This is a genomic window from Streptomyces sp. NPDC004284, assembly GCF_042874035.1.
Lineage (GTDB): Bacteria > Actinomycetota > Actinomycetes > Streptomycetales > Streptomycetaceae > Streptomyces.
In genome coordinates this window covers 1-46814 of sequence record NZ_JBIAMJ010000002.1, presented here as the reverse complement: position 1 = coordinate 46814, position 46814 = coordinate 1, and the positions used below count along the sequence as shown (strand labels likewise).

Here is a 46814-nt window from a genome sequence, read left to right as displayed (position 1 = left end):
TGCCCCCTCCCCCGCGCCCCACTCCACCCGGGGGGTGGGGGGGGGGTCGGCGCGGGGCCGGCGCCCGCCCCCCGCCGGGTGGGGGCGGCCGCCCCCCCGCCCCCCCCCCCCCCCCCCACAACGGACTAGGAGAGGAAGTCCCGCGCGATGTTCGACGCCACTTCCTCCAGGAGCGGGCCCGCGTTCGCGATGCACTTCGCGGTGTCGGGCTCCAGGTCCGTGAGGGGGTAGGCGCGGCGGATGCCGGCCGTGCCCAGGGCCTCGGCCGGGAGGGCGAGGCGGCCGCAGACCGCGACGACCTCCTTGCCGGCGGCGCGGGCGGCGGCGGCGACGCCGGCGGGGGCCTTGCCGTGGAGGGTCTGCTCGTCGAGGGAGCCCTCGCCGGTGACGACGAGGGTGGCGCGCTCCAGGGCGGGGGCGAAGCCCAGGACCTCCAGCATCAGCTCGATGCCGGGCCGGAAGCTCGCGCCGAGGATGAGCGCGCCGTAGCCGATGCCGCCCGCACCGCCCGCGCCGGGCGCGACGGCCGCTTCGGCGGCGCGCGGTCCGACGGCCTTCTCCAGGACGGCGGCGAAGTGGGCGAGGGCCGCGTCGAGGGTGCGGACGTCGTCCGGGGTGGCGCCCTTCTGCGGGCCGTAGACGGCGGGCGCGCCCTTGGGGCCGGTGAGCGGGTTGTCGACGTCGCTCGCGAGGATGAGGTCGACCGAGGCGAAGCGGGGGTCGAGGCCGCTGAGGTCGGCCGTGGCGAGGTCGGCCAGGGGCGCGCCGCCGGGTCCGACGGGCTCGCCGTCCGCGTCGAGGAAGCGGGCGCCGAGCGCGGCGAGCATGCCGGCGCCGCCGTCGGTGGTGGCGCTGCCGCCGACGCCGAAGACGAGGGTGGTCGCGCCGGCGTCGAGGGCGGCGCGGAGCAGTTCCCCGGAGCCGTACGTGGTCGCCGTCAGCGGGGCGAACACGCCGGGCGGGAGCAGCTGGAGGCCCGAGGCCTCGGCCATCTCGACGACGGCGGTGGTGCCGCGCAGCGCGTACGCCGCGGTGACCGGTTCGCCGAGCGGGCCCGTCACGCGGACCTCGCGCCGTTCGAAGCCGGCCGCGACGGCCGCCGCGACGGTGCCGTCGCCGCCGTCCGCGACGGGCAGGGTCTCCACCGTGAGCTCCGGGACGACCCGTCGCAGTCCTGCTGTGACCCGCTCCGCGACCTGCACGGCCGTGAGCGAGCCCTTGAACTTGTCGGCCGCCACGAGCACGTGAGCGACCTGAGTTGCTGCTCCGTCCGTCACCTTGCATCCCTTGCTTTCGAACGTGCAGTCGCGCCGAGGCAGACCCTATCCGTACGTCCGGACGGCGTGCCACTCCCTGATAAGGCGATATTCCGCACCATAGTGGGGTCGCATGAGCACGGAAAAGATCGTTCCGGATGGCACGCCCGACGGCAAGGTCATCGGGATCGGGGTCGCCGCGGTCGCCGCGGTCGTCGGTTGGGCGGCGCTCGGCGAAGACTCCTTCGACAGCGCGTCCTCCTCCGCACTGAAGTGGGTGCTGGCGAACTTCGCCTGGCTGTTCGTGGTCGCCGCGGACACCTTCCTGGTGCTGTGCCTGGTGATCGCGTTCAGCCGCTTCGGCCGGATCAGGCTGGGCGCGGACGACTCCGAGCCGGAGTTCACGAACCTGGCGTGGATCGCCATGATGTTCAGCGCCGGCATGGGCATCGGCCTGATGTTCTACGGGGTCGGGGAGCCGCTGACGCACTTCCTGTTCCCTCCGCCGGCGAGCGGGGTCGCGCCGGGGACGGGCGCGGCGGCCCGGACGGCCCTGGAGTACTCGTTCTTCCACTGGACGCTGACGCCGTGGGCGATCTACGGCATCGCGGGCCTCGCGCTGGCGTACGCGGGCTTCCGCAAGGGCCGGGGGAACCGGCTGAGCTCCGCGTTCGTGCCGCTGATGGGGGCGCGCCGGGCGGATGCCTGGCCGGGCAAGGCGATCGACCTGCTCGCGGTGTTCGCGACGGTGTTCGGCACGGCGACGAGTCTGGGGCTCGGCGCCCTCCAGGTCGCCGAGGGGCTGAACCTGACGATGGACGTGGAGAACTCGACGGCCACGCAGCTGATCATCATCGTGGCGCTGTCGGCGGCCTTCGTCCTGTCGGCGTTCTCCGGGCTGCACAAGGGCGTGAAGTGGCTGTCCACGCTGAACATCGTCCTCGCGGGCTGTCTGATGCTCTTCGTGTTCCTGCTCGGCCCGACGGTCTACATCCTGGACACCATCCCGGCCTCCGTCGGCGGCTACCTGGACCAGCTGCTGCCGATGGCGAGCCGTACGGGCGCGTTCACCGACCGTGAGTGGCTGGGGGCGTGGACGATCTTCTACTGGGCGTGGTGGCTGTCCTGGGCGCCGTTCGTCGGCACCTTCATCGCCCGGATCTCGCGCGGCCGGACGATCCGGGAGTTCCTGGTGGGGGTGCTGCTCGTGCCGTCGGGGGCGACGGTGGTGTGGTTCTGCGTGATGGGCGGGACCGCGATCCGGCTGGAGTCGACGGGCGCGGCGGACCTGGCGACGGCGATGAAGGACGGCGCCGAGGCCTCGCTCTTCGCGATGCTGGAGGCGCTGCCGATCGGGACGGTGACCTCGGTCCTCGCGATGCTCCTGGTGATGACGTACTTCATCACGAGCGCGGACTCGGCCTCGCTGGTGATGGGCTCGCTGACGAGCCGCGGCGCGCTCCACCCGCCGACCTGGCTGGTGGTGACCTGGGGCGTCCTGATGGCCGCCGTGGCGGCGGTGCTGCTCGTGGCGGGCGGTCTGAAGTCGCTGCAGACGGCGACGATCCTGGTGGCGCTGCCGTTCGTGGTCGTGATGCTGGTGCTGTGCTTCGCGCTCCTGCGGGAGCTGCGGGAGGACCCGGGGGCGGGACCGGCCCGGCACCACGCCCTGCACGGGCTGCGGGACGCGGTGCGGGCCCTGGTCGGGGAGGCGATGGACGAGAAGGGCGGCGACCGCCTCCAGCGGTCCCGGCAGGTGGAGAAGGCCCGGACGGGCGCGGAACCGCCGCCCGGCGAGGGCTGACGCTCGGCGCGCGCCCGGCCGCCCGGTTCGGTACACCGGAGGTATGGGTTTCACGGACGGGGAGCTCGGGGACCGGATCCTGGGCGGCTGGACGGGCCGGATCGCCGGGAACATGCTCGGCAAGCCCGTGGAGCGCGGTGACCACTGGACCCGGGAGCGCATCGACGCCTATCTGCGGCTGGCGGGGGCGCTCCCGCTGACGGACTACCTCCCGCCCCCGCCGCCCGGGGCGGAGGGCTTCGAGCTGCGGCCCGAGTGGGAGCGGTGCGTGCGGGGCGGGATCGACGGGAGCTGCCGGGACGACGACGTCGACTGGTCGGTCCTGGGGCTGCACCTCCTGGAGACGCGCGGCTTCGCGTTCACGACCGAGCAGGTGGGCGAGGAGTGGCTGCTGCGGCTGCCGTACCTCCAGACGTTCACGGCGGAGCGGGTCGCCTACCGGAACCTCGCGAACGGGCTGCGGCCGCTGCTGACGGCCACGTACGACAATCCGTACCAGGAGTGGATCGGGGCGTTGATCCGGGCCGATGCGTACGGCTGGACCTGTCCGGGCGATCCGCGCCGGGCGGCCTCGCTCGCCCGCCGGGACGCGGTCCTCTCGCACACCGGGAACGGCGTGTACGGGGCGATGTGGGCGGCGGCGCTGATCGCGGCGGCCTTCACCGCGCCGGACGTGCGCTCGGCCCTGGAGACGAGCCTGGAGCGGGTCCCGGCGAGCAGTCGGCTCGCCCGGACCGTACGGGGAACGATCGCGCTGTACGAGTCGGGGCTCGGCTGGTCGGAGGCGCTCGCCGAGCTCGCGGAGCGGACGGCGGGCCTCGGCTGGATCCACACCGTCCCGAACGCGGCCGTGCTGACGGCCGGACTCCTTTACGGGGAAGGGGACTTCACCCGTACGATCACGCTGACCGTCCGCGGCGGCCTGGACACCGACTCCAACGGGGCGACGGCGGGCTCGGTGGCCGGCGTCCGGTGCGGCGCGGCCGCGATCCCGCCGCAGTGGTCGGAGCCGCTGCGGGACCGGGTGCGCAGCGCCGTCTTCGGTTTCGACGGCGTCCGCATCGGCGAACTCGCCGAGCGGACGCTGCGGTTGGCGGAGCGGAGCGGGGGCTCCGGCTAGAAGAGGGCCTCCGGCTGCGCCGCACCCGATTCGAAGGCGAGCAGTCGCTGCTTGCGGTCCAGGCCGCCGCCGTAGCCGGTGAGGCCGCCGCCGGCGCCGATCACCCGGTGGCAGGGGACGATGATGCCGACCGGGTTCTTGCCGTTGGCGAGGCCCACGGCCCGGGAGGCGCCGGGGTTTCCGAGTTCCTCGGCGAGTTCGCCGTACGTCCGGGTCTCCCCGTACGGGATGCGGAGCAGCTGCTCCCAGACGCGCAGCTGGAAGGGGGTGCCGATGAGGTTCAACGGCAGGTCGAACGAGGTGAGTTCGCCCGCGAAGTAGGCGTCGAGCTGGCGGATCGCCTCGCCGAAGGGGCGCGGGTCGGGTTCGCCGAAGGTCTCCTCGGGCGGACGGTGGCGCTGGCCGGTCATGTGGAGGCGGCTGAGGACGCCGTCGACGGCGACGAGCGTCAGCGGCTCGTACGGGCTGTCCACGACGGTGTGCCGGACGGCGGTCATGGTGCGGTCTCCTCGGCGGGCAGGAAGTTGATCGGGTGGTCGTCGGTCGCCCAGAGGTACTGGACGGCGTAGGCGCGCCAGGGGCGCCAGTGCGCGGCGCGGGCGGTGAGCGCGGCGGGGGTGCCGGGCAGTCCGAGGCCTTCGGCGGCGCGGCGGACGCCGAGGTCGCCGGGGAGGAAGGCGTCGGGGTCGCCGAGGGCCCGCATGGCGATGATCTCGGTGGTCCAGGGGCCGAAGCCGGGCAGGGCGAGCAGCCGGGCGCGGGCCTCCTCGCGGTCGTCGGCGGGGCCGAGCGGGAGCGATCCGTCGGCGAGGGCCCGGACGAGGGTGAGGAGGGTGGTGCGGCGGCTGCGCGGCAGGGCGAGGGTCTCGGGGTCGAGGGCGGCGAGCGCCTCGGGGCCCGGGAAGAGGTGGGTGAGTCCGCCCTCGGGGTCCTCCACGGGGACGCCGTGGGCGGTGACCAGGCGGGCGGCGTGGGTGCGGGCCGCGGCGGTGGAGACCTGCTGGCCGAGGACGGCCCGTACGGCGAACTCGGCGGGGTCGACGGTCCCCGGCACCCGGCGGCCGGGGGCCTTGTCGACGATCGGGGCGAGCAGCGGGTCGGTGCGGAGCCGCTCGTCGACGGCGACGGGGTCGGCGTCGAGGTCGAGGAGCCTGCGGCAGCGGCTGATCGCGTGGGTGAGGTCGCGCGGGTCGGTGAGGAGGAGCCGGCAGGCGATGTGGTCGGGGCGCGGGGCGAGGGCGACGATGCCGTGTCCGTACGGGAGGCTCAGGGTCCGCCGGTAGGCGCCGTCGCGCCACTCCTCCACGCCGGGGACGGCGGTCGCGGCGAGGTGCCCGAAGAGGTTGGAGGGTTCGAGGGGGGTGCGGAACGGCAGCCGGAGGCTGATGACCCCGGGGGTCGCGGTCGCCCCGGCCGGTGACCGGCGGGCGGCGCGGGCGCGGAGCTCGCCGGGGGTGAGGGCGAAGACCTCGCGGACGGTGTCGTTGAAGGTGCGGATGGAGGAGAAGCCGGCCGCGAAGGCGATCTCGCCGAAGGGCATCGGGGTGGTCTCGATGAGCAGCCGGGCGGTCTGGGCGCGCTGGGCGCGGGCCAGGGCGAGGGGTCCGGCGCCGAGTTCGGCGAGGAGCTGGCGCTCGATCTGGCGGGTGGACCAGCCGAGCCGGCGGGCCAGGCCCGGGACGCCCTCGCGGTCGACGACGCCGTCCTGGATGAGCCGTACGGCGCGGGCGACGGCGTCGGCCCGGACGTTCCACTCGGGCGAGCCGGGGCTGGTGTCGGGCCGGCACCGCTTGCAGGCCCGGTAGCCGGCGCGCTGGCAGGACGCGGCGCTGGGGTGGAACTCCATGTTCTCGGGCTTGGGCGGGACGGCCGGGCAGCTGGGGCGGCAGTAGATCCGGGTGGTGCGGACGGCGGTGAAGAACACGCCGTCGAAGCGGGCCTCCTTCGACTGGACGGCCCGTACGCAGCGCTCGGTGTCGGTGTGCATGGGTCCAGGATCGGGGACGGACGGCGCACGGGCTGGCGAGAAAACGACATGGACGTCCGGCCCCGTCCCGCCGGGGGATGCCTACTCGAAGCGGGTGGTGTCCCCCGCGCCCCGGCGGACGATCTCGGGCTCGCCGCTGGAGAAGTCGACGACGGTGGTGGGTTCGGTGCCGCAGTCGCCGGAGTCGAGCACGGCGTCGACCTGGTGGTCGAGCCGCTCCTTGATCTCCCAGCCCTGGGTCAGCGGCTCGGGCTCGTCGGGCAGGAGCAGGGTGCTGGAGAGCAGCGGCTCGCCGAGCTCGGCGAGGAGCGCCTGGGTGACGACGTGGTCGGGGATGCGGACGCCGACCGTCTTCTTCTTGGGGTGGAGCAGCTGGCGCGGCACCTCCTTCGTCGCCGGGAGGATGAAGGTGTACGCGCCGGGCGTGGACGCCTTGACCGCGCGGAAGACGTCGTTGTCGATGTGCACGAGCTGGCCCAGCTGGGCGAAGTTCGCGCACATCAGCGTGAAGTGGTGCTTGTCGTCGAGGTCGCGGATGGCGCGGATGCGGCTGATGCCGTCGCGGCTGCCGAGCCGGGTGCCCAGCGCGTAGCAGGAGTCGGTCGGGTACGCGACGAGCGCCCCGTTCCGGATGGAGTCCGCCACCGTGCCGATGGTGCGGGGCTGGGGGTTGTCGGGGTGCACGTCGAAGTACTTGGCCATGGGGGCAGTCTATTTTCGCAGGCTCCGCCAGACGGCCTTCGCCGCGTTGTGCCCGGACATGCCGTGCACGCCCGGTCCGGGCGGGGTCGCGGAGGAGCAGAGGAAGACCGCCGGGTGCGGGGTGGCGTAGGGGCGCGGGGAGAGCGTGGGGCGCAGCAGGAGCTGGAGGCCGCGGGCGGCGCCGCAGGCGATGTCGCCGCCGATGTAGTTGGCGTTGCGCTCGGCGAGTTCGGGCGGTCCGGCGGTGGCGCGGGCCAGGACGCGGTCGCGGAAGCCGGGGGCGAAGCGCTCGATCTGACGCTCGATCGCCTCGGTGAGGTCGCCTCGCCAGCCGTTCGGCACGTGGCCGTACGCCCAGAACACGTGCTTGCCCTCGGGGGCCCGGGAGGGGTCGACGAGGCTGGGCTGCGCGGTGATGAGGAAGGGCGTGTCGGGGGCGGTGCCGGAGGAGGCCTCGCGCAGGGCGGTGCCGATCTCGCCGGCGGTGGGGCCGACCTGGACGGTGCCGGCGCGGCGGGCCTCCTCGGCGGTCCAGGGCACGGGTCCGTCGAGCGCGTAGTCGATCTTGAAGGCGGCGGCGCCGTACTTGTAGTGGTCGTAGTGCCCGCCGAGGCCGGCGATCCGGGCGAGGGCGGTGGGCGAGGTGTCGAAGACGTAGGCGCGGGCCGGCGGCAGGTCGTCGAGCCGCTTGACCTCGAAGTCGGTGTGGACGGCGCCGCCGAGGTCCTTGAGGTACGCGGCGAGGGCGTCGGAGATGGACTGGGAGCCGCCCCGGGGCATCGGCCAGCCGCCGGCGTGCGCGGCGAGCGCGAAGACCAGGCCGACGGCGCCGGTGGCGAAGCCGCCGAGCGGGGCGATGACATGGCCGACGAGCCCGGCCAGGAGCGCGCGGGCCTTCTCGTCCTTGAACCTGCGCATCAGCCAGGTGGACGGCGGGAGTCCGGCGAGGCCGAAGCGGGCGAGCATGACCGGGTCGCGGGGCAGCGCGGTGAGCGGCAGCTGCATGAAGTCGCTCGCGAGGGTGTCCCACTTGCCGAGGAAGGGGGCGACGAGCCTGCGGTACGTCCCCGCGTCGCGCGGCCCGAAGGAGGCCGCGGTCTCGGAGACGGAGCGGGCGAGGACGGCGGCGGTGCCGTCGTCCCAGGGGTGGGCCATGGGCAGTTCGGCGTGGAGCCACTCCAGGCCGTACCGGTCGAGCGGCATCGTCTTGAAGACGGGCGAGCCGGCGCCGAGCGGGTGCACGGCGGAGCAGGGGTCGTGGCGGAAGCCGGGGAGGGTGAGCTCCTCGGTCCTGGCACCGCCGCCGACGGTGGACTTGGCCTCGAAGACGGCCACGGAGAGGCCGCGCCGGGCCAGTTCGACGGCGGCCGTCAGTCCGTTGGGTCCCGCCCCCACGACGACAACATCGAGCATCGACGTCTCGTTCGTCACCTTCGGACTCCTTCGTCAGCCGATGGCCAGGACTCCCAGGATAGGCGGGTGGCGGACCGCGCCTCACACGCCCCCGAGGAGCGTCCGGATCCGCTCGGCGGTGGCCGCGTCCCGGGCGGTCGTGAACGGCAGCGCGTTGCCCCCGGCGATCCGGAACGGCTCCCCCGCGATCGTCGTGGTCGCGCCGCCCGCCTCGGCCACCAGGAGGAGTCCGGCGGCGTGATCCCACGCGTACTCCCAGCTGAAGGCGGTGCCGGCGAGCTCCCCGCGCGCCACGGCGAGGTACTCGAGACCGGCGGAGCCGCAGGGGCGCGGCCGGACGCCCTCGGTCCGCAGCCCGAGCAGGGCCCGCTTCTGGTCCGGGGTGGTGTAGTCGGGGTGCGAGGTGGCGACCTCCAGGACCTCGCCGGGCGCCGGTGAACCGGACCGTATCGCCTGCCCGTTGAGCGTGGCGCCGCGCCCGCGCACGGCGACGGCGAGCTGCTCCAGGGCGGGCGCGAAGGTCCAGGAGGCGAGGACCTCGCCGTGCTGGGCGAGGGCGACGAGGGTGCAGAAGGCGGGGTCGCCGTGGACGAACTGGCGGGTGCCGTCGACCGGGTCGACGATCCAGACGGGCGCGTCGCCCCGCAGAGCCTCGTAGAGGGCGGGGTCGGCGTGGACGGCCTCCTCGCCGACGACCACGGAGCCGGGCAGCAGGGCGGTGAGCGAGGCGGTCAGGTGGACCTCGGCGGCCCGGTCGGCGACCGTGACCAGGTCGTGCGGCCCGTTCTTCTCGACGATGTCGTCGGCGGCGAGCTGCCGGAAACGCGGCATGATCTCGGCGGCGGCCGCCTTGCGGACGGCCTCCTCGACCTCGGTCGTACCGCCGTCGAGGACGTGCTCAAGGAAGTCTTCGATCATGGCTCCAGCTAAGCACGGGCCGCTGACATCCGGAATGCCGCGCTTGTCACCCGTTGTTTCCCCGGGGAGTACCCTTCGGCCGAGTTCACCCCTTACGGACAGACAGGGAGGCTTCCGTGCACGGCGCCTACCACGGTGAGTACAAGGTCCCCGGCGGAAAGCTGGTGGTCGTCGACCTCGACGCGGAGGACGGGGTCCTGCGGAACGTCCGGGTCGCGGGCGACTTCTTCCTGGAACCGGACGAGGCGATCCTCGCGATCGACGGGGCCCTCGAAGGCGCCCCCGTCGACACGGACGCCCCGGGGCTCGCGGCCCGGATCGACGCGGCGCTCCCGCCGGGCACGCAGATGTTCGGCCTGACGACGGAGGGCGTCGGCGTCGCGGTCCGCCGGGCCCTCGCCCACGCCACGGACTGGACCGACTACGACTGGCAGCTGATCCACGAGCCGCCGCAGTCCCCCGCGCTGCACATGGCCCTCGACGAGGTCCTCACCGCCGAGGTCGCGGCCGGCCGCCGCCCGCCGACCCTGCGGATCTGGGAGTGGGGCGCCCCGGCCGTGGTCATCGGCAGCTTCCAGTCCCTGCGCAACGAGGTCGACCCGGAGGCGGCGGAGCGGCACGGCATCCAGGTGGTGCGCCGGATCAGCGGCGGCGGGGCGATGTTCATCGAGCCGGGCAACACGATCACGTACTCCCTCTCCGTCCCCGACGCCCTCGTCCAGGGCCTCTCCTTCACCGACAGCTACGCCTACCTCGACGACTGGGTCCTCGGCGCGCTCGGCGACCTGGGCGTCCGCGCCTGGTACCAGCCCCTCAACGACATCGCCACGGACGCCGGCAAGATCGCGGGCGCGGCCCAGAAGCGGCTGGTGGCGGGCGAGGGCGCGGTCCTGCACCACGTGACGATGGCGTACGACATCGACGCCGACAAGATGACGGAGGTCCTGCGCATCGGCCGGGAGAAGCTCTCCGACAAGGGCACCAAGAGCGCCAAGAAGCGCGTCGACCCCCTCCGCCGTCAGACCGGCCTCCCCCGCGAGGCCGTGATCGCCCGCATGATCACCTCCTTCCGCAACCGCTACGGCCTCACGGAAGGCCACGTCACGGAGGACGAACTGACCCGCGCGAAGGAGCTCGCGGAGTCCAAGTTCGCCACCGAGGAATGGACTTCCCGAGTGCCGTGACCACCGGCTGCGTAGGGTGAAGGCATGCGTGTCGAAGAGCCGGTGAAGCCCGGCCTGCGGATGGAGTGCGCCGACGGACGCCGGCTGGTGCTGCTCCAGGGCGAGGCCCCCGTGCTCTTCGCCCGGCCACGTGCCACCCACTACGGGGTGCACTACGCGCGCACCGGCCGTTACGCCTCCCCGCTGGCTCCCCTCCGGGCCGAACGGGCGCGCTCGTTCGCGGAGTTCGCGGCGCCGGGCACGGAGGAGTGGACGGCACGCTGGGCCGCGCGCGCGGAGACGGAACTCAGGGCATCCGACAGCGGGCCGCTCCACGCGGGCGAGTGGCTGCTGGCCCCGGATGTCCACCGCTGGTTCGTGGACGGCAACTGGCCGAAGCTCCTGTCCCATGACCCGGACCGGGGTCATCTGACCTGGTTCGGGTACGGGGACCCGGTCGAGGACGCGCGCGACCTGCTGCCGCTGCGGGCGCTCTCGCCGGTGGAGGCGCCCCGGGTGCGGGCGTACCGCCGCCAGTACCGGGAGGGGGTGCTGCCGCCCGTGTTCGCCTGGTGGATCAGCGGGCTCGACTCCCCCGTGGTCCTGGACGGCCACGACCGGCTGACGGCGGCGCTCGCGGAGGGCGGCCGGCCGGAGGTGCTGCTCCTCTCCCGGGCCCCGGACGCCGCGTGGGTGGCGCTCTGCGCCGAGCGTCCGGTGATCGAGTACGAGAAGCGGGTCGCCGCGCTGGACGGCCCGCTCGGCCCCGTGCGGATCGCGAACGAGAGCCGGGGGCTGGCCTCCAGGCTCCGGGAGATCGCCCACTCCCCCGACCTCACCCGCGCCTGGCCGTTCCCGGGCGGCGCCCCGGCCTGGGACGCGGCCGCCGCCGCGCACGTCCCCGGCTGGGCCCCCGACCCCGACCGCTGATCACACCATCGGTCACCCGTCCGGCCCCATGATCAGGTGACCCCACCGCGCCTCCGTCGTTGATGCCCACGCGGGCCACGACGGGCGTGCGGAAACGTCTCCGCATGATCGGTGGTCCCGGGAACGCGGTGTCGACAGGGCGGAGATCAGGTGGGACGGGCGAGGCGGCTCGTGGCGGCGGTCGCGGGGGCGGTGATGGCGGTGTGTCCGCTCGGGGGCGGGCCGGCGGCGCAGGCGGTGGTCGGGGGCGAGGAGGCGCGGCCGCATCAGTATCCGTTCATGGTGGGGCTCGTGGACCTGGAGGAGCGGCGGGTGATGTGCGGTGGGGCGCTGGTCGGTGAGCGGTACGTGCTGACCGCCGCGCACTGTCTCACCGGCTCGTACGGCAACACCGCGCGCGTGGGGGTGCTGCTCGGCGATCACGATCTGACGCGCGCGGACGACAGCCCGAACGCCGTCCTCGCGGCCCCCGCTTCGTTCCTTCCCCACCCGGGCTACGACCCGGACACCCAGCGCGACGACATCGCGCTGATCCGGCTGGCCGAGCCGGTGGCGTTCGGCCGTGACGTGCGGCCGGTCGCCCTGCCCGGCCGCTTCGCCCACGGCACCTTCGACCACGCGCGGGTCGAGGCCCCCGGCTGGGGCACCACCTCCTTCGGGGGCCGTACCTCCGACGTCCTGCGGACCGTGGTCCTCTCCACCATGAGCAACCCGACGTGCGGGGCCCGGGGCATGCCGCAGGTCACCGCCGCCCAGCTCTGCACGTACGCGCCGGGGCGGGACACCTGCCAGTACGACTCCGGCGGCCCCCTGGTCCACACGATCGCGGGGACGCCGTACGTGATCGGTCTCGTCTCGTACGGGAAGGGGTGCGCGACCGACACCCCCGCCGTGAACACCCGGGTCTGGTCCTACCTCAGCTGGATCGGGAGGACGGCCGGGCGGCTGCCCCGCGCCTCATGAGGGCGGTGTAGAGGAGCAGGGCGGCGGCGAGGCCCACGGCCCAGCCGTAGTCCGCCAGCGGCTTGAGGAAGGGGATCAGGCCGTCCTCCGGGAACGGGCCGGTGCCCGGCGCCGAGTGGGAGCCGCCCACGGCGAGGACTCCGCCGACCCCGAAGGCGAGGACGGCGGCCGGGTTCCAGCCGCCCCGGTACCAGTAGGGGCCGTCGGCCCGGTAGAGGCCCGCGAGGTCGAGGACGGTGCGGCGGACGAGCCAGTAGTCGGCGATGAGGATGCCCGCGACCGTGCCGAGGAGGCCGCCGACCAGGCCGAGCCAGGTGAAGATGTACAGCTCGGGGGTGGCGGTGAGCTTCCACGGCATGATGAGCACGCCGACGACGCCGGTGATCAGCGCGCCCGTACGGAAGTTCACCAGCCGCGGGGCGAGGTTGGCGAGGTCGTACGCCGGGGAGACGACGTTGGCGGCGAGGTTCACGGAGAGGGTGGCGACCAGGACCGTCACCAGGGCGAAGAGCAGCCCGAAGACGTTGTCGGTCTTCGCCGCGAGCGCCACCGGGTCCCAGACCGGCGCCCCGTACACGGCCTGCGAGCCCGACGTGACGAGCACCGAGAGCAGTGCGAACAGGGTCATCGTGGTGGGCAACCCGAGGGTCTGCCCCAGGACTTGGGAACGCTGCCCCGCGCCGAAGCGGGTGAAGTCGGGGATGTTGAGGCTCAGGGTCGCCCAGAAGGCGATCATGCCCATGAGGGCGGGGAAGAAGACGGACCAGAAGTCCGCGCCCCAGCCCAGTTTCGACGGCTGGTCGAGGAGCGGGCCGAGGCCGCCCGCCTTGACCGTGATCCAGACGAGGAGGGCGAGCGCGCCGACGATCACGAAGGGCGCGGCCCAGTTCTCGAAGCGGCGCAGGGCCTCCATCCCCCGGTAGATGACGGCGAGTTCGAGCGCCCAGAAGAGGAGGAAGCAGAACCACAGGGTCCACGGCTGGCCGCCGATCCTCGACGCGTCCGTCCCGATGCCGCCGAAGACCTTGTCGAGCAGGACGAAGACGCCCTGGCCGCCGATCCAGGTCTGGATGCCGAACCAGGCGCAGGCGACGCCGGCCCGGACGAGGGCGGGCAGGTTCGCCCCGCGCAGTCCGAAGGAGGCGCGGGCGAGGACGGGGAAGGGGATGCCGTACTTCGGTCCGGCGTGCCCGGTGAGCAGCATCGGCACGAGGACGACGACGTTGGCCAGGGCGATGGTGAGGACGGCCTGCTTCCAGTCCATGCCGAGGGCGACGAGACCGGAGGCGAGCATCCAGGAGGGGATGTTGTGGGCCATGCCGACCCAGAGGGCGGCGAAGTTGTACGTGGTCCAGCGGCGCCCGGCCACGGGGACGGGCAGCAGGTCGTCGTTGACGAAGCGGGGGTCCGCGGGGAGCGTGCCGGGCGCGAGCTCGACACGGTCGTCGCGGACGTCCGGGGATCCGGGTCTGCCGGAGGACGGTGCGGTTGCGGTCATGGACGGAACCCTTCGTTCGGGGACGGAACGAGGCCGTGCGGGGCGTGGGGTTCTTGACCGTGCGGAGTCTCGTCCTGCGGGGCAGAGGCGTCAAGGGAGGCGGAACGGACCGGTCGTCGCTCTACGGTGTCCCCGAGTCGCAGCATCAGAAAGGGCCTAGAGGTGGCAACGCTTTCGGAGATACGAGCCCTCTTGGGCGAACCCCGGTTCAACTGGTCGGATCCGGCGCCGTGGACCGGCCTGGAACGGGAACTCGGCGTCGAGTTCCCCGCGGACTTCCGCGCGATCGTCGACGCCTACGGTTCGATCTCGATCAACGGGCAGCTGTTCCTCAAGCACCCCGCCGGTCATCTCCTGCACGAACTGGGCAAGGACATCGGGCTGGACCTGGAGTTCTGGCGCGAGGAGGACATGGCCGGGTTCCTGCCGGGCCGGGCAGGGGCGGGCCCCGGTGAACTGCTGCCGGTGGCGACGGCCACGACGGGGGAGACGGTCTTCCTCCGCGTCCCCGACGGACCCTCGTCGCCCTGGCGCGTCCTGGTCCAGGAGATGGACAGTCCGTCGTGGACGCTCTACGAGATGACGTTCGGCGCCTGGCTGCTCGCCTACCTCAAGGGAAGGGACGTGACGTTGTGCTCGCGCGACCGCGCGCCCGACGGCCCGTCCTACGAGTTCCTCCCCTGACCCCGCGAAGCCGATCGCCACGGGCCCGCCGGCGGCCTCAGGGCTGCTCGCCCTGGGCGATCTCCACCCCCTGATGGAGCCAGACGGCGCCGGCGGCCGAGGAGACGCCCGCCGCGGAGCAGAGGAGGAGCATGGCGAGCAGGGCGGGGGCGACGCGGCGTGCGGGGGCCTGGGCGAGCAGGGCCCTGACGCGGGCGGGCACCGGGCCGGTGGTGCCTCCCGCGGCGAGGACGGGGAGTTCCGGTCCCGCCGGGCGGGAACCGGCCGCGAGGGCGGCGCGGCCGACGGCGCGCGCGGCCAGGCGGCGGTCTCCGCAGGCCCGGGCGGCGGCCTCGTCGGCGGCCCGCTCGGCCGCGAAGGAGACCTGCGGGACGACGGCGGCCAGGGCCGGGTGGCACCAGCCGGCCAGGGCCGCGACGCCGAGGAAGAGGTGGTGCCGGGCGGCCAGGTGGGCGCGTTCGTGACCGAGGAGCGCCTCCCGCTCGTGGGGGTCGAGGGCGCGGAGCATGCCGGCGGTGACGACGATCCGGTCCGTGCCGCGGGGACCGCCGGGCAGCGCGAACGCGTCGGGGCGGTCGTCGTCGAGTACGGACAGGCCTCCGGCCTCGGGAAGCCCCGCCACCCTGCGGCGGGCCGTGCGCAGCCGGGCCGCCTCCGCCACGGCGCCGCGGACGGCCGCCATCAGGGTCACCACGAGGGCGCCGGCCGCCACGGCGGACGTCGTGAACACGAGGGCCGCCGGACCGGCCTGGAGCGGCTGGAGGAGGTGCAGGAGGGCGGCGAAACCCGGGACGCGGAGGACGAGCGGGAGCAGCAGGACGCCGAGGCAGGCGACGACGCCGACGGCGAGCGCGGCGGCGGCGCCGGTGATCGCCACGAGGGCGATGTCCGGCCGGACGCGGGCGAGCGTTCCGCGGGCCAGGGGCGGGAGGGCCCAGGGCAGCAGGAGGGGGATGAGGAGGAGGGCGATCACAGGCGGTCTTCCTGGAGGATGCGCCGCAGTTCGGCCTCGTCGTCGGGGCTGAGTCCCTCGACGAAGCGGGCCAGCACGAGGCTGCGGTCGTCGCCTCCCTGGTCGAGTGCGCGGTGCATGCGGCGGGCGGTCAGGCCGTTCGAGTCCTCTATGGCGAAGTAGAGGAAGCCCCGGCCTCCCGGCCGGCGCCCGATGGCGCCCTTGTCGTGCAGGCGCCCCAGGAGCGTGGCGACGGTGGTGCGCGCCAGGTCCTGGGATATCGCCGCTCTCACCTGGGCGGCCGTCTGCGGCGCGCCCGCCGCCCACAGTGCCGCGAGGACGCTGGCCTCCAGCTCGCCGGCGGGCCTGCGCTCACCTTCGGACTCTGTCACGGAACCCTCTCCACCCACTTTGCGTCTACAGTGAAGTAGACCGACTACTGTCCTGTAGACAGGATAGGCCGTCGCCGCCTCCCCGTGCCCGTCGAGCATCCGGTTCCTCCGCTCGGCGACGCCCGTCCCCGCCCACCAGAAGGGGCTTCACCCATGACCCCCGCGCTGACCGCCGCGTCACAGGCGCACCTCGCCGTGAACGTCCTCGACGCCCAGTCCCTGCTCGCCGCCTTCGGGACGCTCGGCCTCGGCGTCGTCCTCTTCGCCGAGACCGGCCTGCTCGTCGGCTTCTTCCTGCCCGGCGACTCCCTGCTGTTCACCGCCGGCCTGCTGTGCGCGGGCTCGGCCACCGAGCCCGGCCATCTGTCGCTGCCCTGGGTGCTGCTCGCCGCCGCCGTCGGCGCCCTGGCCGGCGCGCAGACCGGCTACCTCCTCGGCCGCAAGGCCGGCCCGACGTTCCTGTCGCGGACGAAGTCCCGGAAGATCGGCGAGGGCGCCGACCGGGCCGCGGAGATCCTGGAGCGCTACGGGTACGCGAAGGCGATCGTGCTGGCCCGCTTCCTGCCGATCGTGCGGACCGTCCTCAACCCGCTCGCCGGCATCCTCGGCGTCCCGGCGCGCGTCTTCACGACGTGGCAGGTGCTGGGCGGTCTGCTGTGGACGGTCGGACTGGTCCTCGCCGGATACGGACTCGGCGCCTCGGTGCCGAACGTCGACCGCTACCTCCTGCCCATCATCGCCGTGATCGTCGTCCTCTCCCTCATCCCCGTCACCCTGGAACTCACCCGCTCCCGGCGGGCCCGCCGGCCGGGCGGGAACGTCTGATGCCCGCCCTCACCGCCGCGGCGACCGTCCCCGCGGACCCGTCGGCCTTCGACGGCTCGACCATCGACGGCACCGCCTACCTCGACATCGTCCACACCGCGCAGACCGCCCCGACCTGGCTCGACCGGATCGTCGGCGACTACTCGACCTACGGCCTGGCCCTGTTCGCCGTCCTCATGCTGGCGGCCTGGTGGCGGGCGCGCGGCCGGGGTCCGGAGCGGGCCGCGCGGGCGCTCGCCGTCCCGCTGATCACCGTCGCGGCGTTCGCCGTCAGCAGCCTGCTGAAGTCGGCGGTCCGCGAGGCCCGCCCCTGCCAGTCGCTCCACGTGGCGGTCCTCGAAGCGTGCCCGGCCCCCGGCGACTGGTCCTTCCCCAGCAACCACGCCACCCTCGCCGCCGCGGCGGCCTTCGCGCTGCTGTTCGTCTCACGCCGGCTGGGCGCGGTCGCCCTGGTGGCGGCGGCCCTGATGGCCGCCTCCCGGGTGTGGGTGGGCGCGCACTACCCGCACGACGTCCTCGCCGGCTTCCTCCTCGGCGCCGCCGTGGCCGTGCTCGCCGCGTGGGCCGTACACCGCTACCAGGACGCCCTCGCCGAGCGGCTGGTACGCGGCCCGCTGCGGCCCCTGCTGGCCGCCCGGTGACCGACCACGGCCCGGTGACCGACCGCGGCCGGGGGGCCGCCCGCCGGCCCGGCCGGACGGCCCTGGCGGCCACGGCGGCCTTCGCCCTCCTCACCGCCGTACTGCTCCTCGCGTCGGACGGACCGCTGCCCGCCGACACGGCCCTGCACGACTGGTCCCTGCGGCACCGCCCCGCCCTCGCCCTGGCCCTGGCGCGCGCCGTCACCGCCACCGGCACCGGGGTGTTCCCGTACGTCGTGGTCGTCCTGGCGGGCCTGGCCGTGGGCGGGACGCCACGGCGGCGCGTCACCACGGCCGCCGGGTTCGCCCTGTGCCTCGGCGCCGGCCAGGCGCTGCGGTACGCCCTGATGGCCCTGGTCGCCCGGCCACGCCCACCGGCCGGGGACTGGGCGACATACGCCTCGAACTGGTCCTTCCCCTCCGGCCACGCCACCACGGCCGCCCTGACCGCCGGCCTCCTGATCGCCGCCCTGCTGCTGCGGGGCTCCCCCGTCCCCCGCCTGCCGCTCGCACTGATCGGAGGCTGGGCGGCGGCCGTGGGCCTGACCCGCGTCTATCTCGGGGTGCACTGGTTCTCCGACGTGCTCGGCGGCTGGCTGTTCGCCACGGCCTGGCTGGCGCTCGCCGGATCCGTCCGCGCACGGCGGCCCCGGACTGTCGCGCTCATGACCGGAAGCACCCTTTGACCGCTCGCGGTCGGGGCTCCGCACCGGCCCGCCGACGCGTTCCGACGGCCTGACGCCCCTTGTCGCGGACGCTTCCCGGCTGACAGTCTGAGGTCCATGATCGACACGCCCGTCGCGGACGACACCCCCGAAGGGAGCCCGCAGCGGCCCCTTCCGCTGGTCTACGGCTCCCACCCCGACCAGGTCGCCGATCTGCACCTTCCGGACCGGCCGGGACCGGACCGCCTGCCGCTGGTCCTGTTCTTCCACGGCGGCTTCTGGCGCGCCGCCCACGACCGGCAGCACACCGGGGCGTTCGCGGACGCGCTCGCCCGGGACGGCGGCTGTGCCGTGGCCAATGTCGAGTACCGTCGCGTCGGTGCGGGCGGCGGGTGGCCGACGACCCTGGAGGACACCGCGCGGGCCGTCGACGGGCTGCCCGAACTGGCCGCCCGGGCCGCGCCGGGGCGCATCGACACCGACCGCGTCGTCTACGCCGGGCACTCCGCCGGCGGGCACCTCGCCCTGTGGGCGGCCGCCCGCCACCGTCTGCCCGCGGACGCCCCGGGCCGTACCGAGGCACCTGCCCCGGTCCGCGGCGTCCTCGCTCTCGCCCCCACCGCCGACCTCGCCCACGCGGACCGGCTCGGCAGCGGCCGGGGTGCCGTCGCCGACTTCCTCGGCGGGAGCTCGGCCGAGGTCCCCGAGCGGTACGCCGCCGCCGACCCCGCCGTGCTCGGCACCCCGGCGGGCCGCACCGTCGTCGTCCACGGCACCGATGACGAGGCCCTGCCCGTCGACATGTCCCGCGCCTACACCCGTACCACCGGCACCACGCTCACCGAGATCCCCCACGGCAGCCACTTCGACGTCATCGACCCGGACTCCGCCGCGTGGCCCCCCGTCACCCGGGCCCTGCGCGCCCTCGTCGAGACCCTCGGGTGACCCCGCTCCTCAGCCCGCGGCCGAGGCGTTGAGCGCGGGGATGATCTCGGAGCCGTACGCGTCGATGGTGCCTTCGCGGTTGTCGTGCATGTTGTAGACGGCGAACTGGTCGACACCGAGGTCCTTGAGGTGGCGGAGCTTCTCGATGTGGGCCTCGGCGGGGCCGAGGAGGCAGAAGCGGTCGACGATCTCGTCGGGGACGAACGCGGTGTCGGGGTTCCCGGCGCGGCCGTGGTGGGAGTAGTCGTAGCCGTGCCGGTCCTTGATGTACGCGGTGAGCTCCTCGGGGACCATGTCCGAGTGCTCGCCGTACTTGGCGACCAGGTCGGCGACGTGGTTGCCGACCATGCCGCCGAACCAGCGGCACTGGTCGCGGGCGTGGGCCAGGTCGTCGCCCACGTACGCGGGGGCGGCGACGCAGATGGTGAGGGCGTCGGGGTCGCGGCCGGCGTCGGCGGCGGCCTGCCGGACCGCCTTGACCATCCACTCGGTGAGGAACGGGTCGGCGAGCTGGAGGATGAAGCCGTCGGCCTTCTGGCCGGCGAGGGCGAGGGCCTTGGGGCCGTAGGCCGCCATCCACACCGGCAGCCTGCCGTTCTTGACCCACGGGATCTGGATCGGGTTTCCGTCGACGGTCGCCTCGCGGCCCTCCGCCAGGTCGCGGATGACCTCGATGGCCTCGCCGAGGCGGGCCAGGGTGTTCGGCTTGCGGCCGGCGACGCGCATGGCGGAGTCGCCGCGGCCGATGCCGCAGACGGTCCGGTTGCCGTACATGTCGTTGAGGGTCGCGAAGGTGGAGGCCGTCACCTCCCACGTGCGCGTCCCCGGGTTCGTCACCATCGGGCCGACGTGGAGCTTCGTGGTGTTGGCGAGGATCTGGCTGTAGATGACGAAGGGTTCCTGCCAGAGCACGGCGGAGTCGAAGGTCCAGCCGTAGCGGAAGCCGTTGCGCTCCGCCCGGCGCATCAGGCCGACGACCTGTGAGGCGGGCGGGTCGGTCTGCAGGACGAGTCCGAAGTCCAACGCGGTTCTCCTAGTTCAGGTACTGGCAGGTGGAACGCGGCACGTACGTGCCGTGGCCGGCGTGGCCCACGTACTTGTGCTGGTCGATGACGGCCTCGCCGCGGGAGAGGACCGTCTCGACCTGGCCGGTGACCGTCTTCCCCTCGTACGCCGAGTAGTCGACGTTCATGTGGTGCGTCTCGGCGGACAGGGTCTGGGTGGCGTGCGGGTCGTAGATGACGATGTCCGCGTCCGCGCCCGGCGCGATCGTCCCCTTCTGCGGGTAGAGGCCGAACATCCGGGCCGGGGTCGCGCAGGCGATCTCGATCCAGCGGCGGCGCGAGATGTGCCCGTCCACCACCGCCTGGTGGAGCAGGTCCATGCGGTTCTCCACCCCGGGCAGACCGTTGGGGATCTTCGAGAAGTCGCCCCGGCCCAGTTCCTTCTGGCCCACGAAGCAGAACGGGCAGTGGTCGGTGGAGACCACCTGGAGGTCGTTCGTCCGCAGGCCCCGCCACAGCGCCGCCTGGTGCTCCTTCGGCCTCAAGGGCGTGCTGCACACGTACTTGGCGCCCTCGAAGTCCGGCTCCGCCAGGTTGTCCGTGGACAGGAAGAGGTACTGGGGGCAGGTCTCGCCGAAGACCGGAAGGCCCTTGTCCCGGGCCGCCGCCAGCTCGGCGACCGCCTCCTCCGCCGAGACGTGCACGACGTACAGCGGGGAGCCCGCGACCCGGGCGAGCTGGATGGCCCGGTGGGTGGCCTCGGCCTCCAGGAGGGCCTTGCGGACCTCGCCGTGGTAGCGGGGGTCGGTCTCGCCACGGGCGAGGGCCTGCTCGACGAGGACGTCGATCGCGATGCCGTTCTCCGCGTGCATCATGATCAGCCCGCCCGTGTCACCGGCCTTCTGCATCGCCCGCAGGATCTGCCCGTCGTCCGAGTAGAAGACCCCCGGATACGCCATGAACAGTTTGAACGACGAGACGCCGTGCTGGACGAGCTTCGGCATCTCCTTGAGCGTGGACTCGTTCACGTCCGACATGATCATGTGGAAGGCGTAGTCGATCGCGCACTTCCCGTCCGCCTTCTCGTGCCAGGCGTCCAGGCCGGCCCGGAGCGACTCGCCCCTCGACTGCACCGCGAAGTCGACGATCGTCGTCGTCCCGCCCCAGGCGGCCGCCCGCGTCCCCGTCTCGAACGTGTCCGACGCGAACGTCCCGCCGAAGGGCAGCTCCATGTGCGTGTGCGCGTCGACACCGCCCGGGATCACGTACTTCTGCGACGCGTCGATCACCCGGTCGGCCGCCCACTGCTGGCTTCCCGGCGCCGCGAGCGCCACCACCCGGCCGTGCTCGATCAGCACGTCCGCGTGCACCTCGTCGGCGGCCGTGATCACGAGACCGCCGGTAATCAGAGTCCGAGTCATCTCCCAGAATTCCCTTCACGACGACCGCCGGCCACGCCGGTACCGGGCCAGAGCTACCGAACTAGATCGACCGGAGGGCCCCTTCGAGGATCGCGGCGCCTTCCTCGGCCTCGGAGACGGTGAGCGAGAGCGGCGGTGCGATGCGCAGGGTGCTGGTGTTGTGTCCGCCGCCCTTGCCGATGAGCAGGCCGTTCTCGCGGGCCGCCTCCAGGACGGCACCGGCCGCGTCCGGGTTCGCCCGGTCGGTGCCGGGTTCGGTCAGCTCGATGCCGATCATGAGGCCGCGGCCGCGGACCTCCCGTACCGCCGCGACTCCGGCCGCCGCGGCCCGGACGCGCTCGATGAGGAGGCCGCCGACGCGACGGGCGTTGCCCTGGAGGTCGTGCTCCAGGAGGTAGGAGAGGTTGGCGAGGCCGGCGGCCATGGTGACCGGGGAGCCGCCGAAGGTGGAGATGGAGTTGGCGTCGAGGCAGTTCATGATCTCGGCGCGGGCGACGACCCCGCCGACGGACATGCCGTTGCCGATGCCCTTGGCGAAGGTGAGGATGTCGGGCGGTCCGGCCTGGCCGTGGGCCTGCCAGCCCCAGAAGTGGTCGCCGGTGCGGCCCCAGCCGGTCTGCACCTCGTCGGAGATCCAGAGGATGCCGTGCCGGTCGAGGACGCGGCGGAAGGCGGCGTAGAGGCCGTCGGGCGGGGAGGTGAAGCCGCCGACGCCCTGGATCGGTTCGGCGATGAGGGCGGCGACGTCCCGGGTGTGGCCGAGGAGGTCTTCGAGGTCGGCGACGCAGGCCTCGATGAACCGCTCGTCGGTGTACTGGGCGTAGGGGCCGCGGGTGCGGACGCCGCCGTGCACGTACAGCGTCTGGAGCGGGGAGAGACCGGTGGGCGACCAGGCCCGGTTGCCGGTGATGCCGACGGTGGAGAAGGAGCGGCCGTGGTAGCTGTTGCGCATCGCCAGGATCTGCTGGGAGCGGCGGTACGCGGTGGCGAGGAGGAGGGCCGTGTCGTTGGCCTCGGTGCCGGAGGTGGTGAAGAAGACCCGGGCGTCGGGGATGCCGGAGAGGCCGGCGACGCGCTCGGCGAGCTCCACCATGGGGCGGTTGAGGTAGAGCGTCGAGGAGTGGATGATCCGCCCGGCCTGGTCGCTGACGGCCTTGGTGACCTCGGGCAGGGCGTGGGCGGTCATGGTGGTGAGGATGCCGCCGAAGAAGTCGAGGTACTTGCGCCCCTCGGCGTCCCAGACGTGCCGGCCCTCACCGTGGGTGATCTCCAGGGGGTCGCGGTAGTAGAGGGCGACCCAGTCGGGGATGACGGCCTTGTGCCGGTCGTACAGGCTGCTCACGGCCGCACCAGCCCGTCGTACGCGTCGGGGCGGCGGTCCCGGTAGAAGGCCCACTGCTGCCGGACCTGCTCGATGAGGCCGAAGTCGAGGTCGCGGACGACGAGTTCCTCCGCCTTGTCGGAGGCGACCTCGCCGACGAACTGACCGCGCGGGTCGACGAAGTAGCTGGTGCCGTAGAAGTCGTTGTCGCCGTACTCCTCGATGCCGACCCGGTTGATGGCGGCGACGAAGTACTCGTTGGCGACGGCGGCGGCGGGCTGCTCCAGCTGCCAGAGGTACGAGGAGAGGCCGCGATGGGTGGCCGAGGGGTTGTAGACCAACTGCGCTCCGTTGAGGCCGAGTTGGCGCCAGCCCTCCGGGAAGTGGCGGTCGTAGCAGATGTAGACGCCGATCCGTCCGACGGCGGTGTCGAAGACCGGCCAGCCGGCGTTGCCGGGGCGGAAGTAGTACTTCTCCCAGAAGCCCTTGACCTGCGGGATGTGGTGCTTGCGGTACTTGCCGAGGTAGCTGCCGTCGGCGTCGATCACGGCGGCGGTGTTGTAGTAGAAGCCCTCGCTCTCGACCTCGAAGACGGGGACGACGATCACCATGCCGGTCTCGCGGGCGAGGTCCTGCATCCGGCGGACGGTCGGGCCGTCCGGGACCGGCTCGGCCCAGCGGTAGTGCTCGGGCTCCTGGACCTGGCAGAAGTAGGGGGCGTTGAACACCTCCTGGAAGCCGATCACCCTGGCGCCCTGCCGGGCGGCCTCTCGGGCGTGCTCCTCGTGTTTGGCGATCATGGAATCGGTGTCGCCGGTCCAGGTGGCCTGGACGAGCGCGGCGCGTACGACGTCGGTCATGAGCTGCTCCTTCGGCACGGCGTCAGAGAGCCTCTACGCACGTAGACGCGGTGCGTAGGAGGAGAACGTAAGCCCCGTCACACCCCGGAGCAAGACCGCCGCAGCGAAGCGGCCGGGTCGATCATGTTTCATACCCGAGTGGTCCACGTCGGACACGTACCGACACGTACCGACCCGTACGTGTCGGTACGAAAAGCCCCGCCGTACGTCACGCTCCGGCCAGGCCCGCCACCCTCAGGGCATGGAGCAGGTCACGCTCCCGGGACGCGGACACCGCCCGGGCCGCGGCACGGAGTTGGGGCACGAGCCCGTGCGGGTCCGCGCCCGCGAGCCGGGCGGCGTCCTCGGGGGTGCGGACCCGGACGAACGCGGCGAGCAGGGCGTGCGCCTCCCGGTGGTGGTCCTCGGCGCGCAGCGCGGCGCACGCCCCCGCGAGCTCCTCGACCGGGCGGGCCACGCCCTGCCGGAGCAGCTGCTCGCAGTCGGCGGCCCGGCCCGCGTCGGCGAGCGCGCCCGCGACGGCGGCGAGCCGGCCGGGCGGCAGCGAGGCCGCCTCCCAGAGCAGGGTGGACCAGTCGGCGCCGAGCCCGGCCCGGTGCAGCTCCGCCGCGAGGGCGGGCAGCCGTGCGGGCGGTCCGCCGAGCGCCTCGCAGAGCAGGGCGTGCGCCTCGCCGCTGCGGCCCTGGGCGCGGAGGCGCCGCAGGGCGTAGACCGCGTTGGCCGCGGCGCGGACGGCCTCGGCGGGGTCCGCCCGGGGAGCCGCCGGGGCCGTGGCGACGGGCTGGGCGGCGGCGCCGAACCGGGCGCCCCGGGGTGCCGCTCCCCCGGCCGGGAGGGCGGGCAGCGGCACCGGGACCTCCTCCGCCCCGTCGGCGCCCTCCTCCAGCCAGGCGTACCGGGCACCCCGGGGGCGCCGCTTGACCTTGGGGGGCTTCGGGGCGCCCTCCGGCGGGGCGGTCACGGGGCCGGCGGGCACCTGGACCACGGTGCGGGCCGGCGGCGCGGCCGGCACCGGCCCGGCGACACCGCCCGGGGCCCCGGCCACCGGCCCCCGCGCCGCACCCGCGCTCACGTCCGCACCCACACCCGCACCACGATCCGGCGCGCCCCACGCGTCCCACGCACCCGACGCGTCCGGCACGCCCCAGGCGTCCGGCGCCTCCAGCCGGGCCAGCCTGCCCGTCAACTCCCTGACGCGGGCCGCCGCCCTGGCGTGGTCGTCGCGGGTCCAGGCGAGGTCGTGCTCCAGGCGGGCCGCCTCCGCCGGGTCCGGGGTCGTGCGGAGGCGTTCGGTGAGCTCGCGGCTCCGGGTCTCGGCGCGCCGGCGTTCGCCCTCCATGAGGTCCCGGCGTTCGGCGAGCGCCTCCGCTCCCCCGGGCCGGCCGTCGTGGGCGCCCGCGGCCGCCGCGTACAGGGTCCGGCCGCGGGCGGCGAACGGCCCGTCGCCGGGCTCCCCGGCGTCCTGGAGGAGGGAGGCGACGACGTCCCAGGGCGGGATCTCGGCCCCGTCGAGGCACGCGCGCAGGCCCTCCGGGTCGCGTGCGGCGAAGACTCCGTACCAGCCGCCGTCCGGCCGGCCGCGGCCGACGAGCTCCGTCAACCAGCCCCTGAACAAGGCGACTTCCACCGGGAGTCGATACACCGTCATGCGCTTCGCACCTACCCGCCGTCGACTGGAACCTTCCGGTCCGCGGGTATTGGACCGCAGTCGTGTTACGGGACGACTACGGACCGTTTTCAGAACGTCACGACGATCCCGGTGTGCGGGCGCTTGCCGAGCCGGACGATCATGGCCGGCACGTCGGTCAGCCAGAACTGCCAGGTGTACTTGCGCGCGAGCAGCCGCCGGATCCGGCCCAGCTCCTCCCCCTCCACGAGCCGGCCCGTGCCGGTGAACCGCCCGGCGCCCTCGGCGATGTTGCCGCGCACGTCGCAGACGGCGACCTCGACCCGGGGGTCGTTGCGCAGGCGCTTGACCTTCCAGGAGTCGGAGCGGGTCCACACATACAGCTGGGAGTCCTCCACCGCGTACCAGACGGGCGTCGCGACCCCCGTGCCGTTCTTCCGGAAGGTGGTCAGGCTGACGTAGCGGCCGTGCCGCAGCTCTTCGGGCATCATGCCCGGAGCTTAGGACGCGGCCCGCTCGTACGCGCTGCGGGCCTCGGTGATCTCGGGGGCGTGGACGCGCGCCCAGGCGCAGGCCGTGTCGAGCGGGGCGAGGAGGGAGCGGCCGAGGTCGGTGAGGGCGTACTCGACGCGGGGCGGGTTCTCGTCGTGCGCGGTACGGGCGAGGAAGCCGTCGCGCTCCATGGCGCGGAGGGTCTCGGTCAGGACCTTGGGGGTGATCCAGTGCAGCGGGACGCGGAGCTCGGAGAAGCGGCGGGGCGTCCCGTCCTCCAGACAGCGCAGCACCATCGCCGTCCACTTGCCGCCGACGCGGATGGGCCGGGTGGGGCTGCCGCCGCAGTCGGGGTCGTGGAAGAGGGAGGGGCTCAGCGGCTGCGGGGACGGCTGCTCGGTCATGCCGCCGACGCTAGCCCAGTACCGTTGAAGTAACCAGGGGTGCCCGTCCTACGGTCCGGGCATGGACATCGACAGCAGCAAGAACATCATCGTCTTCGGCGCCGGCGGGCGGATCGGCCGGGCGGCCGTGGCGGAGGCGGTGGCCCGGGGCCACCGGGTGACGGCGGCGGTCCGCGACCCTGACGCGTACCGCGACCTGGAGGGTGCGGGCGTCACGCTCGTACGGGGTGACGCGACGGACGCGGCCTCGGTGGCGGCACTCGCGGCGGGCCACGACGCGGCGGTGAACGCGGCGGTCCGGCTCGACGTCCCCTCGGTCGACTTCTTCACGGCCGCGGCGAAGGCGATGGTCGCCGGGCTCGCGGAGGCCGGAGTCGGGCGGCTGCTCACGCTGGGCATCGCCACGACCCTGGAGACCGCCCCCGGGGTGCGGATCATGGACGCGCCCGACTTCCCCGAGGCGTGGCGGGCGTTCTCCCAGGGGCACGTGGCCGAGTTCGAGCTGCTCACGGCGGAGGCCGGGCCCGGGCTCGACTGGCTGATGGTGGTGCCGGGGATGGATCTGAACGCGGAGGCGGAGCGGACCGGCGGCTACCGGACCTCCGTGGGCACGGCGATCGACGGCACGGGCCGCATCGCCCACGCCGATCTGGCGCTCGCCCTCCTCGACGAGATCGAGCGCCCGCGCCACAGCCGGGTGCAGCTGGCGGTGTCGTCCTGACCGTCCAGCCGTCCCGGTCGCCCCGGGTGGCGCCTACGGGGCGCCGACGAGGGTGCAGTGCACCACGAGCTCGTCCATGGAGAGGCCGAGGACCCCGGCCAGGGCCGCGACGGTGAAGAAGGCCGGGGTCGGGGCCCGGCCGGTCTCGATCTTGCGGAGGGTCTCGGCGGAGAGGCCGGCGGCCGCGGCGATCTCGACCATGGACCGCTCGCCGCGCGCCTCGCGCAGGAGCAGGCCGAGGCGCTCGCCGCGCTCGCGCTCTTCGGGGGTCAGGGGTGTGCGCACCATGCCCCCATGCTAATACCACCACCCCATACTTATACCGGTATAGTAATTGGCCATGGTGACGATCAAGACGAACGAATCCCTGGCGGCCATGCGTGAGTCCGGCCGGGTGGTGGCCCGTGCCCTGGCGGCGGTGCGGGAGAAGGCGGCGCCCGGCGTCGCGCTCGCCGAGCTCGACCGGGCCGCGCGCGAGGTGCTCTCGGAGGCGGGCGCCGGCTCGCCCTTCCTCGACTACCACCCGGAGTGGGCCCCGGTGCCGTTCCCCGCGGTCGTGTGCGTCTCCGTGAACGACGCCATCGTGCACGGCATCCCGGACGGGACGCGCCTCGCCCCGGGCGACCTGGTCTCCGTGGACTGCGGGGCGACGCTGGGCGGCTGGGCGGGCGACGCTGCGGTCAGCTTCACGGTCGGCCCCGCCCGGCCGGAGGACACCCGGCTGATCGGCACGGCGGAGGAAGCCCTGGAGGCGGGCATCGCGGCGGCCGTCGTCGGCAACCGCATCGGCGACATCGCCCATGCGATCGGCCGGGTCTGCCGGGCCGCGGGGTACGGCATCCCGGACGGCTTCGGCGGCCACGGCATCGGCCGCGCCATGCACGAGGACCCGGGCGTCCCCAACGAGGGACGCCCGGGCCGGGGCATGAAGCTGCGTCACGGGATGGTGCTCGCGATCGAGCCGATGCTGATCGGCGGCGGCACGGACGAGCACTACACGGCACGGGACGGCTGGACGATCCGTACGCTCGACGGCTCGCGCGCGTCGCACGCCGAGCACACGGTGGCGATCACGGACGACGGCCCGCGCGTCCTGACGGCCCCGTAGTCCGCTGCTAGCCCGCGTCGGGGCGCACCACCATCGCCGAGCCGCCGCCCCTGCGCACCGTCTCCGCGGCGGCCAGCCAGCGGCCGTCCGGGAGGCGTTGCACACCGGTCGCCGCGCCGATCTCAGGGTTCTGCCGGAAGCCGTGCCCGATGGCCTCCAGTTCCGTCCTCAACGGGCTGTTCCACAGGGCGGGTTCGAGTTCGGTGGTGGCCTGGTTGCGCTGGCTGGCGCGGGGCGCGGCGATCGCGTCGACGAGCGGCAGACCCCGGTCGAGGACTCCGGTGAGGGTCTGGAGGACCGTGGTGATGATGGTCGCGCCGCCCGGCGAGCCGAGCGCGAGGACGGGCCGGCCGTGCGCGTCGAGGACGATCGTCGGCGAGATCGAGGAGCGCGGCCGCTTGCCGGGTCCCGGCAGGTTCGGGTCGTGGACCGCCGGGTTCGCCGGGGCGAAGGAGAAGTCGGTCAGCTCGTTGTTGAGCAGGAAGCCCCGGCCGGGCACGGTGATGCCGCTGCCTCCGGTGGACTCGATGGTGAGGGTGTAGGCGACGATGTTGCCCCACTTGTCGGCCACGGTGAGGTGGGTGGTGTTCTCGCCCTCGTACGTGGTCGGGGCGGCGGTGCCGCCGTTCGCGCACGGCACCGGGCTGCTCGGGTCGCCGGGGGTGAGCGGGCTGGTGAGGGCGGCGTCGTCGCGGATCAGGCAGGCCCGGGAGTCGGCGAAGCGCTGGGAGAGCAGGCCGCGCGTCGGCACGGACTCGAAGGCCGGGTCGCCGACCCAGCGCCCCCGGTCGGCGAAGGCGATGCGGCTGGCCTCGATGTAGCGGTGCAGGTACTGGGCCTGGGTGGCCGCCGAGAGGTCGGTCCCCTCCAGGATGTTGAGCGCCTCGCCGACGCTCGTACCGCCGGAGGAGGACGGGGCCATGCCGTAGACGTCGAGTCCCCGGTACGAGACCTTCGTGGGCCTGCGGGACTCGGTGCGGTACGCGGCGAGGTCGTCCTCCGTGAGGTCGCCGGGGCGGACGGTCCGGGTGGCGCCCTCGCGGAGCGGCGGCGTGCGGACGGTGTCGACGATGTCCCGGGCGAGCGGGCCGCGGTAGAGGGCGCCGACGCCTTCGCGGCCGAGCGTCTCGTACGTACGGGCCAGGTCGGGGTTCTTGAAGGTGGCGCCGACCACGGGCAGTTGCCCGCCGGGCAGGAAGAGTGCGGAGGTGGCCGGGAAGTCGCGGAACCGGGCCTCGTTGGCGGCGGTCTGGGCGCGGAAGGTGGGGTCGACGGTGAAGCCCTCGCGGGCGAGCCGTTCGGCGGGTTCGAGCAGGGCGGCGAGCCGTTTGCTGCCCCAGGCGTCGAGGGCGGTCTTCCAGGTGGCGGGGGTGCCGGGGGTGCCGACGCCGCGGCCGCTGGTCTGGCCCTCCTCGAAGGGGATGGGCCTGCCGTTCTCGACGAAGAGGTTCGCGTCGGCGCTGCGCGGCGCGGTCTCGCGTCCGTCGATGGTGCGTACGGTACGGCTCTTCGCGTCGTAGTAGACGAAGTAGCCGCCGCCCCCGATGCCCGCCGAGTACGGCTCGGTGACGCCGAGGGCGGCCGCGACGGCGACGGCGGCGTCGACCGCGTTGCCGCCCTTGCGGAGCACCTCGACGCCGGCGGCCGAGGCGTCGGCGTCGACACTGGCGACGGCGCCGCCGTACCCGACGGCGACGGGTTCCTTCACCGGTGGTGTGGCCGTGCTCGGTGGCGCGGCGGCTCCCATCGAGAGCACCGTCGCCGCGACGGCGAGAAGGGAGACCCTGGCAGCGGCGGAGCGACGCATTCCTACCTCCAGTCAACGACCGTCCGCGCAGCGTAACTTCCCGCGCCGTCTCCCGTCAGGACCGCCTCGAACGGAAGGCCGGATCGCCGCTAGCATGCGCGCACATGAACGACGACGTCCGCAACATCGTGCTCGGGGTCCTGGCGACCGGGGTCAGCGCCTCCTTCGGCTGGGTGGGCCGCACGTACCAATGGCGGCGCAAACTCCGTCGCAAGCAGGCGTTCTTCGGCCTCCCGGGGAGCTCCGAGTGCCTGCTGGTGGTGAACAGGGAGTCGGGCGGCGACAGCGCGGTGCACCGCTACGACGTGTTCGCGCTGCTCGAACTCTGCGCGCTCATCAAGGACTGCGGGGCGCACGCCCGGATACTCCAGCACGACCAGGCGCACCAGGGCTTCGGCGACCGGACGGAGTTCTGCGTGGGCGGGCCCTACTCGAACCGGCGCATGGCCGCCCACCTGTCGACCCTGCTGCCCGGGCTCACGGTCAACACGGACGTGGAACGGGGCCCGGACCAGGGCTCGTTCCTGATCGGCTCGGAGCGCTACCGGATGGACTCCGGCGTCGAGGAGTACGTGATCCTCGCCCGGCTCATGGCGGGCGAGGACTGCCGGCCGGTCTTCCTCTTCTGCGGGCAGCGCGCGATCACCAACCAGGCGGCGACCCGCTACCTCGCCCGCCACTACGAGTCACTCGCGCGCCGCCACCGCGACGGCTCCTTCGTCCTCCTCCTGAAGGTCGTCAACTCGCAGGCTTACGGCCCCGACGTCGTGGAACTGGTGGCCGACGTCACGAGCGCGGCGCGGACGGCTCCAGCGGCCGCACCGGCAGCGACTTGATCCCGTTGATGAAGTTCGAGACGAGGCGCCGGGGCGGTCCCGCGAGCTCCACGCCGCCGCAGACCGCGCGCACCTCCTCGTAGAACACCCGGAGTTGGAGCCGGGCGAAGTGCGCACCGAGGCAGACGTGCGGCCCGTCGCCGAAGGACACGTGCGGGTTGGGGGTCCGGCCGAGGTCCAGGCGGTGCGGGTCGGCGAAGACGCGCTCGTCGTGGTTGGCGGAGGCGTGGAAGACGACGACCTTGTCGCCCGCGAGGATCTTCTGCCCGGCGAGCTCGGTGTCGCGGGCGGCCGTGCGCCGGAAGGAGAGCACGGGCGGGTGGAAGCGCAGGAGTTCGTCCACAGCCGTGTCGAGCGAGACCTCCCCGCTCCACAACCGCCGCTGCTCCGACGGGTGTTCGGCGAGGGCGAGGATCCCTCCGGGGGCCGCGCTGCGGACGGTGTCGTTCCCTGCGACGGTCAGCAGGAAGAAGAACATCTCCAGTTCGGCGTCGGCCAGTTCGGAGGCCGCGAGCACACTCATGACATCGTCGGCCGGATGCGCGCGCTTGTACGCGGCGAGCTCCTGCGCGTAGCCGAACATCTCGGCGAGCATCGCCGGCGAGCGGGGGTTGACCGGCCTCCCCTCGGCGTCGAGGACCGGCGGCTCGTCGGGGTCCTGATAGGCGATGACCCGCTCGGTCCAGGCGTGCAGCAGCCCCCGGTCGCTCGCCGGGATCCCGAGCAGGTCGGTGAGGTTGAGCAGCGCGTAGTCGTCGGTGACGGTCCGGACGAGGTCCACCTCACCACCGTCCGCGAACGCGGCCCCGAGCAGCTCGCGCGCCCGGTCGCGCGCGGTGGCCGCGAAGCGCTCGATCCGCCCGGGCGTGAAGGCCCGGCTGACGAGCCTCCTCAACCTTCCGTGTTCCGGAGGATCCTGGTTGAGCATCATGCGCCGGATGAACGGCAGATCGGCGGGGTCGGGATCGCGGATCTGGGTGGCGCCGAGGTGCGAGGAGTACGCCTCCGAGTCCTTGAGCACCCGGGCGACGTCGGCGTGCCGGGTGACGGCCCAGAACCCGGGCCCGGCGGGCCAGCCGAGGATCTCGGGCTCGTCCTGCCGGGCGACGGGGGCGCGGTCGCGCAGGGCGCGGAAGCGGTCGTGCGGGATGCCGGCGGCGTAGAGCCGCGGGTCGAAGACGTCGGGTGCGTCGCTCGGGTCCCCCACCGTGCGCCTCCCGTCCGGGGTGATCCAGGGGTGAAGACGTCACCATCATGACAGGTCAGAGCCGTTTTTCGTAGGACGGAACGCACAGTTCGCGAGCCTTGTCCGGCCTGTTCCCCGACTCCCAGAATCTCCGTCGTGCATCACACGGAGAACAGGAGGCACATGGGAGACGCAGGGAAGTTCAGCCAGGACGCGGTGCTGCGGGCGCGGGTCCTGCTGCTGGGGTCGGAGCAGCCGGGCCTCCGGGAGCGGCTGGACGCGTACCGGATCCTCGCGGAGGTGAGCCCGCGGGCGTATCTGCCGAAGCTGGTCGACGCGCTGGCCGAGCGGGCCCGCGAGTTCGAGGATCCGGAGATCCACCTGGCCCTGTACGGCGAGGCGGTGGCCGCGGCACGGCGGCTCGACGCGGACGTGCCGCACCGGAAGGAGCGACTGGACCACGTCCTGAGGGGCCATCAGCGGGCGCTGCTGGCCACCGGCCGCGGGGCCGAGGACCCGCTCGGTCCGGCCCTCGACGGGGGAGAGGCCGCCGCTCTCCAGGACATCCTGCCACCAATCGTTACCCGCACGTAACTTACCGATCAGTTACCTCAGGTAAGGGACCCCGGTTACCGTCGGGTCACTTTCACTTCACTGCCCCCCGCCAGTGCCCCAGTGAGGAGTGCCCCGTGCGCCCATCCCTCGCCCTCGCCGTCTCGGCCGCCCTCGTGGCCGGGACGGCCCTCGGGCTCGCGCCCACGGCTCAGGCCGCCGATGCCCCGGTCCGCTTCGTCGACATCGCCGGGGACGGCGGCACCGTCCTCAAGGCGAACGTCGTCACGCCCGCCGGAGCCGACACCGCCGCCCGCCACCCCCTGATCGTGCTGCCCACCAGTTGGGCCGTGCCCCAGGTCGAGTACCTCGCGCAGGCACAGAAGCTCGCCGACTCCGGTTACGTCGTGGTGAGTTACAACTCGCGCGGCTTCTGGCAGTCCGGTGGGGAGATCGAGACCGCGGGACCGAAGGACATCGCCGACGCCTCCAAGGTGATCGACTGGGCCCTGGCGAACACCCCCTCCGACCCCGAGCACGTGGGCATGGCGGGAGTCTCGTACGGCGCGGGGATCAGCCTGCTCGCCGCGGCGAACGACCCGCGGATCAAGGCCGTCGCGGCGCTCAGCGGCTGGGCCGACCTGATCGAGTCCATCTACAGCGGGCGGACCCAGCACCTCCAGGCCGCCGCGCTGCTCGGGGGCGCCGGGTATCTCACCGGGCGTCCGGGGCCCGAACTCCAGGAGATCCTGGGCGACTTCCTCTCCTCGAACCTGGCCAAGGAGGAGGACATGATCGCCTGGGGCCGCAAGCGGTCCGCCACCACGTACCTCGACCGGATCAACGCCAACGGCGCCGCGATCATGCTCGGCAACGCCTGGGGCGACACCATCTTCCCGCCCAACCAGTACGCGAGCTTCTACGAGAAGCTCACCGGCCCCAAGCGCCTGGAGTTCCGGCCGGGCGACCACGCCACCGCCGAGGCCACCGGCCTCCTCGGGCTGCCCAACGACACCTGGACCAGCGCCCACCGTTGGTTCGACCACTACCTCAAGGGCACCGACAACGGCATCGACCGCGAGCAGCCGGTCCGGCTGAAGCCTCGCTCCGACGCGGGCTACGAGGGCTACCCGGACTGGAAGTCCCTCGACGCGAACCGGAGGAAGTTCGGCCTCGGCGGTACGCAGCGGATCTGGGCGAACGTCGACTCCGGCGCCGACGGCGGCGTCGTCATGCTCTCCAACCTCCTGGACCAGTTCTTCCAGGCCCCGCCCGTCGCCTCCGTCCCCCTCCTCCCCCGCGCCTTCGCCGGCGTCTGGCAGTCGGAGCGGTACGACACCCCGCAGCGGGTGCGCGGCACGGTGAGGCTGCACACCACGGTCAGCTCCACCGCGGAGAGCGGCACCCTCGTCGCGTACCTGTACGACGTGGGCCCGCTCGGTCTCGGCAAACTCGTCAGCAACGCCCCGTACACCTTCCACGGCCGGACCCCGGGGCAGCCGTTCGGCGTCGATCTCGACCTCTTCTCGACGGCCTACGACGTCCCCGCCGGGCACCGGCTCGCGCTGGTCGTCGACACCGTCGACCCGCTCTACATCGAGCACAACCCGACCGGCGCGCAGCTGACCTTCTCCTCCCCCACGGCCGACCCGTCGTACGTGTCGGTCCCGCTGCGGGCGGAGTGATCACCGGCTGCCGCCGGGCGGGTGCGGCTCCATGCCCGCTACCGCTGTCCCGGCAGCAGCGTCTCCGGTGCGGCCGGGGCGACCTCCGCGGCCTTCGTCCTCGGGCTGCGGCGCTCCCTGCGGGCCACCCAGCCGGCGAACCAGGAGAGCAGCATGCACATCCCGATGTAGACCGGTGAGATGAGGAGCACGACGGGGATGAACGGCAGGTCGTAGTCGAGGTTGGACGCGATCAGCTTGCCCGCGTGCAGGAACTCCTCGTAGGTGATGAGGAAGCCGAGCGAGGTGTCCTTGAGGGCGACCACGAGCTGGCTGATGATGGCGGGCAGCATGGCGCGGACGGCCTGCGGCGCCAGGACGTACGTCATCACCTGGGTCTTGCGCATGCCGAGCGCGTACGCCGCCTCGCCCTGGCCGCGTGCGACGGCGTGGACGCCGGTGCGGAAGACCTCGGCGAGCACCGAGCCGTTGTAGAGGGTCAGTCCGGCGACGAGCGCGGGCAGCGGCTGCGCCTTGAGCGCCACGAAGACGAAGAAGATCATCACGAGGACGGGCATGGCGCGGAAGAACTCGACGAGCAGGGTGGAGGTCCAGCGCGGCACCCGGTGCGCGGAGAGGCGCCCGGCGGCGAGGACCGCACCGAGGGCGAGCGAGAGCACCGAGGCGAAGGCGAAGGCCTTGAGGGTGTTGCCGAGGCCCCTGAGCAGCAGTTCCTGAATGCCCTTGTACACGAAGGGCGTCCATTTGGTGGCGGCGAACTGGCCGGTGTCGAAGAGGAGGTACAGGATCCAGCCGGCCGGCGCGAGGATCACCGCGGTGGACGCGAGCCCGTAGAGGAGGTGGCGCCGCCGGGCGGCCGGCCCGGGGATGTCGTACAGGGCGGTGGCGCTCGTCATCGGGCGACTCCCCAGTGCTTCTCCAGGAGGTGGAAGAGGGCGCTGATGCCGAGGGTGATGATCAGGTATCCGACGGCGATCCAGACGAAGGTCCAGACGATGTCGTAGCCGAGTTCGCTCAGCGTCTTGTAGGTGCCGAGGAGTTCGGTGACGCTGAACGCCCCCGCGATCGCCGAGTTCTTGGCGAGGGCGATCAGGGTGGAGCCGATGGGCGGGATGACCGTGCGGAAGGCCTGCGGGAGGACGATCGCGGAGAGGGTCTGGGAGAAGGTCATGCCGAGGCTGCGGGCGGCCTCGCCCTGGCCGAGCGGGACGGTGTTGATGCCGGAGCGCAGCGCCTCGCAGATGAAGGCGGAGGTGTAGCAGCCGAGGGCGAGGACGGCGAACGCCTCGAAGGGCAGGACGAGGCCGAAGCGGGGCAGGCCCAGCATGACCGCGAAGAAGAGCAGGGTCAGCGGGGTGTTGCGCAGGACGGTGACCCAGACCGTGCCGAGGGCCCGGAAGGAGCCGACGGGCGAGACCCGGAAGGCGGTCATGACGAAGCCCAGGACGAGGGCGAGGGCCGAGGAGTAGAGGGTGAGTTCGACGGTGCCGAGGAACCCCTCGCCGTAGAGCGAGAAGTTGTCTGTGAGTACGTCCATGTCAGCGGTGGGGGTCCTCAGTTCGCCGGGTAGCGGTCGATGGCGGGCGGCTGCGGGGCGGGGACCCCGGAGAGGCCGAGGGTGGCGTCGTAGGCCTTCTTCCAGTCGCCGTTCTTCTGGTGGGCGGCGACGGCGTCGTCGAGGGCGAGGCGGAGCGCGGTGTCGCCGTGCGGGACGCCGATGCCGTAGGGCTCCTCGGAGAACGGCCTCCCGACGACCTTGAGTGCGTCGGGGACCTTGGCGGCGTAGCCCATGAGGATGGTGTCGTCGGTAGTGACGGCGTCGACCTGGTAGGTCAGCAGGTTGTCCACGCAGACGGAGTAGGTGTCGTAGGCGACGAGTTCGGCCTTCGGGTAGCGCTTCTCGATGCGCTGGTACGGGGTGGAGCCGGCGGCCGAGCAGACCCGCCTGCCGTCCAGGTCCTGCGGTCCGGCGATGCCGTTCTCGTCGGCGCGGACCAGGAGGGACTGGCCGGCCCGGTAGTAGGGGCCGGCGAATCCGACGAGCTTCTTGCGGTTGCCGTTGATGGTGTACGTGCCGACGTAGTAGTCGATCTGGCCGATCCGGAGGGCCGTCTCGCGGTTGGCGGAGGCGATGGTGCGGAAGTCGACGCCGGCCGGGTCGAAGCCGAGGGAGGCGGCCGTCATCTTGGCGATCTCGATGTCGAAGCCGGAGTAGCGGCCGGTGGCCGGGTCCTTCTCGCCCATGTAGGGCTGGTCCTCCTTGGCGCCGACGACGAGCCGGCCGCGTTTCCTCGCCCGGTTCCAGGTGGCCGAGCCGGGCAGCGTGAAGCCGGACCGGACCCGGTAGACGGGGAGCCGGTCGGGCTGCGGGCCCTTGACGGGCGGGCTGCCCTCCCTGCCGCAGCCGCCGAGCGTCGCCGCGACGGCGAGCAGCAGGGCGAGTACGGCCGGGGTCCGGTGCGTACGCTGCATGGCTGCCACCCCGGTCAGTGCGCGAGGATCTTGGAGAGGAAGTCCTTGGCGCGCTCGCTGCGCGGGGCCGTGAAGAACTCCTCCGGCACCCGGTCCTCGACGATCCTCCCGTCCGCCATGAAGACGACCCGGTGGGCGGCGGAGCGGGCGAAGCCCATCTCGTGGGTGACGACGACCATCGTCATTCCCTCGCGGGCGAGTTGGCGCATGACCTCCAGCACCTCGTTGATCATCTCGGGGTCGAGCGCGGAGGTCGGCTCGTCGAAGAGGAGGGCCTTGGGGTCCATGGCGAGGGCGCGGGCGATCGCCACTCTCCCCCAGTGCCTTAAGGGCCTGGGAGGTGCCCCCTGCTGCTGGCCCCCGGAGAGCTGGGCCGGGTACTTGTCGGCGTGCGCGGCGAGGCCGACCCGGTCGAGGAGATCGCGCGAACGCCGGTCGGCCTCCTCCTTCTTGCGCCCGCGGACCTTGATCTGCGCGAGGGAGACGTTCGCGAGGACGGTCTTGTGCGCGAAGAGGTTGAAGGACTGGAAGACCATGCCGACGTCGGCGCGCAGCCGGGCGAGCGCCCTGCCCTCCTCGGGGAGGGGCCGGCCGTCGATGAGGATCTCGCCCGACTCGACGCTCTCCAGCCGGTTCATCGCGCGGCAGAGGGTGGACTTGCCGGATCCGGAGGGACCGATGACCACGACCACCTCCCCGCGTCCGACGGCGAGGTCGATGGACCGGAGGACGTGCAGCGCGCCGTAGTGCTTGTTGACGCCACGCAGTTCGATCAGCGGATCGACGACGGCCATGCGCTGCCCTGCCCCGTTTCTCAGCGGTGTCGCGGTCAGCGCAAACTATCCACGAGAAAAGGGGACTTCAGGCCCGACACGCATGAAACCGGGATAAGCCGTATTTACTGCGGAAGAGTGCCGTGCGGCCCGTGGGGCTCAGTGCTCGGAGGCCTCCGCGTACACCTGGGAGAGCTCCGGCGCGCCCGTCATCGCCCAGTCGAGACCGGCCTCGACGACCTGGATCTCCCGGCCGGAGGCGAGCCGCACCACGGGGCCGCCGCCGGGCCACACCTGCCAGCGGGCGCCCGGCACGTTCCGGACGATCACGGTGCCGAGGTACAGCCCGGCGTCGTTCCCGAACCAGGGCAGCTCCTCCGGATCGTTTCGCCAGCGGGGCGGCAGCTGGTCGAGCTCCTGGAGGGAGCGCGGGGTGTCGTCCAGGGCCACCCCGGCCTCCCCGACACGGGAACGCAGCAGCTCGCACTCGGAGAGGAGCTCGGCCACCCCCTCCGGGTCGCGGTCGAAGGCCGCGGCCAGAGGGGAGTCCGCGGGCTCGGGCTCATGCCTCTTCAGCCAGCTGTCCAGAAAGGGAATGTTCATCCGAACAGCGTCGCACCGCCACCTCCCCGTCGACCACCCGGCACGCGGTGACGATCTCCGCGGCGGGGAGGGACGACCCGGTCAGACGTGGAGGTCGACGACGACCGGAGCGTGGTCCGAGGCGCCCTTGCCCTTGCGCTCCTCGCGGTCCACATAGCTGTCGGAGACCGCCCCGGCGAAGGACTTGTTGCCGTAGACCAGGTCGATGCGCATGCCCTTGTTCTTCGGGAAGCCGAGCGCGCGGTAGTCCCAGTACGTGAAGGGGTGGTCGTACTTGAGGGGGCGCGGGACCACGTCGGCGAGACCGGTCTCGCGGAGACCGGCGAGCGCGGCCCGCTCCGGCTCCGTCACGTGCGTGGCGCCCTCGAAGACGGAGAGGTCCCAGACGTCCTCGTCGGCCGGGGCGATGTTGTAGTCGCCGAGGACCGCGAAGGGGCGGTCCCCCGCCGCGTCCTGGGCGACGGCCGCCTTGAGCGCCTCCAGCCAGCGCAGCTTGTACGCGTAGTGCGCGTGGTCCACCTCGCGGCCGTTCGGCACGTACACCGACCAGAGGCGGACCGGGCCGCAGGTCGCGGAGACCGCCCGGGGCTCCTCCACGCCCTCGTACTCCGGGCCGCCGGGCAGCCCGGTCACCACGTCCGCGAGGCCGACGCGGGAGACCAGCGCCACGCCGTTCCACCGCCCGGTGGCGTTCACCGCCGACTCGTAGCCCAGGGCGCGCAGCTCCTCGACGGGGAACTGCTCGGCGGCGCACTTGGTCTCCTGGATGCACAGCACGTCGGTGCCGCTGCTCTCCAGCCAGGCCAGGAGCCGGGGCAGCCGGGCGGTGATCGAATTGACGTTCCAGGTGGCGATGCGCATGTGCGCAAGCCTACTGGCGGGGTGTGACAGTCGGCGCGATCACACCTCGGCGGAGGTGCCCGAGGACAGCCGCCGGTGGTCGGTGCCGCCGAGCTCGCCGATCTGGCGGTCGTAGATGGGCCGGGCGAGATCCGTGAGCAGGGCGTCGTGGATGTCGTACGCCCGGCGCGGCCGGACCTCGCGCACGTAGTCGATGACCTCGGAGATCTTGTTCCAGGGCGCCATGACGGGCAGCAGCAGCGTGTCGACCGGCCGGTCGGGCACGGTGAGCGCGTCGCCGGGGTGGAAGACGGCGCCGTCGACGAGATAGCCCACGTTGGTGATGCGCGGGATGTCCGGGTGGATCACCGCGTGCAGTTCGCCGTGAACCTGGACGTCGAAGCCGGCCGCCGTGAAGGCGTCGCCGTGCCCGACGGTGTGCACCCGCCCCGGGAAGGCCGCCGAGAGCCGGTCGGCGACGCTGCGCAGCGTCCAGATCTCGGCGGCCGGGTTGGCGTCCAGGGCGGCCCGCAGCCGGCCCTCGTCGAAGTGGTCGGCGTGCTCGTGGGTGACGAGCAGCGCGTCGGCTCCGAGGACGGCGTCCTCCTCGGTGAACATGCCGGGGTCGAGGACGAGCGTGCGGCCGTCCTTCTCCAGCCGCACGCAGGCGTGGGACTTCTTCGTCAGCTTCACGCGCCCAGGCTACGCCGGGGGCGTCGTCTCCTCCGCGACGACGCGGGTGACCACCCGCAGCGCCGTCTCGGCGGCGGGGAAGCCGCAGTACGCGCCCGCGTGGAGCACGATCTCGCGGAGTTCCTCGGGCGAGAGGCCGTTGCGCAGGGCGGCGCGGGTGTGGTCGGCGAGGGCCTCCCGGTGGCCTCCGGCGATCAGGGCGGTGAGGGTGACGACGCTGCGGGTGCGCCGGTCGAGCCCCTCTCGGCTCCACACCTCGCCCCAGGCGTAGCGGGTGACGAGCTCCTGGAAGGCCCCGTCGGGGTCGTCGGCGAGGGCCTGGTCGACATGGGCGTCGCCGAGGATCTCCCTGCGCAGCCCGAGCCCCTTCTCGTACGGGTCGGGCCGGCCTGTCTCGGCGGGCACGGCCTCCGGGGCGGCCGGGGCGGGCTCGGCGGCGGGGACGGGCGGTGCGGGCGGCGGCAGCACGGTCAGGGTGCCGCCGGTCTCCTGGGCGATGCCCGAGAAGTGCTCGGCGAGCAGGTCGATGACGGCGGCGGGCTGCTCGACGGGGGCGAGGTGCGAGGCGCCGGGGACGACGGCGAGCCGGGCGTCGGCGATGCCGGCGACCAGGGTGCGGGCCTCGGCGGGGCCGGTGACCCGGTCCTCGGAGCCGACGAGGACCAGGGCGGGGATGCCGATGCTGCCGAGGGCCCCGCGGACGTCGAAGACGGCGAGGGCCTCGCAGGCGGCGATGTAGCAGGCGGGGTCGGTCGTCCGGACCATCTGGACGGCCCAGTCGACGATGGCGGGCTGCGCGCCGGCGAAGAGCGGCGTGAACCACTGCTCGGGGGCGGCGCGGGCCATCGGCTCCAGGCCGTTGGCCCGGACGATGACACCGCGCTGGCGGAACTCGTCGGCGGTGCCGAACCGGGGCGAGGTGGCGACCAGGGCGAGGGAGGCGACCCGGTGGGGCGCGCGGAGGGCGAGGTCGAGGCCCACGGCGCCGCCGAGGGAGCAGCCCGCGTAGCCGAAGCGCTGGACGCCGAGCGCGTCGAGCGTGGCGAGGAGCCGGTCGCCGAGCTCGGCGACGGAGGTGAAGGGCTCCGCGGGCGCGCCTCCGTGCCCCGGGAGGTCGAAGCGGACGACCCGCCACTCCCGGACGAGCTCCGGGATCTGCCGGTCCCACATGTGGAAGGTCGTACCGAGGGACGGTCCCAGGACCAGGACCGGGGCGTCCTCTCGCCCGTCGACACGGTATTGAAGGGTGTTCGTCGGTGTCTCGCTCACCCGCAAGACCCTCTCATCTCCCGCCCTCCCGCACGGCGCCGGGTCGTTCCCGGTGCTTCCCGGCCGCTCCCGGCGGTCCGGGAGGGCCGGTCTAGGAGCGGTCGAGGGCGCGGGCGAGGAAGCGCCGGGTGGCCTGCTCCCGGGGGTCGGTGAGGACCTGCTCCGCGGTGCCCTGTTCCACGATCACGCCGTTCTCCAGGAAGCAGACCTGGTCCGCGACCTGCCGGGCGAAGTCCATCTCGTGGGTGGCCATCAGGATGGTCAGGCCGCGCTGCTTGAGGTCCGCGACGACGTCCAGGACCTCGCCGACCAGTTCGGGGTCGAGGGCCGAGGTGATCTCGTCGAAGAGCAGCAGCTCGGGTTCGGTGGCCAGGGCGCGGGCGATCGCGGCGCGCTGTTGCTGCCCGCCGGACAGCCGGTCGGGGTGCTCCCGCGCCTTGTCGGCGAGGCCGAGCCGGTCCAGCAGCTCGTGGGCCCGTGCCTCGGCCTGCTTGCGCGGGACGCCGTGGACCTGGCGGGGTGCGAGCGTGATGTTGTCCAGCACGCTCAGGTGGGGGAACAGGTTGTAGGCCTGGAAGACGATGCCGATCCGCCTGCGGGCGACGTCGGGGTCCAGGCGCGGGTCGGTCAGTTCGGTGTCGCCCAGGTGGACGGTGCCGTCGTCGACGACCTCCAGCAGGTCCACGCAGCGCAGCAGGGTGGACTTGCCCGAGCCCGAGCCGCCGATGAGGCAGACGACCTGGTGCTCGGCGACGTCCAGGTCGATCGAGCGCAGGACCAGGCGCGATCCGTACTGCTTGCGGACGCCCCGGAGGCGCAGGAGTGGCTGGTTCATCGGCCCGTCTCCGCCCAGGTGCGCTGCGCCGCCCGCCGCTGGAGCCGGTCGGCGAAGCGGGTCAGCGGAATGGTCACCGCGATGAACAAGAGAGCCGCTCCCAGGTACGGGGTGTAGTTGAAGTCGTAGTCGGCCTTGATCTGCGCCGCCCGCAGCGCCTCCAGCGGGCCGAGGACGGCGACGAGCGCGGTGTCCTTCTGCAGCGCGATGAAGTCGTTGAGCAGGGGCGGGACGACGTTGCGCACCGCCTGTGGCAGGACCACGTGCCGCAGGGTCTGGCGCTGGTTGAGTCCCAGGGCCCGGGCGGCGTTGCGCTGTGCGGGGTGCACCGAGTTCAGCCCCGCCCGGAACACCTCCCCCACGTAGGCGGCGTAGGAGAGGACCAGGGCGATCACTCCGAGCACCCAGGGCTGGGAGGGGGTGCCCTGCAGCTGCAGGGCCGGGAGGCCGAAGCCGACGAGGAAGACGAGCAGCAGGGTCGGCACCCCGCGGAAGACGTCCACGTAGACGGTCGCGGCGAGCCGCAGCGGCTGGAGGCCCGGCGCGCGGGTCACCCGCACCAGGGCGATCAGCAGCCCCAGGACGAGGATCAGGACCTCGGCGACGAGGAACATCTGGATGTTGAGCCAGAAGCCCCGCAGGAGTTCGGGGAACGCGGCACGGAGCTCGGCGCCGTCGAGGAACAGGCTGTTGACGCGCTCCCAGCCGGGCGAGGCGACCGCGGCCGCGCCCAGCGCCACCAGGGCGAGGACGGTGCACAGGGCGGAGATCCAGGTGTGGCGGCGCCGGCGGGAGCGGCGGAAGCGCTGCCGCTCCCGCTCGTGCTCGCTGGGCCGGTAGGTGTCGTCGTCCGGCGCCGGCGACACGGCCGTTTTCGTGAGTTCCACAGTCGGCCCGCTACTGCTTCAGCTCGGGGACGTTCGCCGAGGCGGACAGCCACTGCTTGGTCAGCCCGGCGATCGTCCCGTCGGCCTTGAGGGCGCTCAGGGCCTTGTCCACGCAGGAGGTGTACCCGCTGTTCTTCGGCAGGAGCAGGCCGAACTCCTCGGGGGTGCCGCCCGCGTAGCCGAACTGGCCGACGATCTTGCCGTTGTCCAGCTCCGCCGCGGCCAGGTAGAACACGGTGGGCAGATCGGTGACGATCGCGTCGATCTGCCCGTTCGTCAGCGCGGTGACCTCGTCCTTGGTGGTGTTGAAGACGCTCGGCTTCTTCGAGGGCTTGAGCTGGTCGAGCACGGCCTGGTAGCTGGTCGTGGCGACCTGCACGCCGATCTTGGCGTCCTTGAAGGCGCTCAGGGACGTGGCCTTCGCGAACTTCGAGTCGTCCAGCGTCAGGATGGCCTGGCTGGCCGTGTAGTAGCTGCTGGAGAAGTCGACGGCCTTGGCGCGCTGCGGGGTGATGGAGATCTGGTTGATGTCGAAGTCGTAGGACTTCGCCCCGGGGGCGTAGGAGTGCGCGAAGGGCTCGACGACCCACTTCACCTGGTCCTTCGCGAAGCCCAGCTTGCCGGCCACCGCGTAGGCCACGGCGCTCTCGAAGCCCTTGCCGTTGGACGGGGTGTTGCTGTCGAACCACGGCTCGTAGGCCGGGGAGTCCGTCGCGACGGTCAGCTGGCCGGGCTTGTGGAGGCTCGGGCTGCCGGTCGTGCAGTCGGCGGCCTTGGCGGAACCGGCCGCGCCGGGAGTGGTGCTCTGGGGCTGGGGCGCGCAGCCGGCCGCCGCCAGGACGACGGCGGTGGCGGCGGCGGAGGCCGCGACGGCTATCCGGGTACGGGACATCGAGGGGTCCTTCGGGAGAGGTCCGGGAAAAGGGACGTGAGATAGAGATATCAGCTGGTGAGATCGAACACCTGGTCGCCCTGGTGCAGACCGAACACGTCGGCCGCGGAACCGCCGCGGATCACCAGTTCGGCGAAGCCGACACCGGAGCTTCCGACCGTGATTCCGGGCTCGCCGTAAGGGACGTCGGGGAGCCGGTCGTAACATCGCACCTCGACGTCGCGGCCCTCGTGCCGGTTGTGCACGAGCAGTCCCTTCTCGCCGTCGTAGCCGGGCAGTTCGACGGCCGGCAGGTCCAGCTTGCAGTTGCCGAAGTTGTCCACGACCGCGACCCGCACCTCGCGTGCGACGGGCGGCTGGACCGCCTGCGGCCGCGCGGGGACCGCGTGGCCGTCCGCCAGCCAGCGGGCGAGCAGGGGCACGTACCACAGGCTGCGGAACTGGGTCCGCACCATCTCCTCGACCTCGGCGGGCGCCAGCTCGGCCCAGTCGGCGGCGGCGGCCTCCAGCACCTCGCGGACGTCGGTGACCTGCACCTCCTCCAGGCCCAGGTAGGCCGCCAGCGGGGCGAGGACCCGGTGGTTCAGCGTACTGATGACCAGGTGGTCCCCGTGCCGGAACCAGCAGAACGGCACGCCGTTGGGCCAGTGCCCGTCCCGCGGGGCGATGTTGACCAGGACCACCACGGGCTGCGTCGGCCCGCCGATCAGGTCCGTGGAGCGCAGCAGGTCGAGCAGGGTGAGGGCGGCGGCGCCCTCCGGGTCCGGTCCCGTCAGCGGCAGGACGGTCGGCGTGGCGCCGAAGAGGGCGGCGATACGGGTGGACTGCCGGGCCAGCGCGTTGGGGTCGGCGCAGTCGGTGAGGGAGACGACCGGTAGACGGGTCATGGCGGGTTCTTCGCCTTCTGTCGAACTGGGGAGGAAAGAGCTGGGGGAAAGATGCGGGGAAACAAAAAACGGACCCCCCGTTTCCGGAGGGTCCGTCGCATCCTGTGCGCGCACGGCTTCGCTAGCGAAGCGCCTCCGAAGTTCGGGGCATCATTCGCATCATGGCGAGGGTGGTGGTGCGCTGCATGGACGGGACCTTAGCACCAACCGGAAGCACCGCAACCACCTGTCCACGGAGTGAACACCCAGGTCAGCTCGGGGTCTGGTGGCGGAGACCGCGTACATGCGGGGAAAAGCGGGGCCGGTGAGGTCGACCGTGATGTCGGCGCGCGGGCGCGGTCCTCACGGGTCACGACGGCGCCGGCCCAGGTCGCGTCGTCGGCGAAGGTCCAGCCGGCGATGCCGGCGTCCCGCTCGCCGACGGCGCCCCGGCCCGGGGTGAGCGCGGAGCGCGCGGTGCCGGCCTCGGGGCCGAGCCGGGCGCGGGCGGTGCGGGCCTCGGGGCCGAGCTGGGCGCGGGTGATACAGACGTCGGGGCCGAGCCGGGCGCGGGTGATGCGGGCCTCGGGACGGTAGCCGCGGCCGGTGAGGTGGCGGCGGAGGGCGTCCCTCGTGGGCGAGCTCGGTGATGAGGGGGCCGGTGATGTCGGGGACGTTCCCCTTGACCCGCTCGATGATCTCGTACGCGACCGGGGAGTCGGCGGCGGCCAGCTCACGGGCCTCGCGGACCAGCGCGTTCCCCGAGCTGTACTGCTCCCAGCAGCCACGGTTGCCACAGGGACAGCGATGCCCGCCGGGGACGACCTGCATGTGGCCGAACTCCCCCGCGACACCGAACTTGCCCCGCTTGACCTGGCCGTCCTCCAGGATGGCACCGCCGATGCCGGTACCGAGGGTGATCATGACGAGGTGGTCCTCGCCGCGCCCGGCGCCGAAGCGCCACTCGGCCCGGGCGGCGCCGATCCCGACAACGTGCGCGTCACGCCGGACTTGAATTCGGGAATATCGAGCCATATACCGAGGCCGAATTCCGGATTGCCCGAAATGGGTAATCGGTTGACGGCGTATCGACTCCGTGATGCAGAATCCCTCCGCTGCGATCGACGCACCGCGAAAAAGAGGTCACCTTCCCGTACGAAGTGGCCCGATTTGTCATGCCTTGCGGCGCTTCGATTGAGGTCAGATCCATCGCGACCGGCGACGGAATGTCCACGCCGGCGTGCCTGACACACCTTTCCTCCCTAAAAGGAAGGGTGCTTGAGAAGGGATTCGCGTGAGACTGAAATACGGGCGGGCGATAGCCTGCCTCGTGGTTTCGGCCATGGCCGGAACTGCGATACCACAAGTCGCTTATGCGGCTCCGGTTTCGGATGACGGTGATACGGGCGTCTTCGATGCCCTCTCGGGCTGGTTCTCCGACACGGACGACAAGGCCGAGCCGGCGAAGCCGGTCGAGCCGTCGACCGGCGGTACTCCCGTCCTGCCGAGTCGGGAGAAGCTGCCGAAGGGCAAGGCGGCGCCGAAGCCGAAGCGGGTCGCCGAGCTGACCGGGAGGCGGACGGCGACCGCCCGCTACTGGCAGCTGTCCGACGGCCGGGTGCAGGCCGAGGTCTCGGCCGTCCCGACCGGATACCGGGCGGGCAAGTCCTGGAAGGACATCGACCCGACGGTCGTCCCGTCCGGCGCCAGGGGCTTCGCCTTCGCCAACACCACCAACGCCGCGTCCAGCTGGTTCGGCTCGGACGCGGGCCGGCTGGTCCGCTTCGAGGCCGCCGGCGGGCACGCGGTCACCCTGGGCCTCGTGGGCGCGGGCAAGCTCGCGCCGGTCGCCCAGGGCAACACGGTCAGCTACAAGGACGCGGTGCCGGGCGCGGACCTGTCCTACGAGGTGGGTCCGGGGCGGGTGAAGGAGAACATCGTCCTGGACGCCAAGCCGTCCGGGCCGGTGTCCTTCACCTTCACCCTGGACGCGGGCGGGCTGACGCCGAGGCAGAACAAGGACGGTTCGGTCTCCTTCTACGGTGAGGGCGCGGATCCGGTCCTCGTCATCCCGGCGGCGTTCATGACGGACGCGAAGAAGGACGCGAAGGCGCCGTACGGGGCCGCCTACAGCGGGCAGGTGGCCCAGAAGCTGACCCGGGCGGGCAAGGGCTGGGAGCTGACGGTCACGCCGGACGCGGCGTGGCTGGCCGCGCCCGGGCGGCAGTACCCGGTGACCATCGACCCGACGCTCTCGATCGCGCCGACGCCGAGCACGGCGCAGGACGTGATGATCTCGTCGGACGGTCCGACGACGAACTACGACGACAACTGGCGTCTGTCGGTGGGCAACACCTCCACCGGTGCCTCGCGGGCGCTGATCCGGTTCCCGGTCTCCAGCATCCCGGCCGGCACCAAGCTGGACTCGGCCGATCTGAAGCTGTACTTCGACCAGACCCACACCACCGGCGACACCGAGGTCCAGCTGGAGGCGCACCGGGCCACCCAGGCGTGGACGGAGTCCGGGGCGACCTGGAGCAACGCCAACGCGATCACCGGTGAGCTGTCCGGCACGGCGGTCGTGGTGGACAACGGCGAGGCCGGGCGCACCGCGGCGGTGGGTGCGTGGCCGGCGTCGGGGAACACGGCGTACACGCAGTACGCGGTGAACCAGACGTACATGTACAACAAGGACGCGGTCGCGGGGGACAGCTACACCTGGCAGCCGAGTCTTCCCGAGGACGGCACCTACCAGGTCGAGACGCACAACATCCCGGCCTCGGACCGTGCCGTGAACGCGCC

At 72.9% G+C, this 46814-nt stretch carries 47 protein-coding genes and 1 pseudogene; 16 read left to right on the top strand and 32 right to left on the bottom strand.

The window, feature by feature from the left end; translation table 11 throughout:
* Nucleotides 1–125: 125 nt before the first annotated feature.
* Complete coding sequence (locus ACFYUS_RS05310) at nt 126–1277, bottom strand: glycerate kinase (protein WP_388846122.1); 1152 nt, start codon at nt 1275–1277, stop codon at nt 126–128.
* Nucleotides 1278–1389: 112 nt separating this feature from the next.
* Between ACFYUS_RS05310 and ACFYUS_RS05305 the strand changes: the two genes are divergently transcribed.
* Together ACFYUS_RS05305 and ACFYUS_RS05300 are read left to right on the top strand one after the other, a co-directional pair.
* A complete protein-coding gene (locus ACFYUS_RS05305; protein ID WP_388846120.1) occupies nt 1390–3060 on the top strand; it encodes a BCCT family transporter in 1671 nt (556 codons plus the stop codon).
* A gap of 43 nt (nt 3061–3103) precedes the next feature.
* Nucleotides 3104–4180: an ADP-ribosylglycohydrolase family protein gene (locus ACFYUS_RS05300; RefSeq protein WP_388846118.1), complete on the top strand. Its 1077-nt coding sequence runs from the start codon at nt 3104–3106 to the stop codon at nt 4178–4180.
* Here ACFYUS_RS05300 and ACFYUS_RS05295 read toward each other — a convergent pair.
* The 5 genes from ACFYUS_RS05295 to ACFYUS_RS05275 all read right to left on the bottom strand — a co-directional run bounded on the left by ACFYUS_RS05295 (nt 4177) and on the right by ACFYUS_RS05275 (nt 9200).
* Entirely contained in the window at nt 4177–4677 is a 501-nt protein-coding gene (locus tag ACFYUS_RS05295) for a methylated-DNA--[protein]-cysteine S-methyltransferase (RefSeq protein WP_388846116.1), read from the bottom strand. The two genes, ACFYUS_RS05300 and ACFYUS_RS05295, sit on opposite strands and share 4 nt — an antisense overlap.
* Entirely contained in the window at nt 4674–6167 is a 1494-nt protein-coding gene (locus tag ACFYUS_RS05290) for an AlkA N-terminal domain-containing protein (protein ID WP_388846114.1), read from the bottom strand. The genes ACFYUS_RS05295 and ACFYUS_RS05290 overlap by 4 nt, the downstream gene beginning before the upstream one ends.
* A gap of 81 nt (nt 6168–6248) precedes the next feature.
* Entirely contained in the window at nt 6249–6869 is a 621-nt protein-coding gene (locus ACFYUS_RS05285) for an L-threonylcarbamoyladenylate synthase (protein WP_388846112.1), read from the bottom strand.
* Nucleotides 6870–6878: 9 nt separating this feature from the next.
* Complete coding sequence (locus ACFYUS_RS05280; protein ID WP_388847709.1) at nt 6879–8282, bottom strand: phytoene desaturase family protein; 1404 nt, start codon at nt 8280–8282, stop codon at nt 6879–6881.
* A gap of 81 nt (nt 8283–8363) precedes the next feature.
* On the bottom strand, nt 8364–9200 hold the full coding sequence (locus tag ACFYUS_RS05275) for an inositol monophosphatase family protein (protein ID WP_388846110.1): 837 nt from the start codon (nt 9198–9200) through the stop codon (nt 8364–8366).
* Nucleotides 9201–9316: 116 nt separating this feature from the next.
* Here ACFYUS_RS05275 and ACFYUS_RS05270 point away from each other — a divergent pair, with 116 nt between their 5' ends.
* The 3 genes from ACFYUS_RS05270 to ACFYUS_RS05260 all read left to right on the top strand — a co-directional run bounded on the left by ACFYUS_RS05270 (nt 9317) and on the right by ACFYUS_RS05260 (nt 12256).
* Nucleotides 9317–10384 carry a biotin/lipoate A/B protein ligase family protein gene (locus tag ACFYUS_RS05270; RefSeq protein WP_388846108.1) on the top strand — a complete coding sequence of 356 codons (1068 nt, stop codon included), beginning with the start codon at nt 9317–9319 and terminating at the stop codon, nt 10382–10384.
* A gap of 24 nt (nt 10385–10408) precedes the next feature.
* Nucleotides 10409–11293, top strand: a complete 885-nt coding sequence (locus ACFYUS_RS05265; RefSeq protein WP_388846106.1) for a hypothetical protein — start codon at nt 10409–10411, stop codon at nt 11291–11293.
* A gap of 150 nt (nt 11294–11443) precedes the next feature.
* Nucleotides 11444–12256 (top strand): serine protease, encoded by an 813-nt coding sequence (locus ACFYUS_RS05260; protein WP_388846104.1) that lies wholly within the window; start codon nt 11444–11446, stop codon nt 12254–12256.
* Here ACFYUS_RS05260 and ACFYUS_RS05255 read toward each other — a convergent pair.
* Entirely contained in the window at nt 12210–13754 is a 1545-nt protein-coding gene (locus ACFYUS_RS05255) for an NCS1 family nucleobase:cation symporter-1 (protein WP_388846102.1), read from the bottom strand. The two genes, ACFYUS_RS05260 and ACFYUS_RS05255, sit on opposite strands and share 47 nt — an antisense overlap.
* Nucleotides 13755–13946: 192 nt before the next feature.
* Here ACFYUS_RS05255 and ACFYUS_RS05250 point away from each other — a divergent pair, with 192 nt between their 5' ends.
* On the top strand, nt 13947–14438 hold the full coding sequence (locus ACFYUS_RS05250; protein ID WP_388846100.1) for an SMI1/KNR4 family protein: 492 nt from the start codon (nt 13947–13949) through the stop codon (nt 14436–14438).
* Nucleotides 14439–14475: 37 nt separating this feature from the next.
* On the opposite strand, the gene ACFYUS_RS05245 is transcribed toward ACFYUS_RS05250, so the two are convergent.
* Both ACFYUS_RS05245 and ACFYUS_RS05240 read right to left on the bottom strand, forming a co-directional pair.
* Nucleotides 14476–15411, bottom strand: coding sequence for a M48 family metalloprotease (locus tag ACFYUS_RS05245; RefSeq protein ID WP_388846098.1), 936 nt, complete (start codon nt 15409–15411; stop codon nt 14476–14478).
* On the bottom strand, nt 15408–15782 hold the full coding sequence (locus tag ACFYUS_RS05240; protein ID WP_388846096.1) for a BlaI/MecI/CopY family transcriptional regulator: 375 nt from the start codon (nt 15780–15782) through the stop codon (nt 15408–15410). Before ACFYUS_RS05240 ends, ACFYUS_RS05245 begins: the two co-directional genes overlap by 4 nt.
* Before the next feature lie 153 nt (nt 15783–15935).
* Between ACFYUS_RS05240 and ACFYUS_RS05235 the strand changes: the two genes are divergently transcribed.
* The 4 genes from ACFYUS_RS05235 (at nt 15936) to ACFYUS_RS05220 (ending at nt 18858) form a co-directional block, all read left to right on the top strand.
* Complete coding sequence (locus tag ACFYUS_RS05235; protein WP_388846094.1) at nt 15936–16607, top strand: DedA family protein; 672 nt, start codon at nt 15936–15938, stop codon at nt 16605–16607.
* Nucleotides 16607–17248, top strand: coding sequence for a phosphatase PAP2 family protein (locus ACFYUS_RS05230; RefSeq protein ID WP_388846092.1), 642 nt, complete (start codon nt 16607–16609; stop codon nt 17246–17248). Before ACFYUS_RS05235 ends, ACFYUS_RS05230 begins: the two co-directional genes overlap by 1 nt.
* 14 nt (nt 17249–17262) lie before the next feature.
* Nucleotides 17263–17934, top strand: coding sequence for a phosphatase PAP2 family protein (locus tag ACFYUS_RS05225; protein ID WP_388846090.1), 672 nt, complete (start codon nt 17263–17265; stop codon nt 17932–17934).
* A gap of 96 nt (nt 17935–18030) precedes the next feature.
* The gene (locus tag ACFYUS_RS05220; RefSeq protein ID WP_388846088.1) at nt 18031–18858 is read left to right on the top strand and encodes an alpha/beta hydrolase; all 828 of its coding nucleotides are present in this window, start codon (nt 18031–18033) and stop codon (nt 18856–18858) included.
* 9 nt (nt 18859–18867) lie between these two features.
* Here the strand turns inward: ACFYUS_RS05220 and ACFYUS_RS05215 are convergent, their stop codons facing one another.
* The 7 genes from ACFYUS_RS05215 to ACFYUS_RS05185 all read right to left on the bottom strand — a co-directional run bounded on the left by ACFYUS_RS05215 (nt 18868) and on the right by ACFYUS_RS05185 (nt 25987).
* Nucleotides 18868–19881, bottom strand: a complete 1014-nt coding sequence (locus tag ACFYUS_RS05215) for a TIGR03842 family LLM class F420-dependent oxidoreductase (RefSeq protein WP_388846086.1) — start codon at nt 19879–19881, stop codon at nt 18868–18870.
* 10 nt (nt 19882–19891) lie between these two features.
* Entirely contained in the window at nt 19892–21283 is a 1392-nt protein-coding gene (gene hydA / locus ACFYUS_RS05210) for a dihydropyrimidinase (RefSeq protein WP_388846084.1), read from the bottom strand.
* Between the two features lie 61 nt (nt 21284–21344).
* Nucleotides 21345–22625, bottom strand: coding sequence for an aspartate aminotransferase family protein (locus ACFYUS_RS05205; RefSeq protein WP_388846082.1), 1281 nt, complete (start codon nt 22623–22625; stop codon nt 21345–21347).
* On the bottom strand, nt 22622–23464 hold the full coding sequence (locus ACFYUS_RS05200) for a nitrilase-related carbon-nitrogen hydrolase (RefSeq protein ID WP_388846080.1): 843 nt from the start codon (nt 23462–23464) through the stop codon (nt 22622–22624). Before ACFYUS_RS05200 ends, ACFYUS_RS05205 begins: the two co-directional genes overlap by 4 nt.
* A gap of 208 nt (nt 23465–23672) precedes the next feature.
* The gene (locus ACFYUS_RS05195; RefSeq protein ID WP_388846078.1) at nt 23673–25091 is read right to left on the bottom strand and encodes a UL36 very large tegument protein; all 1419 of its coding nucleotides are present in this window, start codon (nt 25089–25091) and stop codon (nt 23673–23675) included.
* Nucleotides 25092–25201: 110 nt separating this feature from the next.
* On the bottom strand, nt 25202–25582 hold the full coding sequence (locus ACFYUS_RS05190; protein WP_388846076.1) for a PPOX class F420-dependent oxidoreductase: 381 nt from the start codon (nt 25580–25582) through the stop codon (nt 25202–25204).
* Nucleotides 25583–25591: 9 nt separating this feature from the next.
* On the bottom strand, nt 25592–25987 hold the full coding sequence (locus ACFYUS_RS05185) for a winged helix-turn-helix transcriptional regulator (protein ID WP_388846074.1): 396 nt from the start codon (nt 25985–25987) through the stop codon (nt 25592–25594).
* A gap of 61 nt (nt 25988–26048) precedes the next feature.
* On the opposite strand from ACFYUS_RS05185, the gene ACFYUS_RS05180 reads away from it, so the two are divergent.
* Nucleotides 26049–26708, top strand: a complete 660-nt coding sequence (locus ACFYUS_RS05180) for an NAD(P)-dependent oxidoreductase (RefSeq protein ID WP_388846072.1) — start codon at nt 26049–26051, stop codon at nt 26706–26708.
* A 33-nt stretch (nt 26709–26741) separates the two neighbouring features.
* On the opposite strand, the gene ACFYUS_RS05175 is transcribed toward ACFYUS_RS05180, so the two are convergent.
* Nucleotides 26742–26996, bottom strand: coding sequence for a helix-turn-helix domain-containing protein (locus tag ACFYUS_RS05175; protein WP_388846070.1), 255 nt, complete (start codon nt 26994–26996; stop codon nt 26742–26744).
* 52 nt (nt 26997–27048) lie between these two features.
* Here ACFYUS_RS05175 and map point away from each other — a divergent pair, with 52 nt between their 5' ends.
* The gene (map, locus tag ACFYUS_RS05170; RefSeq protein ID WP_388846068.1) at nt 27049–27816 is read left to right on the top strand and encodes a type I methionyl aminopeptidase; all 768 of its coding nucleotides are present in this window, start codon (nt 27049–27051) and stop codon (nt 27814–27816) included.
* Nucleotides 27817–27823: 7 nt separating this feature from the next.
* Here the strand turns inward: map and ggt are convergent, their stop codons facing one another.
* Complete coding sequence (gene ggt, locus ACFYUS_RS05165; RefSeq protein WP_388846065.1) at nt 27824–29623, bottom strand: gamma-glutamyltransferase; 1800 nt, start codon at nt 29621–29623, stop codon at nt 27824–27826.
* Between the two features lie 104 nt (nt 29624–29727).
* Between ggt and ACFYUS_RS05160 the strand changes: the two genes are divergently transcribed.
* Nucleotides 29728–30459 carry a hypothetical protein gene (locus ACFYUS_RS05160; RefSeq protein WP_388846063.1) on the top strand — a complete coding sequence of 244 codons (732 nt, stop codon included), beginning with the start codon at nt 29728–29730 and terminating at the stop codon, nt 30457–30459.
* On the opposite strand, the gene ACFYUS_RS05155 is transcribed toward ACFYUS_RS05160, so the two are convergent.
* Nucleotides 30410–31666, bottom strand: coding sequence for a cytochrome P450 (locus ACFYUS_RS05155; protein WP_388846060.1), 1257 nt, complete (start codon nt 31664–31666; stop codon nt 30410–30412). The genes ACFYUS_RS05160 and ACFYUS_RS05155 overlap by 50 nt on opposite strands.
* Before the next feature lie 162 nt (nt 31667–31828).
* Here ACFYUS_RS05155 and ACFYUS_RS05150 point away from each other — a divergent pair, with 162 nt between their 5' ends.
* Both ACFYUS_RS05150 and ACFYUS_RS05145 read left to right on the top strand, forming a co-directional pair.
* Entirely contained in the window at nt 31829–32239 is a 411-nt protein-coding gene (locus ACFYUS_RS05150) for a hypothetical protein (RefSeq protein ID WP_388846056.1), read from the top strand.
* 95 nt (nt 32240–32334) lie between these two features.
* Nucleotides 32335–33882: a CocE/NonD family hydrolase gene (locus ACFYUS_RS05145; RefSeq protein WP_388846054.1), complete on the top strand. Its 1548-nt coding sequence runs from the start codon at nt 32335–32337 to the stop codon at nt 33880–33882.
* Between the two features lie 38 nt (nt 33883–33920).
* Here ACFYUS_RS05145 and ACFYUS_RS05140 read toward each other — a convergent pair whose 3' ends face one another.
* The 13 genes and pseudogenes from ACFYUS_RS05140 to ACFYUS_RS05080 all read right to left on the bottom strand — a co-directional run.
* Nucleotides 33921–34778 (bottom strand): amino acid ABC transporter permease, encoded by an 858-nt coding sequence (locus ACFYUS_RS05140; protein WP_388846051.1) that lies wholly within the window; start codon nt 34776–34778, stop codon nt 33921–33923.
* On the bottom strand, nt 34775–35419 hold the full coding sequence (locus tag ACFYUS_RS05135) for an amino acid ABC transporter permease (RefSeq protein WP_388846048.1): 645 nt from the start codon (nt 35417–35419) through the stop codon (nt 34775–34777). The genes ACFYUS_RS05140 and ACFYUS_RS05135 overlap by 4 nt, the downstream gene beginning before the upstream one ends.
* Before the next feature lie 17 nt (nt 35420–35436).
* Nucleotides 35437–36354 (bottom strand): glutamate ABC transporter substrate-binding protein, encoded by a 918-nt coding sequence (locus ACFYUS_RS05130; RefSeq protein ID WP_388846044.1) that lies wholly within the window; start codon nt 36352–36354, stop codon nt 35437–35439.
* A gap of 14 nt (nt 36355–36368) precedes the next feature.
* Nucleotides 36369–37148 (bottom strand): amino acid ABC transporter ATP-binding protein, encoded by a 780-nt coding sequence (locus ACFYUS_RS05125; RefSeq protein WP_388846041.1) that lies wholly within the window; start codon nt 37146–37148, stop codon nt 36369–36371.
* A gap of 138 nt (nt 37149–37286) precedes the next feature.
* Entirely contained in the window at nt 37287–37730 is a 444-nt protein-coding gene (locus ACFYUS_RS05120; protein ID WP_388846039.1) for a DUF6278 family protein, read from the bottom strand.
* Between the two features lie 81 nt (nt 37731–37811).
* Nucleotides 37812–38591 (bottom strand): exodeoxyribonuclease III, encoded by a 780-nt coding sequence (locus ACFYUS_RS05115; protein ID WP_388846037.1) that lies wholly within the window; start codon nt 38589–38591, stop codon nt 37812–37814.
* A 39-nt stretch (nt 38592–38630) separates the two neighbouring features.
* A complete protein-coding gene (locus ACFYUS_RS05110) occupies nt 38631–39263 on the bottom strand; it encodes an MBL fold metallo-hydrolase (protein WP_388846034.1) in 633 nt (210 codons plus the stop codon).
* A gap of 9 nt (nt 39264–39272) precedes the next feature.
* The gene (locus ACFYUS_RS05105) at nt 39273–40532 is read right to left on the bottom strand and encodes an alpha/beta fold hydrolase (protein ID WP_388846031.1); all 1260 of its coding nucleotides are present in this window, start codon (nt 40530–40532) and stop codon (nt 39273–39275) included.
* Between the two features lie 91 nt (nt 40533–40623).
* A complete protein-coding gene (locus ACFYUS_RS05100; protein WP_388846028.1) occupies nt 40624–41367 on the bottom strand; it encodes an amino acid ABC transporter ATP-binding protein in 744 nt (247 codons plus the stop codon).
* Nucleotides 41364–42233, bottom strand: coding sequence for an amino acid ABC transporter permease (locus tag ACFYUS_RS05095; RefSeq protein WP_388846025.1), 870 nt, complete (start codon nt 42231–42233; stop codon nt 41364–41366). The genes ACFYUS_RS05100 and ACFYUS_RS05095 overlap by 4 nt, the downstream gene beginning before the upstream one ends.
* 31 nt (nt 42234–42264) lie before the next feature.
* Complete coding sequence (locus tag ACFYUS_RS05090) at nt 42265–43146, bottom strand: ABC transporter substrate-binding protein (RefSeq protein WP_388846022.1); 882 nt, start codon at nt 43144–43146, stop codon at nt 42265–42267.
* 50 nt (nt 43147–43196) lie between these two features.
* On the bottom strand, nt 43197–44033 hold the full coding sequence (locus ACFYUS_RS05085) for an SAM hydroxide adenosyltransferase (RefSeq protein ID WP_388846019.1): 837 nt from the start codon (nt 44031–44033) through the stop codon (nt 43197–43199).
* 530 nt (nt 44034–44563) lie between these two features.
* Nucleotides 44564–45029: pseudogene (locus ACFYUS_RS05080) on the bottom strand (ROK family protein); the annotation flags it as partial.
* 325 nt (nt 45030–45354) lie between these two features.
* On the opposite strand from ACFYUS_RS05080, the gene ACFYUS_RS05075 reads away from it, so the two are divergent.
* The coding region (locus ACFYUS_RS05075; protein ID WP_388846016.1) for a DNRLRE domain-containing protein at nt 45355–46814 on the top strand (1460 nt) is incomplete at its 3' end.

Bases quoted from the DNA above. Each gene is read 5' to 3' on its own strand.
- ACFYUS_RS05305 (WP_388846120.1), top strand. From the start codon at position 1,390: ATGAGCACGGAAAAGATCGTTCCGGATGGCACGCCCGACGGCAAGGTC.
- ACFYUS_RS05300 (WP_388846118.1), top strand. From the start codon at position 3,104: ATGGGTTTCACGGACGGGGAGCTCGGGGACCGGATCCTGGGCGGCTGG.
- ACFYUS_RS05295 (WP_388846116.1), bottom strand. From the start codon at position 4,677: ATGACCGCCGTCCGGCACACCGTCGTGGACAGCCCGTACGAGCCGCTG.
- ACFYUS_RS05290 (WP_388846114.1), bottom strand. From the start codon at position 6,167: ATGCACACCGACACCGAGCGCTGCGTACGGGCCGTCCAGTCGAAGGAG.
- ACFYUS_RS05285 (WP_388846112.1), bottom strand. From the start codon at position 6,869: ATGGCCAAGTACTTCGACGTGCACCCCGACAACCCCCAGCCCCGCACC.
- ACFYUS_RS05280 (WP_388847709.1), bottom strand. From the start codon at position 8,282: ATGCTCGATGTTGTCGTCGTGGGGGCGGGACCCAACGGACTGACGGCC.
- ACFYUS_RS05275 (WP_388846110.1), bottom strand. From the start codon at position 9,200: ATGATCGAAGACTTCCTTGAGCACGTCCTCGACGGCGGTACGACCGAG.
- ACFYUS_RS05265 (WP_388846106.1), top strand. From the start codon at position 10,409: ATGCGTGTCGAAGAGCCGGTGAAGCCCGGCCTGCGGATGGAGTGCGCC.
- ACFYUS_RS05255 (WP_388846102.1), bottom strand. From the start codon at position 13,754: ATGACCGCAACCGCACCGTCCTCCGGCAGACCCGGATCCCCGGACGTC.
- ACFYUS_RS05235 (WP_388846094.1), top strand. From the start codon at position 15,936: ATGACCCCCGCGCTGACCGCCGCGTCACAGGCGCACCTCGCCGTGAAC.
- ACFYUS_RS05230 (WP_388846092.1), top strand. From the start codon at position 16,607: ATGCCCGCCCTCACCGCCGCGGCGACCGTCCCCGCGGACCCGTCGGCC.
- ACFYUS_RS05220 (WP_388846088.1), top strand. From the start codon at position 18,031: ATGATCGACACGCCCGTCGCGGACGACACCCCCGAAGGGAGCCCGCAG.
- hydA (WP_388846084.1), bottom strand. From the start codon at position 21,283: ATGACTCGGACTCTGATTACCGGCGGTCTCGTGATCACGGCCGCCGAC.
- ACFYUS_RS05200 (WP_388846080.1), bottom strand. From the start codon at position 23,464: ATGACCGACGTCGTACGCGCCGCGCTCGTCCAGGCCACCTGGACCGGC.
- ACFYUS_RS05190 (WP_388846076.1), bottom strand. From the start codon at position 25,582: ATGATGCCCGAAGAGCTGCGGCACGGCCGCTACGTCAGCCTGACCACC.
- ACFYUS_RS05185 (WP_388846074.1), bottom strand. From the start codon at position 25,987: ATGACCGAGCAGCCGTCCCCGCAGCCGCTGAGCCCCTCCCTCTTCCAC.
- ACFYUS_RS05180 (WP_388846072.1), top strand. From the start codon at position 26,049: ATGGACATCGACAGCAGCAAGAACATCATCGTCTTCGGCGCCGGCGGG.
- ACFYUS_RS05175 (WP_388846070.1), bottom strand. From the start codon at position 26,996: ATGGTGCGCACACCCCTGACCCCCGAAGAGCGCGAGCGCGGCGAGCGC.
- map (WP_388846068.1), top strand. From the start codon at position 27,049: ATGGTGACGATCAAGACGAACGAATCCCTGGCGGCCATGCGTGAGTCC.
- ggt (WP_388846065.1), bottom strand. From the start codon at position 29,623: ATGCGTCGCTCCGCCGCTGCCAGGGTCTCCCTTCTCGCCGTCGCGGCG.
- ACFYUS_RS05160 (WP_388846063.1), top strand. From the start codon at position 29,728: ATGAACGACGACGTCCGCAACATCGTGCTCGGGGTCCTGGCGACCGGG.
- ACFYUS_RS05150 (WP_388846056.1), top strand. From the start codon at position 31,829: ATGGGAGACGCAGGGAAGTTCAGCCAGGACGCGGTGCTGCGGGCGCGG.
- ACFYUS_RS05140 (WP_388846051.1), bottom strand. From the start codon at position 34,778: ATGACGAGCGCCACCGCCCTGTACGACATCCCCGGGCCGGCCGCCCGG.
- ACFYUS_RS05135 (WP_388846048.1), bottom strand. From the start codon at position 35,419: ATGGACGTACTCACAGACAACTTCTCGCTCTACGGCGAGGGGTTCCTC.
- ACFYUS_RS05130 (WP_388846044.1), bottom strand. From the start codon at position 36,354: ATGCAGCGTACGCACCGGACCCCGGCCGTACTCGCCCTGCTGCTCGCC.
- ACFYUS_RS05125 (WP_388846041.1), bottom strand. From the start codon at position 37,148: ATGGCCGTCGTCGATCCGCTGATCGAACTGCGTGGCGTCAACAAGCAC.
- ACFYUS_RS05120 (WP_388846039.1), bottom strand. From the start codon at position 37,730: ATGAACATTCCCTTTCTGGACAGCTGGCTGAAGAGGCATGAGCCCGAG.
- ACFYUS_RS05115 (WP_388846037.1), bottom strand. From the start codon at position 38,591: ATGCGCATCGCCACCTGGAACGTCAATTCGATCACCGCCCGGCTGCCC.
- ACFYUS_RS05100 (WP_388846028.1), bottom strand. From the start codon at position 41,367: ATGAACCAGCCACTCCTGCGCCTCCGGGGCGTCCGCAAGCAGTACGGA.
- ACFYUS_RS05090 (WP_388846022.1), bottom strand. From the start codon at position 43,146: ATGTCCCGTACCCGGATAGCCGTCGCGGCCTCCGCCGCCGCCACCGCC.
- ACFYUS_RS05085 (WP_388846019.1), bottom strand. From the start codon at position 44,033: ATGACCCGTCTACCGGTCGTCTCCCTCACCGACTGCGCCGACCCCAAC.